The organism is Paraburkholderia sprentiae WSM5005 (assembly GCF_001865575.2).
Lineage (GTDB): Bacteria > Pseudomonadota > Gammaproteobacteria > Burkholderiales > Burkholderiaceae > Paraburkholderia > Paraburkholderia sprentiae.
Window position 1 is genome coordinate 2,746,564 of sequence record NZ_CP017561.2, and the last position, 57,003, is coordinate 2,803,566.

The 57,003-nt window shown below is 64.2% G+C and carries 52 protein-coding genes, 1 tRNA gene and 1 pseudogene (1 of these 54 only partly in view); 21 read left to right on the forward strand and 33 right to left on the reverse strand.

All coding sequences use genetic code 11. From position 1 onward, the window contains the following. Positions 1-19, forward strand: the 3' portion of a protein-coding gene (gene trmB, locus BJG93_RS12500) for a tRNA (guanosine(46)-N7)-methyltransferase TrmB (RefSeq protein WP_027198584.1). Its footprint begins 791 nt before the window's first position; the window shows 19 of its 810 coding nt (coding positions 792-810); its start codon lies off the left edge, out of view; the stop codon is at positions 17-19. A gap of 75 nt (positions 20-94) precedes the next feature. On the opposite strand, the gene BJG93_RS12505 is transcribed toward trmB, so the two are convergent. The 3 genes from BJG93_RS12505 to BJG93_RS12515 all read right to left on the reverse strand — a co-directional run bounded on the left by BJG93_RS12505 (position 95) and on the right by BJG93_RS12515 (position 2,003). Then, the gene (locus tag BJG93_RS12505; protein ID WP_027198585.1) at positions 95-931 is read right to left on the reverse strand and encodes an undecaprenyl-diphosphate phosphatase; all 837 of its coding nucleotides are present in this window, start codon (positions 929-931) and stop codon (positions 95-97) included. Between the two features lie 90 nt (positions 932-1,021). Next, positions 1,022-1,615: a DUF1439 domain-containing protein gene (locus BJG93_RS12510; protein ID WP_027198586.1), complete on the reverse strand. Its 594-nt coding sequence runs from the start codon at positions 1,613-1,615 to the stop codon at positions 1,022-1,024. 85 nt (positions 1,616-1,700) lie between these two features. Then, positions 1,701-2,003 (reverse strand): YkgJ family cysteine cluster protein, encoded by a 303-nt coding sequence (locus BJG93_RS12515; RefSeq protein WP_051374432.1) that lies wholly within the window; start codon positions 2,001-2,003, stop codon positions 1,701-1,703. A 387-nt stretch (positions 2,004-2,390) separates the two neighbouring features. Between BJG93_RS12515 and BJG93_RS12520 the strand changes: the two genes are divergently transcribed. Next, positions 2,391-2,475, forward strand: a tRNA-Leu gene (locus BJG93_RS12520). 350 nt (positions 2,476-2,825) lie between these two features. On the opposite strand, the gene BJG93_RS12525 is transcribed toward BJG93_RS12520, so the two are convergent. The 4 genes from BJG93_RS12525 to BJG93_RS12535 all read right to left on the reverse strand — a co-directional run bounded on the left by BJG93_RS12525 (position 2,826) and on the right by BJG93_RS12535 (position 6,760). Beyond that, positions 2,826-3,650 carry an ankyrin repeat domain-containing protein gene (locus BJG93_RS12525; RefSeq protein WP_027198588.1) on the reverse strand — a complete coding sequence of 275 codons (825 nt, stop codon included), beginning with the start codon at positions 3,648-3,650 and terminating at the stop codon, positions 2,826-2,828. Positions 3,651-3,664: 14 nt separating this feature from the next. Then, positions 3,665-4,981, reverse strand: a complete 1,317-nt coding sequence (locus tag BJG93_RS12530) for an Mbeg1-like protein (protein ID WP_027198589.1) — start codon at positions 4,979-4,981, stop codon at positions 3,665-3,667. A 258-nt stretch (positions 4,982-5,239) separates the two neighbouring features. Next, complete coding sequence (locus BJG93_RS36060) at positions 5,240-5,368, reverse strand: hypothetical protein (protein WP_269217453.1); 129 nt, start codon at positions 5,366-5,368, stop codon at positions 5,240-5,242. 126 nt (positions 5,369-5,494) lie between these two features. Beyond that, positions 5,495-6,760: a glycosyltransferase family 87 protein gene (locus BJG93_RS12535; RefSeq protein WP_027198590.1), complete on the reverse strand. Its 1,266-nt coding sequence runs from the start codon at positions 6,758-6,760 to the stop codon at positions 5,495-5,497. Between the two features lie 470 nt (positions 6,761-7,230). On the opposite strand from BJG93_RS12535, the gene BJG93_RS12540 reads away from it, so the two are divergent. Then, entirely contained in the window at positions 7,231-8,127 is an 897-nt protein-coding gene (locus BJG93_RS12540) for an alpha/beta fold hydrolase (RefSeq protein ID WP_027198591.1), read from the forward strand. A gap of 27 nt (positions 8,128-8,154) precedes the next feature. Here the strand turns inward: BJG93_RS12540 and BJG93_RS12545 are convergent, their stop codons facing one another. The 9 genes from BJG93_RS12545 to BJG93_RS12585 all read right to left on the reverse strand — a co-directional run bounded on the left by BJG93_RS12545 (position 8,155) and on the right by BJG93_RS12585 (position 19,221). Next, the gene (locus BJG93_RS12545) at positions 8,155-8,988 is read right to left on the reverse strand and encodes a M55 family metallopeptidase (protein ID WP_027198592.1); all 834 of its coding nucleotides are present in this window, start codon (positions 8,986-8,988) and stop codon (positions 8,155-8,157) included. After that, entirely contained in the window at positions 8,985-10,100 is a 1,116-nt protein-coding gene (locus tag BJG93_RS12550; protein WP_027198593.1) for a DmpA family aminopeptidase, read from the reverse strand. Before BJG93_RS12550 ends, BJG93_RS12545 begins: the two co-directional genes overlap by 4 nt. Next, complete coding sequence (gene gsiD, locus BJG93_RS12555; protein ID WP_027198594.1) at positions 10,097-11,002, reverse strand: glutathione ABC transporter permease GsiD; 906 nt, start codon at positions 11,000-11,002, stop codon at positions 10,097-10,099. The genes BJG93_RS12550 and gsiD overlap by 4 nt, the downstream gene beginning before the upstream one ends. A 7-nt stretch (positions 11,003-11,009) precedes the next feature. Beyond that, complete coding sequence (gsiC, locus tag BJG93_RS12560; protein ID WP_027198595.1) at positions 11,010-11,930, reverse strand: glutathione ABC transporter permease GsiC; 921 nt, start codon at positions 11,928-11,930, stop codon at positions 11,010-11,012. Positions 11,931-12,043: 113 nt separating this feature from the next. Next, the gene (gene gsiB, locus BJG93_RS12565) at positions 12,044-13,606 is read right to left on the reverse strand and encodes a glutathione ABC transporter substrate-binding protein GsiB (protein WP_034479645.1); all 1,563 of its coding nucleotides are present in this window, start codon (positions 13,604-13,606) and stop codon (positions 12,044-12,046) included. A gap of 59 nt (positions 13,607-13,665) precedes the next feature. Further along, positions 13,666-15,609, reverse strand: coding sequence for a dipeptide ABC transporter ATP-binding protein (locus BJG93_RS12570; protein WP_174566098.1), 1,944 nt, complete (start codon positions 15,607-15,609; stop codon positions 13,666-13,668). A 59-nt stretch (positions 15,610-15,668) separates the two neighbouring features. Beyond that, positions 15,669-16,658 (reverse strand): isoaspartyl peptidase/L-asparaginase family protein, encoded by a 990-nt coding sequence (locus BJG93_RS12575; RefSeq protein ID WP_027198598.1) that lies wholly within the window; start codon positions 16,656-16,658, stop codon positions 15,669-15,671. Further along, positions 16,655-17,746 (reverse strand): MurR/RpiR family transcriptional regulator, encoded by a 1,092-nt coding sequence (locus tag BJG93_RS12580; protein WP_027198599.1) that lies wholly within the window; start codon positions 17,744-17,746, stop codon positions 16,655-16,657. Before BJG93_RS12580 ends, BJG93_RS12575 begins: the two co-directional genes overlap by 4 nt. Before the next feature lie 206 nt (positions 17,747-17,952). Then, positions 17,953-19,221, reverse strand: a complete 1,269-nt coding sequence (locus BJG93_RS12585; protein WP_027198600.1) for an MFS transporter — start codon at positions 19,219-19,221, stop codon at positions 17,953-17,955. Between the two features lie 94 nt (positions 19,222-19,315). On the opposite strand from BJG93_RS12585, the gene BJG93_RS12590 reads away from it, so the two are divergent. Both BJG93_RS12590 and BJG93_RS12595 read left to right on the forward strand, forming a co-directional pair. Further along, a complete protein-coding gene (locus tag BJG93_RS12590) occupies positions 19,316-20,026 on the forward strand; it encodes a pseudouridine synthase (RefSeq protein WP_027198601.1) in 711 nt (236 codons plus the stop codon). A 166-nt stretch (positions 20,027-20,192) separates the two neighbouring features. Continuing rightward, complete coding sequence (locus BJG93_RS12595; protein WP_027198602.1) at positions 20,193-20,381, forward strand: hypothetical protein; 189 nt, start codon at positions 20,193-20,195, stop codon at positions 20,379-20,381. A 20-nt stretch (positions 20,382-20,401) separates the two neighbouring features. On the opposite strand, the gene BJG93_RS12600 is transcribed toward BJG93_RS12595, so the two are convergent. Continuing rightward, positions 20,402-21,433 (reverse strand): NAD-dependent epimerase/dehydratase family protein, encoded by a 1,032-nt coding sequence (locus BJG93_RS12600; protein ID WP_071336501.1) that lies wholly within the window; start codon positions 21,431-21,433, stop codon positions 20,402-20,404. 94 nt (positions 21,434-21,527) lie between these two features. Here BJG93_RS12600 and BJG93_RS12605 point away from each other — a divergent pair, with 94 nt between their 5' ends. From BJG93_RS12605 to BJG93_RS12620, 4 genes are all read left to right on the forward strand, one after another. Then, complete coding sequence (locus BJG93_RS12605) at positions 21,528-22,559, forward strand: CDP-6-deoxy-delta-3,4-glucoseen reductase (protein ID WP_027198604.1); 1,032 nt, start codon at positions 21,528-21,530, stop codon at positions 22,557-22,559. A 406-nt stretch (positions 22,560-22,965) separates the two neighbouring features. Then, entirely contained in the window at positions 22,966-24,150 is a 1,185-nt protein-coding gene (locus BJG93_RS12610) for an acetylornithine transaminase (RefSeq protein WP_027198605.1), read from the forward strand. A gap of 19 nt (positions 24,151-24,169) precedes the next feature. Next, positions 24,170-24,643, forward strand: coding sequence for a GNAT family acetyltransferase (locus tag BJG93_RS12615; RefSeq protein WP_027198606.1), 474 nt, complete (start codon positions 24,170-24,172; stop codon positions 24,641-24,643). A gap of 260 nt (positions 24,644-24,903) precedes the next feature. After that, a complete protein-coding gene (locus BJG93_RS12620) occupies positions 24,904-25,197 on the forward strand; it encodes a GYD domain-containing protein (protein ID WP_027198607.1) in 294 nt (97 codons plus the stop codon). A 131-nt stretch (positions 25,198-25,328) separates the two neighbouring features. On the opposite strand, the gene BJG93_RS12625 is transcribed toward BJG93_RS12620, so the two are convergent. From BJG93_RS12625 to BJG93_RS12655, 7 genes are all read right to left on the reverse strand, one after another. Then, on the reverse strand, positions 25,329-26,033 hold the full coding sequence (locus tag BJG93_RS12625) for an ABC transporter ATP-binding protein (RefSeq protein WP_027198608.1): 705 nt from the start codon (positions 26,031-26,033) through the stop codon (positions 25,329-25,331). Positions 26,034-26,050: 17 nt separating this feature from the next. Continuing rightward, positions 26,051-26,842 (reverse strand): ABC transporter ATP-binding protein, encoded by a 792-nt coding sequence (locus BJG93_RS12630; protein ID WP_027198609.1) that lies wholly within the window; start codon positions 26,840-26,842, stop codon positions 26,051-26,053. A gap of 20 nt (positions 26,843-26,862) precedes the next feature. Next, positions 26,863-28,032, reverse strand: coding sequence for an ABC transporter permease subunit (locus BJG93_RS12635; RefSeq protein WP_027198610.1), 1,170 nt, complete (start codon positions 28,030-28,032; stop codon positions 26,863-26,865). A gap of 26 nt (positions 28,033-28,058) precedes the next feature. Continuing rightward, positions 28,059-29,009 (reverse strand): branched-chain amino acid ABC transporter permease, encoded by a 951-nt coding sequence (locus BJG93_RS12640; protein ID WP_027198611.1) that lies wholly within the window; start codon positions 29,007-29,009, stop codon positions 28,059-28,061. Positions 29,010-29,237: 228 nt separating this feature from the next. Then, the gene (locus BJG93_RS12645) at positions 29,238-30,440 is read right to left on the reverse strand and encodes a branched-chain amino acid ABC transporter substrate-binding protein (RefSeq protein ID WP_027198612.1); all 1,203 of its coding nucleotides are present in this window, start codon (positions 30,438-30,440) and stop codon (positions 29,238-29,240) included. A gap of 542 nt (positions 30,441-30,982) precedes the next feature. Further along, the gene (gene ispH / locus BJG93_RS12650; protein WP_027198613.1) at positions 30,983-31,942 is read right to left on the reverse strand and encodes a 4-hydroxy-3-methylbut-2-enyl diphosphate reductase; all 960 of its coding nucleotides are present in this window, start codon (positions 31,940-31,942) and stop codon (positions 30,983-30,985) included. 2 nt (positions 31,943-31,944) lie between these two features. Continuing rightward, positions 31,945-32,400 carry an FKBP-type peptidyl-prolyl cis-trans isomerase gene (locus tag BJG93_RS12655; RefSeq protein WP_027198614.1) on the reverse strand — a complete coding sequence of 152 codons (456 nt, stop codon included), beginning with the start codon at positions 32,398-32,400 and terminating at the stop codon, positions 31,945-31,947. A 210-nt stretch (positions 32,401-32,610) separates the two neighbouring features. On the opposite strand from BJG93_RS12655, the gene radC reads away from it, so the two are divergent. The 4 genes from radC (at position 32,611) to nadB (ending at position 35,960) form a co-directional block, all read left to right on the forward strand. Next, positions 32,611-33,522 carry a RadC family protein gene (gene radC, locus BJG93_RS12660; protein ID WP_027198615.1) on the forward strand — a complete coding sequence of 304 codons (912 nt, stop codon included), beginning with the start codon at positions 32,611-32,613 and terminating at the stop codon, positions 33,520-33,522. A 200-nt stretch (positions 33,523-33,722) separates the two neighbouring features. Continuing rightward, positions 33,723-33,956: a 50S ribosomal protein L28 gene (gene rpmB, locus BJG93_RS12665; protein WP_027198616.1), complete on the forward strand. Its 234-nt coding sequence runs from the start codon at positions 33,723-33,725 to the stop codon at positions 33,954-33,956. Between the two features lie 10 nt (positions 33,957-33,966). Next, a complete protein-coding gene (rpmG, locus tag BJG93_RS12670) occupies positions 33,967-34,134 on the forward strand; it encodes a 50S ribosomal protein L33 (protein WP_008919555.1) in 168 nt (55 codons plus the stop codon). Between the two features lie 227 nt (positions 34,135-34,361). Next, positions 34,362-35,960, forward strand: coding sequence for an L-aspartate oxidase (gene nadB / locus BJG93_RS12675; protein WP_027198617.1), 1,599 nt, complete (start codon positions 34,362-34,364; stop codon positions 35,958-35,960). Between the two features lie 127 nt (positions 35,961-36,087). On the opposite strand, the gene nadC is transcribed toward nadB, so the two are convergent. The 6 genes and pseudogenes from nadC to purN all read right to left on the reverse strand — a co-directional run bounded on the left by nadC (position 36,088) and on the right by purN (position 43,013). Next, positions 36,088-37,011: a carboxylating nicotinate-nucleotide diphosphorylase gene (gene nadC / locus BJG93_RS12680; RefSeq protein WP_027198618.1), complete on the reverse strand. Its 924-nt coding sequence runs from the start codon at positions 37,009-37,011 to the stop codon at positions 36,088-36,090. Further along, positions 37,011-38,150 carry a quinolinate synthase NadA gene (gene nadA / locus BJG93_RS12685; RefSeq protein WP_027198619.1) on the reverse strand — a complete coding sequence of 380 codons (1,140 nt, stop codon included), beginning with the start codon at positions 38,148-38,150 and terminating at the stop codon, positions 37,011-37,013. The genes nadC and nadA overlap by 1 nt, the downstream gene beginning before the upstream one ends. 130 nt (positions 38,151-38,280) lie before the next feature. Continuing rightward, entirely contained in the window at positions 38,281-39,477 is a 1,197-nt protein-coding gene (locus tag BJG93_RS12690; protein ID WP_027198620.1) for a DesA family fatty acid desaturase, read from the reverse strand. 200 nt (positions 39,478-39,677) lie between these two features. Continuing rightward, positions 39,678-41,056 (reverse strand): annotated as a pseudogene (locus BJG93_RS12695) (mechanosensitive ion channel family protein). A gap of 47 nt (positions 41,057-41,103) precedes the next feature. Then, a complete protein-coding gene (locus tag BJG93_RS12700) occupies positions 41,104-42,363 on the reverse strand; it encodes an RsmB/NOP family class I SAM-dependent RNA methyltransferase (protein WP_027198621.1) in 1,260 nt (419 codons plus the stop codon). After that, the gene (purN, locus tag BJG93_RS12705) at positions 42,360-43,013 is read right to left on the reverse strand and encodes a phosphoribosylglycinamide formyltransferase (protein WP_027198622.1); all 654 of its coding nucleotides are present in this window, start codon (positions 43,011-43,013) and stop codon (positions 42,360-42,362) included. Before purN ends, BJG93_RS12700 begins: the two co-directional genes overlap by 4 nt. A gap of 138 nt (positions 43,014-43,151) precedes the next feature. Here purN and BJG93_RS12710 point away from each other — a divergent pair, with 138 nt between their 5' ends. The 6 genes from BJG93_RS12710 to dut all read left to right on the forward strand — a co-directional run bounded on the left by BJG93_RS12710 (position 43,152) and on the right by dut (position 50,619). Next, positions 43,152-44,147 (forward strand): bifunctional riboflavin kinase/FAD synthetase, encoded by a 996-nt coding sequence (locus BJG93_RS12710; RefSeq protein WP_034480122.1) that lies wholly within the window; start codon positions 43,152-43,154, stop codon positions 44,145-44,147. Positions 44,148-44,316: 169 nt separating this feature from the next. Further along, positions 44,317-47,154 (forward strand): isoleucine--tRNA ligase, encoded by a 2,838-nt coding sequence (ileS, locus tag BJG93_RS12715; protein WP_027198624.1) that lies wholly within the window; start codon positions 44,317-44,319, stop codon positions 47,152-47,154. Further along, complete coding sequence (gene lspA / locus BJG93_RS12720) at positions 47,154-47,660, forward strand: signal peptidase II (RefSeq protein WP_027198625.1); 507 nt, start codon at positions 47,154-47,156, stop codon at positions 47,658-47,660. The genes ileS and lspA overlap by 1 nt, the downstream gene beginning before the upstream one ends. 129 nt (positions 47,661-47,789) lie before the next feature. After that, a complete protein-coding gene (gene coaBC / locus BJG93_RS12725) occupies positions 47,790-49,007 on the forward strand; it encodes a bifunctional phosphopantothenoylcysteine decarboxylase/phosphopantothenate--cysteine ligase CoaBC (protein ID WP_027198626.1) in 1,218 nt (405 codons plus the stop codon). 82 nt (positions 49,008-49,089) lie between these two features. Then, positions 49,090-50,106: an LLM class flavin-dependent oxidoreductase gene (locus BJG93_RS12730; protein ID WP_027198627.1), complete on the forward strand. Its 1,017-nt coding sequence runs from the start codon at positions 49,090-49,092 to the stop codon at positions 50,104-50,106. 66 nt (positions 50,107-50,172) lie between these two features. Then, positions 50,173-50,619 carry a dUTP diphosphatase gene (gene dut / locus BJG93_RS12735; RefSeq protein WP_027198628.1) on the forward strand — a complete coding sequence of 149 codons (447 nt, stop codon included), beginning with the start codon at positions 50,173-50,175 and terminating at the stop codon, positions 50,617-50,619. A 144-nt stretch (positions 50,620-50,763) separates the two neighbouring features. Here dut and clpA read toward each other — a convergent pair whose 3' ends face one another. Further along, a complete protein-coding gene (gene clpA / locus BJG93_RS12740; protein ID WP_018421594.1) occupies positions 50,764-53,061 on the reverse strand; it encodes an ATP-dependent Clp protease ATP-binding subunit ClpA in 2,298 nt (765 codons plus the stop codon). Further along, on the reverse strand, positions 53,058-53,372 hold the full coding sequence (gene clpS, locus BJG93_RS12745) for an ATP-dependent Clp protease adapter ClpS (protein WP_008919570.1): 315 nt from the start codon (positions 53,370-53,372) through the stop codon (positions 53,058-53,060). The genes clpA and clpS overlap by 4 nt, the downstream gene beginning before the upstream one ends. A 556-nt stretch (positions 53,373-53,928) precedes the next feature. Here clpS and BJG93_RS12750 point away from each other — a divergent pair. Continuing rightward, complete coding sequence (locus BJG93_RS12750; RefSeq protein ID WP_007180614.1) at positions 53,929-54,135, forward strand: cold-shock protein; 207 nt, start codon at positions 53,929-53,931, stop codon at positions 54,133-54,135. A 183-nt stretch (positions 54,136-54,318) separates the two neighbouring features. Here the strand turns inward: BJG93_RS12750 and icd are convergent, their stop codons facing one another. After that, complete coding sequence (gene icd, locus BJG93_RS12755; protein ID WP_027198629.1) at positions 54,319-55,575, reverse strand: NADP-dependent isocitrate dehydrogenase; 1,257 nt, start codon at positions 55,573-55,575, stop codon at positions 54,319-54,321. A gap of 365 nt (positions 55,576-55,940) precedes the next feature. Between icd and BJG93_RS12760 the strand changes: the two genes are divergently transcribed. Further along, positions 55,941-56,510 carry a pseudouridine synthase gene (locus BJG93_RS12760; protein ID WP_027198630.1) on the forward strand — a complete coding sequence of 190 codons (570 nt, stop codon included), beginning with the start codon at positions 55,941-55,943 and terminating at the stop codon, positions 56,508-56,510. The last annotated feature ends 493 nt before the right edge of the window (positions 56,511-57,003 follow it).

Below are 57,003 nucleotides of genomic sequence, written 5' to 3' on the forward strand. Positions count from 1 at the left end.
CAAGCGCGGCGCGGCGTAACGCGGCGAGACGGCGAGCCAACGAAAAAAGGTCCGCGTAGACATACGCGGACCTTTTTTCATCGCACGGCCAACCTCAATCGGCCCAGCTCAACCCACCGCTATAACCGATCAGCAGGATCAGCAGACCGAAGCCGATCCGGTACCACGCGAACACCGTGAAGTCATGCGTCGCGACATAGCGCAGCAACCAGCGTATGCAGATGAACGCACTGACGAACGCCGCCGCAAAGCCGAGCGCGAAGCTGCCGAGCGCATCGGCGGTGAGCAGATGCCAGTCCTTGTATAGCTCGTAGGCGGTCGCGCCGAAGATGATCGGAATCGCGAGGAAGAATGAAAACTCGGTCGCGGCGCGGCGTTCGATGCCGAACAGCATGCCGCCGATGATCGTCGAGCCCGAGCGAGAGGTCCCCGGAATCAACGCGAAGCACTGCGCAAGGCCGACCTTCAGTGCATCGAGCGGGCTCAGATCGTCGATGCTGCGCACCCGCACCGCCGTGTCGCCGCGCGCACGTTGACGCGCCTCCGCCCACAAAATCACGACCCCGCCCGCGACCAGCGCGAACGCGACCGGCACCGGCGAGAACAGGGCCTCCTTGATCGATTTCTCGAACAACAGGCCGAGCACGACCGCCGGAATCGTCGCGATGATCACATTCAGCGCGAAGCGGCGCGCATCAGGTCGACTCGGCAGACCCACGATCACGTTGCCGATGCGGCGACGAAACTCCCAGCACACAGCGAGAATCGCGCCGAGCTGGATCACGACATCGAAGGTCTTTGCGTGTTCGTCGGAGAAGTCGAGCAGACTGCCGACGACGATCAGATGACCGGTGCTCGACACCGGCAAAAACTCCGTCAAGCCCTCGACCACGCCCAGAATCAGCGCCTTGCAAGCCAGTAGCCAGTCCATCCATGCCCCTTATCGCGGTAGGTTGTCGCAACGAAAAGGGCCGGCACGGTGATCGCTGGCATGCGCGGCCCTGGCGGCCGCGCGTGCGTGTCATTTTTCGACGATCTGCACGCGTATGCCGTTTGTAAGGATGGTGATTGTACCGGGTTGGTAGCTCACGCCGGCAAATTGCAGTTGCTCGGGTTTGAAGGTGTAGATCGGATAGTTGGTCAGCAATTGGGTCGCGAGCAGCGCCGCGGCCGCGTTGATCTGCTGCGTGTAGACCTGCGCCTGGCCGCTCACGCTGACGTTATCGACGCTTGGCGACCTGAGGATCACCGAGCGGCTCGCCGCGTCGTAGGCGAGTTCGCTCGACAGCGTGAACACGCCATCGACCGGCTCCTGCAGGAACGGGCTCGCGAAACGCGCGTCGAGTTTTACCTGCACCCGGTTCGCATCGGGCAGCATGCCCACCACCGGATTGCTCAGCGCGACGTCGAACACCTGCGAGACCGTGCGCTGGTACGGGAACTTGCGCTGCACGGCCTCCTGTACCTGCTGCTGCGAGAACGTGTAATGCGACGGCATGAACGGAAACGTCGGGCTTGCGCAAGCCGCGAGCGACAAGGTGATGCCAAGCACGCTGCTGCCGATCAGCGCTGCGCGCAAAAAGCCGCGCCGGGCCGGCGCTGCGAGTCGAGTCATGCGAAATCTCCTATGGAAGCGCTTGCGGACATCGGCTTGCGTTGGCGGGCGTGTGGATGGCGCGGCGCTGATCGCGTGCCGCGCGTCATGGATGGGATGCCGGTCGCGTTTGCGCCTCGAGTTGCGTGAGCCACGCGAGCGCTTCGCCGCGATTGGCACCGCACATCTCGAGTTGCGGCTGCAGACCGGAGCAGCATGCGGGACGCTCCGGCCGGCCGAAGATCGCGCAGCGCAAATCGTCGCCGAGTTGCACGCAGCGCACGCCCGCCGGCTTGCCATTGGGCATACCCGGAATCGGACTCGAAATCGACGGCGCGATACAGCACGCGCCGCAATCGGGACGGCACGCATGAGCGTCTACCCGTGCGGCGTTCAACCTTTGATCCACGTCGTGTTTCCTGAACTCAAGCCTTGGCAATGCGTTGCCAGACCCGCATTGTGCCACTGCGTGTGCGTGCGATCTTTTTTACACAATCGGGACGCACCGGCTCGCACTGGAACTCGAGGCTCGCAATGGGCCATGCATACGCGGCACGCCGCGCGGCCGCGCACCGCGAAGTGCGGATACCCGGTCGCATGCTCGTGCGCAATCTCGCGATGGTGTTTGACCGCTACCCCGGCGAGCAGACCCTCGAACGTTCTCGCGCAGCGTCCAAGCACCGTCCCCGCGCACGCGCTGCTGCGGCTGAAAGCAACCTTGCCCGTCGAGCGATTTTCGGCCATAATCTGCGTCTTCCTCGCGCGCTTAACTCCCAATGCGCGCACTGCAGTATCTGCCCAGGTGGTGAAATTGGTAGACGCAGGGGACTCAAAATCCCCCGCCGCAAGGCGTGCCGGTTCGATTCCGGCCCTGGGCACCAAACACTCTTCAACCGGTTTCAACGGTTCACCACGAAGCCCCGACAGCTAGCGCTGAGCGGCGCTTTTGTTTGCTATGGTCTCCTAGGGTTCACCAGCGATTACAGCCCCCACCAAGGGGGCGTTTCGGGGGTTGCCACGATTCAAGCACCCGACGGGTGAACAACGCCCCCGCAGCGGCGCGGCAGACGCCCGCGAAAAACTGGCAGCAAACATTGACCCGGAGGAAGCTCAGGACAACCTTTTGGACCGGTGTCGCCCAATGATGGAGGCATGGGCGAAGCATATCTGCACACCGGCCCAACTGCGGCAGCAAAAAGGCCACACGGATGTAGCCCATTCGGTTTCTGCCTCAAGGCAGCGGAAGCTTGCTGTCATCGAGCCGTCGCGGAGGATTGGCTCCCCAACGTGCTTTTATCTGTTCCGGAGTCTCCGGAGGCCATTTCACGCCCATCTTGATGATGCGGTCCCGAATCTCGATTAGCTTTTTGTAGGTCGGGGAATCAGGCGCGGGGGCGTTTCTGTTGATGTCATGCGAAAGCGCGAATGGGAACGATACTCCGTTGATTTCGTAAGTAGACGGGTTTGCGCCGTGATCGAGAAGGTAGTCGATCTGGTCGAGTGCGTTGTTCATCAATGCTTCAAATAGCACTGAATTACGCAACGAATCGCGCCGGTTCACATCTGCGCCACGCTCCACCAGCAGCTTGAGCGAACCAGATGTCGACTCTCTTGCAACAAAGAAAATGATGGGTCTGCGGCCCTCGATCATGGTGTTGGGGTCAACGCTACCGTCCAGCATCGCACGCAGGAATTCCGGGTGCGAGCTGTTGAGGATGACCCCGAGGGGGCTGCCATAATCCGGGACGGCCTGCACGGGATCGGCCCCGGCCCTCACCACCTCCGACGCAACCGCAAGCCGATGCGGGTCGCGCTGCAACGCCTCCTGAAACGCAAAAAACAGCATCGTCATGTTCTTGCGTCCGGGCGTGTTCAAGTCCGTCTTCGGTGCCAGTCGCCGGACCCGCTCCATGTCACCTCGCTCGATGGCCTGCGCCAGTTCGAGTTGCGGGCCGCTAAAAAAATCAGTGGCGGGAAATTTGTTCATTGCATGAACCACAGGGGATAGCGCCAGCAACAGCACCGGCACGATAAAGATTCGGCTGAGTGTTTTCATCGCTTTCAGCCACGTTATGACAGTGTTTCAAGTACGAAAATGTCCTCCGCCTTCTGCTGCTCGATGCCGTCTATTGCCTGCCTGATGAAGTGCCGCGACACGGGCGAGCCGCTGCCGGGCAGCGGATAGGCAGTACCGGCTGCACCGGGCAGCGGCGTCCACGTCTGTGCCACGGTCAGAATGTCGCCCTTCACATGGTACGCATTGATGTTCGATGGTGTGACCTGGCCGCCGTAGTGTTCGACCGTCTTCGGGTGCAGACCGGCGGCATTGAAGCTCCAGCAGTCCTTGCCGCTGGCCAAAGAAGCAGCAGAACACAGACCGCCGCCTAGCGAGTGTCCTGTTATGTCGATAGGTTCTGTTGAGAAAGCTAATTTTTTACCTGTATTGACAGCCCTCTCGTAATAGGGCGATTCCATATCCACGCTTTGGCTGAAGTTGTTCGACCAGTCGGCCAGGCTCGTCATTTCGGTTCCCCTGAAGGCGAGGGTGGGCTTCATATCGTCGCCGAAGACATGAGGATCGGGTTCGTATAGCTGCGCCCGGAAATTTGAACCTTCCATTGTCAGGTCAAGAGGGTCGAGTCGATATTGATTCAGAAATTCCGTATCCCCGCTGCGGTTCGCCCACCCTTCTGGCACCGGCCTTGACGGCTCGTAGACATGATCGGAGAGTCTGGCCTTCTCCACCGCGACATTGTTGCGTGCGAGCCGTTCAGCCGCTGCCCGCGCGCGTCCTGACATGGCCGTATTGCCCGCCGCAATCAGCGCCTTGCGCGTCTGCCACCGCTGCGCCTTGCTCAGTTCCTGTGGTATCTCGATGCGCGGCGGTGTCACCCTGGCTGCACGCGCAGCGTTCAGCCGGGCTTGCCAGGTGGCCGGATCGTACTGGACGGACAGCACAGGTTCGCCGTCCGAGCGATTACCGGACCTCGATGCGATATTCCGCAACGGCGTGCTGGTGTAGGGTGACGGAAACAGGCTATCGCGAGGACCTTTAATGGCAAGCAGGGCACCCCGGCGCACCTCTTCGAGAAGCGCAACGATGACCCACCAGCCATCGGTGTCAGGGTTGCGGTCCCGTACGCGATGAAAAAACAGCCAGTGACTGCCAATGAGATTCCTGACCAGTTTCCGGTCGTCCTGCCACGCCCTGTGATTCAGTTGGGCAATGTCAAGAAACTCCCGGGTCTCCACCCTGGCCCTCTGAAGGTCCGCGGCCTTGCCGAGGCACGCTTTATAGTGCCACTCGTCGCAGATGACATAACAGGCCCCCGGTGGCCGCTGGCAGGACAGCTCCACGGAGTGCATCTCAAATACGGACTGGGACATGGGTGTGTCGATGGTCTATCTGAAGTCGCTGCCGGGGTTGACAGCAGCCAGATAATTGCCGTGCGACAGGCAGTCCGTACATGGGCGACCGCCCAAAATCTCCTCGGCTTTCGGAAACCTGGGCAATGGTCGAGAGATCGGAGAATTGCTCCGCGACTTCTTCCAGACTCAACAGCCCCGCCAGCGCGTGCAGTTGATCGAAGCGGATAACAGCGGCGTCAGGCGTCGCGGCATCCCGTTGCGGAGGCGTGCAGAAAATCAACCACGACGCACCTCGGTTGCGTGGTCATACGCTTCGATGAAAGCCAGCACGGCGGCGCGCTCGACTTTGCTCGCCTTCTGGAATTCCGATTGCGCACTGAACAGCTTGCGGCGCGCATCGTCCATCAAGCCTCGACGGCGCGATATTGATTGCGGCCCTGCCATCAAACAGTCTTCCCGATTCCCGATCGCGCGCAAGACATCGGCAGTCGCATCTCTCGTCAGAAACGCTCGAAGCCACACCCCGATCGCTCATCCAGGCTGGTAAGCACGCTCTCGCCACCCCACTCGCGACGGCGGAAAGTATCTCGCAACACAAAGCCCATAAACGATCAGCGCCGCGACGGTATAGGACACAAACCGCGCCGAAAAGAACAGCAAGACCACCACGACCGCGGCGAGAAGCATCTCGAGTCTCGGACCGAGCGCCGACAACTGTCCGCCGCGCGCTTCGAAAGCGGTGCCCAGCAAGATCAGCAACGGGATCGACGCGAGCACCATGTGGATCGGCTCGAGGATCGGATAAGCGACGAGCATCGTCATCGAAGCGAGCGCGTAGTCGACGCGGCTGTCCCGGTGGCGGCGGAACACCAGATACGCGGACAGCACGCACGCAGCCAACACCAACGCATGCGAAGCAACGGAGAGCAACGCACCGGACATCGGCATGCCGAGCGTCGCCGATAGCGTCTGCAACGCACCCCTCACGGCATTGTTCATCGGCGCGCCGCCACCGCTCATCGCCAGCGCCATGCCGTTCAGGCGCGGCATATCCGACACGAGGTAGTGCCACAAAACGTCGAAGCCGAGGCGCGCGCCGGTGATCAGCGTCAAGGCAATCGCGACCGCGCTCGCCATCACAAACGTCCGCCATTCGCGACGCAGCAACAGCAAGCCGGCGACGGCCACCGGCGTGAGCTTGATCGCGATCGCAAAGCCGAGAAAGAGCCCCGCGGTGTAGCCCTTGCCACGCTCGATCAACGCGAACGTCGCAATCAGCAGGAAGAACAGCAGTTCGTTAGATTGGCCGTCGTAGGTGTCTTCGACGAGCGGAAAGCTCAGCAGCGCGACCGCCACCAGCAGCAGATTGACGCTGCGCTCCGTGCCGCGGTAGGCCATCGTGACGAGGAGATACAAAGCCACCGCAAACAGCACGACCGATGCACTCACCCAGACGATTTTCGCAGCGAGCGGCGTCAGTAGCGCGAGCGGCGCAAACACCAGCGCAAACTGCGGCGGGTACGCGTAGAAGATGTCGTCTCCCGTCGAGCGCGCGCCAATGCTCTGCAAAAACCCGATGAGCGCGTCGTGGTCGTACAGGCGCGCCGGGTCTGGTAGCACAACGTTGAAGGCGTACAGGTAGAAATTGAAATCGCCGAAGGCGTCGGGCACGTTGCCACGAAACTTCGCGACGACGTGCATGATGCGCAGCACGAGGCAGGCTACCGCAATCAACAGCAGGAGCGCGGCGCCCGCGCCGAAGTTCGACCTGGCCCGTACGGCCCCTGCGTTGAACATGGTGTCTCTCCGCGGTACGTCAATGAACGTGGCGTTGCTGCGCCCTTGAGACCGCTCGCTAGCGCGGGGGCTTGGCAGCACGCCATGTCGCCGGTCGGGGGATGGCCGGCATTGCCAGCCATGCCGGCTTATGCCGGACGACTGGACAGAGGTTACCGATTCGCAAAAATCGATCTGTGCGTTCGCACACACCCGGCCGACCTATGTCGGGAACTTTGGGGCATGAGCGACGGACCGGCGGCCTGCAGCAGGCCGGTGGAGCCGAGAAAAGGGGCCCGTGCCGATCGCGCCGCCCAGCGCAATCCTGCAAAGCAGCAACAGGGTTTAGCACGATCCGGCCCGGCCAAGCCGGCGATGCGCGCCGCCCGCCTTCGTTCTGCGCCGCACTTAAGCGCGCGGATAGTGATTGTCACGGCGACGGCACCTGGGTATGTTGCCGAAGTCCACTTTTCGACCCGCGGAGCGTCAACATGTCGCCCAAACGTCTGCTTTGCGCCACCGTGTTGTGCCTCTGTTTCTCGGGCGTGAGTCCGTCCGCGCTCGCGCAGACGGCGCCCGCCGCCCAGCAACCGGCCGATGACGCCAGTTCGCAGCCAGGCGCCCAGCCGGTGCCGTCGCCCGCCGACGCTTCGCCCGGCAAGCCCGCTGCCGCCGCGCTCGGCGGCCCGGTGCGCAATATCGTGCTGGTGCATGGCGCGTTCCTCGACGGATCGAGCTGGAACGGCGTGGTCGCGAAGCTGCAGCAAAAGGGTTATCACGTGAGCTCGGTGCAGAACCCGCTGACGTCGCTCGCCGACGACGTCGCCGCGACCCGCCGCGTGCTCGACCGCGAGAACGGTCCGGTGCTGCTGGTCGGTCACTCGTGGGGCGGCGTGGTGATCACCGAGGTCGCCGCGAATGCGCCGAACGTCGCCGGTCTCGTGTATGTCGCCGCGCTCGCGCCGCAACTGCACGAATCGGCGATGGACGTGATGAAGGCCGGCGGGCCGATGCCGGCCGGTCAGAGCATCAGCAAGGACGCCAACGGCTTTTTGTGGGTCGACCGCGCGCGCTATCGCGCCGACCTCGCCGCCGACGTGCCCGAGACCGTCACGCGCGTGCTCGCGGCCGCACAGGTGCCGATCGCCGCGAACGCATTCGACGAACCGGTCGATCAGGTGGGCTGGAAAGATAAACCGTCGTGGTACGTGCTGACGACGAAAGACCGCGCGGTGTCGCCCGATCTGCAGAAAATGATCGCCGGGCGGATCGGCGCGAAGGTGGTGCCGATCGCGTCGAGCCATCTCGCGCCGGTGTCGCACGCCGGCGCGGTGGCGGAGGCGATCGATCACGCGGCGCGCGAGCTGAGCCGGCGGCAGCAGCCGTAAGCCGCCAGCGGCTCGATGCCCCGCGGCTCAACGCAGCATGAACGACATCGCCGACAGGCAGTTCAGCATCCGCACCGCATGCTCGGCCGACGCCGCGCTGAAGCGCAGCGTCACGCCATCGACGCGCGTGAGCGTCGGCCATTGGCAGAACAGATCGGCGAGTCCGCTCGTCTGCACGCGCAGTTCGCAGTCGACCGCTCGCGGCTCCACGCGCGTCGCGGCAGGCGCGCGGCCCGCTTCGACTTGCTGACGGACCACGTCGGACGCGGCGGCCCGCAGCACCTCGCGCACGCTCGCGGGCGACTGCGTGACGCCGCTGGCCTGGCCGGTTGCGACCTTCGTGACGACGAACCGCGCGTCCGGAAAACGCGGCGCGGTCTCCTCGGCGAACACGTCGTCACCCGATAACAGCACCACACGTGCGCCATATTCTTCGGCGAGCGCACCGTACAACCCTGCTTCGCCCAGCTCCACGCCATTGAATGCGACCCGCGCGAACGCGACGCTGTTGATCGTATGCGCGAGGACGCCGCGCGTTTGCGCCTTCGCGTGATAGCCGAGCATGAAGACGAGCGCCGCACCGTATTCGAGCCCGGCCATCATGCCGAGCGTGCGCGGCTTGCCGAGCACCACCTGCGCGCGCGGGTCGAGCAGGTCGGGCAGCAGGTTACGAAAGCCGCCGTGCGAATCGTTGACCCACACGTCGGTCGCACCGCCCGCGAACGCGCCTTCGATTGCGGCGTTGGCTTCGAGCGTCATCCAGCGTCGCGCGGCTTCGTATTCGCCATTGCCCGCGCGCGTCTGCTCGGCGTGGAAGACGCCGGCGACGCCTTCGATATCGGTGGAGATCAGGACTTTCATCGCGCAGCATGCCTCAGTAGCTGGGTAAGGTCCGGCACGCTGTCGCGCAGCGACAGCCGTCGATGTCCGTCGCGACCGGTGACGGACTCGGCGCTCCACAATGCATCGACGATCGCCTGTTCGATGCTGTCGGCGCAGGCGCGAAACAGCGGGTCCATACCGTGATCCGCGACCAGCGGCGGCAGCGCGACGAAGTCCGCGCCGTGCGGCACCGTGTAAGCGGTCGAAAACGCCAGCGCGATATCGCCGCTGCCGTGGCCGTACACGGAGCCGCTGCGCGCAAGACCGGCCGCCGCGCGCAACGACAGGCGTTTGAGCTGTCGCCCATCGAGCGGCGCATCGGTCGCGACGATCATGACGATCGAGCCTTGCTCGGGTTTGTCGGCGGTTGCATGTGCAGCAGCATTGGCAGCGGCATTGGCAAGCTCGGCCGCGGCCGCTCGTTCGGTCAGCATGCGGCCGAGCGGCGTGCCGTCGATCGTCAGCATCGGCAGGCGGCCGAAGTTCGCAAGCACGAGCGCGCCGACGGTATAGTCACGGCCCGCCGCACTCACCACACGCGACGCGGTGCCGATGCCGCCCTTCAGATCGAAGCACGACATGCCGCGCCCCGCACCGAGCGCGCCGCGCCCCACGTCCGCGCTCGCCGCATCGAATGCGTCGTCGAAATGCCGTTCGGCAACGGCAAGCGTCTGGATATCGTTCAGGTAACCGTCGTTGCATTCGAACACGAGCGGATTGACCGTCGACCATTCGCGGCCGATCCGTGGATTCGCGCGGATCGCCGCGCGAATCTGCGCCTGCGCGAGCACGCCGACGCCGAACGTGTTGGTCAGCGCGATCGGCGTCTCCAGCGTGCCGAGTTCGTCGAGTTGCACGAGCCCGATGCTCTTGCCGAAACCGTTGATCACCGACGCGGCGGCCGGCACCTTGTCGACGAACGGATCGCCGCGATGCGGCCGGATCACGGTCACGCCGGTTTGCAGCGCGCCTTCGGCAAGCGTGCAATGTCCGACGCTCACGCCGTCCACGTCGGCGATCGTGCCGCGCGGTCCTGCCGGCAACGTGCCAAGATGCGGCGCTCGCTCGGCCGAATGCTTGCCGATGCTCATGGCCGATCCAGCTTCGGATCGAGCGCGTCGCGCAAACCGTCGCCGAGCAGGTTGAACGCAAGCACGGTCAGGAAGATAGCGAGGCTCGGAAACAGCGCGATATGTGGCGCGGTCACCATGTCGGCGCGCGCTTCGTTGAGCATCGCGCCCCACTCGGGCGTCGGCGGCTGCGCGCCGAGGCCGAGGAACGACAGGCTCGCCGCCGTGATGATCGATGTGCCGATGCGCATCGTCAGATACACGATGACCGATGAAATCGTGCCCGGCAGAATGTGCCGCACGATGATCGTCCAGTCCGACGCGCCGATGCTGCGCGCCGCCTCGATATAGGTGAGCTGCTTGAGCATCAGCGTATTGCCGCGCACGAGCCGCGCGAACGCCGGAATGCTGAAGATGGCCACGGCGCAGATCACGTTGATCATGCCGTTGCCGAGAATCGCGACCACGCCGATCGCGAGCAGAATGCCCGGGAACGCGAACAGCACGTCGGCCACCCGCATCGTGATGCGATCCCACCAGCCCTCGTAGTAACCGGCAAGCAGCCCGAACAACGTGCCGATCAGCGCGCCGATCGCGACGGACAAAAAGCCCGCCTGCAGCGAAATCCGCGAACCGACGAGGATGCGGCTGAAAATATCGCGGCCCAAAGAATCGACACCGAACCAGTGCGCGGCCGACGGCCCCGCGTTCAGCGCGTCGTAGTCGAAGAAATTCTCGGGGTCGTACGGCACGATATGCGGCGCGATGATCGCGATCACGATCAGCAGCAGCACGAACACGCCGGCGGCCATCGCGACATGCTGCTTGCGGAACTTGCGCCAGAACTCGCTCCACGGCGTGCGGATCGCGCGTTCGGCGGCAGCGGGATTGGCCGCATTCGGCCCGGTGGCAGTGGTGCTCATGCGGGCCTCACTTGAAGCGGATGGTCGGGTTGATCACCGCGTACAGCACGTCGACGATCAGGTTGATGATGATGAATTCGAGCGAGAACAACAGCACCTCGGCCTGGATGATCGGATAGTCGCGCATCGACACGGCATCGACGAGCAACCGGCCCAGGCCCGGCCAGTTGAACACCACCTCGACGACGATCGAGCCGCCGAGCAGAAAGCCGAACTGCAGCCCCATCATCGTGACGACGGGAATCAGCGCGTTGCGCAGGCAGTGCTTCAGGATCACGAGCCGCTCGGGCACGCCCTTCGCACGCGCGGTGCGCACGAAGTCCTCATGCAGCACTTCGACGAACGACGCCCGCGTGAAGCGCGCCATCACCGCGGCGACCGCCGCACCGAGCGTCAGCGACGGCAGCACGTAGCTGCGCCACGAACCGTCGCCGACGATCGGCAGCCAGCCGAGCTGCACCGAGAAGATCTCCATCAGCAGCATGCCGAGCGCGAACGCCGGAAACGAAATGCCCGACACCGCGAGCGTCATGCCGAGCCGGTCCGGCCAGCGGTTACGCCACACCGCCGACGCGATGCCGATCGCCATGCCGATCACGACCGCCCACACCATGCTGGCGATCGTCAGCCACAGCGTCGGCATGAAGCGTTCCGCGATCTCCTGGCTCACGGGCCGCTTGCTGCGCGTGGACATGCCGAAGTCGCCATGCGCCATCCGCCAGAAGAAACGGACGAACTGCTGCGGCAGCGGCCGGTCGAGGCCGAGGTCGGAGCGCACGAGCGCGACAGTCGCCTCGTCCGCTTCGGGTCCGGCGGCGAGCCGCGCCGGATCGCCCGGCAATAGATGCACGAACAGAAACACCAGCACAGCGACGATGAACAGCGTCGGCAGCAGGCCTAGCAGACGTTTGACGAGGAAGTTCAGCATGAAACCAGTCCGGCAAATGAGCGGCAAATGAAGCGGGCAACGAGGCATCGGGTGCGGCGGCGGCACGCGCGGCGGCGCGAACCGCCCGCTGCGCATGCCGCCTCGTCAGCTCGTCACTTGATCGCGATCTCGTCGAAGTTGAACGAGCCGTCCGGCGCGACGTAAGCGCCCGACAGACGCTTGCTGCGCGCGTACACGACCTTCTCCTTGACGAGGAAGATCCACGGCGCGTCGGCCCAGACGCGCTTCTGCGCATCGGTGTAGAGCGCGGCCTTCTGGGTGCGGTCGGTGGTTTCGAGCGCCTGCTTCAGATCGTTGTCGACCGCGTCGCTCTTGTAGTACGCGGTGTTCATCATCTTCGGCGGGAACGAGTAGCCCGCCAGCAGCGGGCTGATCGCCCAGTCCGATTCACCGGTCGACGACGACCAGCCCGCGTAGTACATGCGCACCGGCGCGGTGGCCGGATCCTGCGCGCTTTCGACCTTGGCGACGCGCTGACCCGCTTCGAGCGCTTCGACGCTCGCCTTGATGCCGACCTGCGCGAGCTGCTGCTGCACGAACTGGATCACCTTCTGCGCGGTCGAGTAGTTATACGCGGACCACAGCGTGGTTTCGAAACCGTTCGGGTAGCCCGCTTCCTTCAGCAGTTCGCGCGCCTTCGCCGGATCGTACGGCCACGGTCCGAGCTTGACCGCGTAGTCGACGCCCTGCGGCACCACGCCGTCGGCCGGCGTCGCGTAACCGGCGAACGCGACCTTGGTCAGCGCTTCCTTGTTGACCGCATAGTTCAGCGCTTCACGCACCTTCGGGTTGTCGAACGGCTTCTGGTTCATGTTCATGCTGATGTAGCGCTGGATGATCGACGGCGCCGCGATCAGGTCGACCTTCGGGCTCGACTGCAGTTGCGCGGCCTGTTCGAACGGCACCTGGAACGCGAAGTCCGCTTCGCCGGTACGCATCAGCGCGGCGCGCGTGTTGTTGTCGACCACCGGCTTCCAGTCGATCGCATCGATCTTCGGGTAGCCCTTCTTCCAGTAGCCGGCGAACTTCTTCACGGTCAGGTCGCCGGCCGGGTCCCACTTCACCAGTTCGAACGGACCGGTGCCGACCGGATGAAAGGCAATGTCCTTGCCGTACTTTTTCAGTGCGTCCGGCGAGATCATCACCGCCGACGGATGCGCGAGCACGTTGATGAACGCCGAGAACGGCGTCTTCAGCGTGATGCGCACCGTGTACGGATCGACGACCTCGGTCTTCTCGATGCGGCTGAACATGTTGTAGCGCTTGAGCTTGTTGGCCGGGTCGGTCACACGGTCGAAGTTCGCCTTCACCGCGGCCGCGTTGAAGTCGGTGCCGTCCTGGAACTTCACGCCATGGCGCAGCTTGATCGTATAGACGCGCGCGTCGGGGCTCGCCTCGTAGCTGTCGGCGAGCACGTTGACGAGCTTCATGTCCTTGTCGAAGCCGAACAAGCCCTGGTAGAACGACTTCGCGACCGCCTGCGACAGCGTGTCGTTCGCGTCGTACGGATCGAGCGACGTAAAGGTCGACGCGACGGCCATCACGGCCGTGGTTTCAGCGTGCGCCAGATTGCCCGCGAGCATCGCGAACACCACCGCGCCGCCGCTGACGAGCGCACGCAAACGAAACGAAGAGGACGGGAACAGCAGGTTCATGAGATTGCTCCAGGCTGCGAGTTGAGGGTGTGACGAAGTCGTTATGGTGGGTGCTTCGTTCAATACACGCCGCCGACGCGATGCTGCGCGACGAAGTGATCCGGTCCCACCGCGACGAGCGGCGCGACGACCGGCTCGTCGTGCAGCGCGCGAATCGGGCTCGGAATATCGTCGGCGGCGAGCATGCGCTGCGCGTGACGTCGCGCGGGATCGGCCACCGGCACCGCGCTCATCAGCTTCTTCGTGTATGGATGCCGCGGCGCCTCGAACACCGCGCGGCGCGGTCCGATCTCGACGATCTGGCCGAGATACATCACCGCGACGCGATGGCACACGCGCTCGACGACCGCCATGTCGTGCGAAATGAACAGATACGCGACGCCGAGCTCGCGCTGCAGATCGAGCATCAGATTGACGATCTGCGCCTGCACGGAGACGTCGAGCGCGGACACCGATTCGTCGGCGATCACGACTTTGGGATTCAGCGCGAGCGCACGGGCGATCGCGATACGCTGACGCTGCCCGCCCGAAAACTCGTGCGGATAGCGGCGCGCGGCCTCGGCCGGCAAGCCGACTTTCTCGAGCAGCCACGCGACGCGCGCCTGCGCTTCTGCACCCTGCGCGACACCATGCACGAGCAGCGGCTCCATGATCGAGAAGCCGACCGTCAGGCGCGGATTCAACGACGCGAACGGGTCTTGGAAAATAAACTGGATATCGCGGCGCAGCGCCTGCAACGCGGGCCCGCTCAGCGAACTGATTTCCTTGCCGGCGAATTCGATCGAGCCGCTCTGACTGTCGACCAGCCGCAGCAACGAGCGGCCCGTGGTCGACTTGCCGCAGCCCGATTCACCGACCAGCGCGAGCGTCTCGCCGGGGCGCAGATCGAAGCTGACTTTCTCGACCGCGTGCACGCGGCCCGTCGTGCGGCCGAACAGGCCGCTGCGTACCGGAAAGCGCGTGACCAGATCGCGCACGCGCAGAATCGGCGGCATGTCGTCGCGCACGGCAGGCTGCGCCTGTTCGGCGACGGCCGCGGCGGGCTGCACCGCGGCATCGGCGCCGTTCGCGCCGGCCTGCTCGACGGCCACGATCGGAAAGCGCGCGGGCTGATCGGTGCCCTGCATCGAGCCGAGCCGCGGCACCGCCGCGAGCAGCGCCTTCGTGTACGGATGCGATGGCGCGGCGAACAGCGCGTCCGACGCGCCCTCCTCGACCTTGTCGCCGCGATACATGACGAGCACGCGGTCGGCCACTTCGGCGACCACGCCCATGTCGTGCGTGATGAAGATCACGCCCATGTTCATCTCGTCCTGCAGCCCACGGATCAATTGCAGGATCTGCGCCTGGATCGTCACGTCGAGCGCGGTGGTCGGCTCGTCGGCGATCAGCAGCGCGGGCTTGCACGACAACGCCATCGCGATCATCACGCGCTGGCGCATACCGCCCGACAGCTGATGCGGGAAACGCGCCGCCACGCGCTTCGCCTCGGGAATCCGAACCAGTGCGAGCAGACGCAAGGTTTCCGCACGCGCGGCCTCGCGGCTCTTGCCCTGGTGCAACGCGATCGCCTCGCTGATCTGATCGCCGACCGTGAAGACCGGATTGAGCGAGGTCATCGGCTCCTGGAAAATCATCGCGATGTCGGCGCCGCGAATCGTGCGCATCGTGCCGGACGACGCCTTCGCGAGATCGAGCACGCTGCCGTCGGGCCGCCGGAACGCGATGCTGCCGCCGGCAAGACGTCCGCCGCCATGCTCGATCAGGCGCATCAGCGCGAGCGACGTGACCGACTTGCCCGAGCCCGATTCGCCGACGATCGCGAGCGTCTCGCCGCGCTCGACCGTAAACGACAGATTGCGCACCGCGTTGAAGCTCGCGTCGCCGCGGCGGAACGCGACCGTCAGATCGTCGACCGCCAGCACGCGCTGCGGCGGCAGGGTTTCGATAAGTGGGCTGGCGGTGTGCGTGGAAGTCGGCACGGTGATTCCTTTGCTTTGCATTCGAACGCGGCTAACAGGGCTTCAGGGGCTTCACGCAATCTGGCGACGCGCGCGAGCGGCTAGCGATAGATCGCCGTCACGGGCGCTTCGCCCAACCGCGCGAAACCGCGGTACATGCCTTCGGTATTGAACGGCAGCGTGACGTTGCCGTGCCCGTCGACGGCGACGAGTCCGCCGCGTCCGTCGATCTTCGGCAGGCGGTTCATCACGACGTCGTGCGCGGCCTGTTCGAGCGAGACCTGGCGATACGCCATCTGCGCGGCGACGTCGTAGGCGGCGACCATGCGCATGAACATTTCGCCGGAGCCGGTCGTCGACACCGCGCAGGTCGCGTCGTCCGCGTAGCAGCCGGCGCCGATCAGCGGCGTATCGCCGACGCGGCCCACCTGCTTGTTGGTCACGCCGCCCGTCGAGGTCGCCGCGGCGAGATGCCCGTGGCGGTCGAGCGCGACCGCGCCGACGGTGCCGAACTTGCGGTTCGGATCGATCGGCTCGTGCGGCGTCGGCTCGGCGTTGCGCGAAGCCTCGCACGCGAGCGTCGCGGCGTCGTGGTCGAGCATCGGACGCTGCTGCTCGCGCGCGAGCTGCCATTGGCGACGGCGCGCGTCGGTATCGAAGTAGCTGTTATCGACGAGTTCGAGCCCCTGCGCCGCCGCGAATGCCTCCGCACCTTCGGCGGTGAACAGCACGTGGTCGCTGCGCTCGAGCACCCGGCGCGCGGCGAGAATCGGATTGCGCACGCGCTTCACGCAGCAGATCGCACCGGCATCGAGCGTGCGGCCGTCCATGATCGCCGCGTCGAGCTCATGCGTGCCGGCCGCCGTGTAGACCGCGCCGTGGCCCGCGTTGAAGAGCGCGCAGTCTTCGAGCAGGCGCACCGCCTCGCTGACCGCGTCGAGCGCGCTGCCGCCGTCGGCGAGCACGCGCTGGCCGGCGCTCAGCACCGCCTCGAGCGCCGCGTGATATTCGGCTTCGGCGCTGGCCGACATCGACGCGCGCAGGATCGTTCCTGCGCCGCCATGAATGGCAATGACTGCGTTGGGGTTCATCGTTTGGATCGTGGAGTGCGGTTGGTTCGGGGAGTGCGGACTGCCGTGACGGCTTGTGCTTCGGTATCGCTGGCTTTCATGCCTTTGACTTTGGCGTTGCCGGCCTTCGCGCCGTCGCCGTGTTCGAGCTTGGCAGGCTTCGCTCGCGCAGCTTTGCTCGAAGCGCGCGAAGACGCCTGCGCGGCGCCGGCCGCGCCGGACTGCGGATCGAACAGCCACGGCAGCACGAACTCGCTGACCTCGGCGGCCGCCTTGACCGAGCGTTGCGCGCGATAGGCCACCGCGTCGCACAACGCCTCGATGACCGCGAGCACCGCGGAATCGGCATTCGACGCAAGACGCCGGTCGGTGCGCACATACAGCGCGAGATCCGCGCACTGCACGAGCGGCGAGCGTGGACCGTCGGTGAGCGCCAGCACGCGCGCGCCGCGTTCCGAGGCGCGACGCGCCAGCTCGATCGTGTCCTCGACATAGCGCGGAAACGCAATGCCGATCACGAGATCGCCCGGGCCCGAGCTCACGAGATGCCGCGCCGCGTGCGACGGCCCGCCGATCAGCGCGAGCGAATGCACGTTGTCGTGATACGGCAGCAGCCCGTGCTCCATCAGGCTCGCCAGAAACGCGCTGGCACCGAAGCCGATCACGAACACGCGGCGCGCGGCGATGATCGCCTCGACGGCGGCGTCGGCGCTAGCGCGATCGATCGACGTCCGCGTCGCGTGCAGATTGTCGGCGGCCTGCTGGAGCGACGCGTCGATCAGATCGTCACCGGCCGCAAGCGTTTCCTGCGCGCTGCGCAGCCGCTCGACCGGCGCGAGCGTCGCCTCGAAGCCACGCACGAGCGCCTCGCGAAACTGCGGATAACCGTCGAAGCCGAGCGCGCGCGCAAAGCGATTCGCGCTCGCGACCGACGCGCCGACCACGCTCGCGAGTTCGTCGATACGCATCGTCGCCGCGCGGAACAGATGGGCCAGCACGTACTCGCCCATGCGCTGGTGGATCGGCGTGAGCGTCGGCATCGCGGCGGTGATGCGCGCGGCAATGGCCTGCTCGGCGGGGTTCGGTACAGCGGACGGATGATGGATCATGCGAACGGACAGGCGCGGTTGTTTTATGCGAATTCGATGAAATTATATTTACATAAAACACGCGCCGAAAAAAATTCATTTTCATGATTCGAGGGTTTTCACCGACCACGGCCCTGCCGACAACGGGTTGAACATCCTCGCAATGCCGCGCCTCGATGAAAATGCATTTTCACCGGGACGATTGGCGGCTTCACCACGCGCCGCGCTCAGCACGCCGCCGCGCTCTGCTCGGGAATGCCCACGAGCCGCGCCGCCGGCGACATCACGATAATCAGCGCCTGCACGACAAACGCGAATGCCGCCGCGACCAGACACACGTCGATGCTCCAGCGTGCGCTGAGCGCGGCGCCGAGCAGCGCGCCCACCGGCCGCGCGCCGTAGGTGGCGGTGCTGATCAGCGCGGACACGCGGCCGATCATCCGTTGCGGCGTGATCGCCTGGCGCAGCGTGGTCGAGCCGACGACCCACAGGATCGGTCCCGCGCCGAGCAGGAAGAAGCTCGCGAGCGCGAGCCAGAACGATGGGACGACGAGCGTCGCGACCATCACGAGCGATGCCAGCAGGCCGCACGACGGTCCGACGATCAGCAGACGGCCGAACGCGAGACGCCGCGCGACCGTTGGCGCGGCGAGCGCGCCGCAGACCATGCCGACGCCGTACGCGCCGAGCGTCACGCCGACCGCCGATGCATCGAGCCCCAGTCGATGCACCGCATACGGCACATAGACCGCCTGCAGGATGAAAAAGCCAAGATTGAAGAACACGGCGGTGAGCAGCATCGGTAGCAACAGCGGATCGCGCAACACGAAGCGCGTGCCGTCGCGCAACTCCAACATGAAATGCCGCCGCGGCGTGGCCGCGCGCGGCGGCTCGCGCAATCCCGCGAGCAACGCGACCGCGCACGCCGACAACACCGCCGCGCCGCCATACGCCCAGCCCGCGCCGATCCAGCCGACCAGCACGCCGCCCAGCGCCGGCCCGGCCGAATACGCGACGCTGCGCGCGAGTTCGAGCCGGCCGTTCGCGTTCGCATAGGCTTCGCGCGGCACCAGCGACGGCACCAGCGATGGCGCCGCGACGTTGTAGGCGACCGTGCCCGTCGCGGCGACAAGGCCGAGCACCGCGAGCAGCGGCAGATTCAGCGCATGCGTGAGCACCAGCAGCAGCACGCACAGCATCGCGCAGACGCGCACGCTTTCGGCCAGCGTCATCAGCATGCGGCGCGAGCGGCGGTCCGCCCATACGCCGAGCGGCATCGACAGCAACAGGAATGGCAGCGTCTGCGCGGCTTGCAGCAGACCGGTGTCGCGCGCGTTGGCAGCGAGCGCGAACACGGCGACGAGCGGCGCGGCGGCGAGGCTGATCTGCTCGGCCGACTGTGCGCACAGGTTCGACCAGGCGAGACGCTGGAACGCGCGGGGCAGACTTTGCGTGTTGGAAGATGAAGACGGCGAAGAGGAAGACGTGGCGGACATCGATGCGCTCCGGAGATGTGACGTGAGGCATTCATCGTCGGCGCTCGGGGCGTGCGGGTCGCTCCGCTTCTTGCGGTGTTATTCTTCGCTCGCCATGAATCTCGAAAGCATTCTCTTTACTCAAGGTTTCGGTTCGCGTCGCCAATGCCGCGCGTTGATCGGCGACGGCCGCGTCAGCATCGACGGCGCTATCCGCACCGATGCCGACGCCGATTTCGCCATTGCGAGCGGTGGGTTGCGCTTTAGCGTCGACGGCGTCGAATGGCCGTATCGCGAGCACGCGTATCTGCTGCTGAACAAGCCTGCCGGTTACGAATGTTCGCGCGATCCGCAGCATCATCCGAGCGTGTTCGGCCTGCTGCCGCCGCAATTCGCCGAGCGCGGCGTGCAGTGCGTCGGCCGCCTCGATCAGGACACCACGGGTCTCTTGCTGCTCTCCGACGACGGCAAGTTCGTGCATCAGTTCACGTCGCCGAAACGCAAGGTGCCGAAGCGCTACGTCGCGACCACGCGCCACCCGCTCGACGACGCGCAGCTCGCGGCGCTGCGCGACGGCGTGCTGCTGCACGGCGAGACCACGCCGAGCGCCGCGCTCGACGCCGAGGCGCGCGACACTCACACGCTCGCGCTCACCGTGCTCGAAGGCAAATACCACCAGGTCAAGCGGATGATCGCGGCCTCGGGCAACCGCTGCGAGGCGCTGCATCGCGAGCGGGTCGGCGGGCTCGTACTGCCCGCGACACTCGCGCCCGGCGCTTGGCAATGGCTCGACGAAACGGACCTCGCCGCACTGCGGGCCGGGTAAACGACTACCGCGCAGCGAACGCTGTCTAAGCCCTTGATGCACCGGAGAAAGCCCGCACGCATTGCGGTGCATCGCACATACGCCGTTGCGTTGCAGCATGCCGTGGCTTTTATGTCGCCCTATACTCGTTTAAACAAACGACTACAAAGTTTCAAGGAGGGGCGCCATGCATATCGACGGCACGGTGGCGGTTTCGCACGCGATGATTGCGTTTTTCTGTCTTGCTCTGCTGCTGGTCGGCGGATCGCTCGCGATCATGCGGCTGCGGCACAGGTACCATCCGAATCTGATCGGCGCGCTGCTCGGCGCCATGCTGTGCTTTCTGTTGCTGGAAGTACTACCGTCGCTGACCTGATGCGGCGTGGACGGTGCGGCCTAGCCGCTCCTGCTCACCGTTTCGCGCAAAAAGTCGTCGACGCTCGGATAGCGCAGACGCATCCGCAACTCTTCCTTCAGACGCCGGTTCACGAGCCGGCGCGACTCGCGCATGAACGACAGCAGCATCGGATCGATCTGCTGCTCCGCCTGCGCGCGCGTGATGCGCGGCGCACGCGCGAGCCCGAACGCGTCGGCGACCGCGTCGAAATACTGCCCCATCTTCAGCGACGAATCGTCGGACGCGTGCACTGCGCGCCCGGGCCGCCCATGCGTGGCGAGACGCACGAGGATCGCGGCGAGGTCGTCGGCGTGGATGTGATTCGTGTAGACGTCGTCGGCATCGACGAGCGCCGGTGTGCCTTTTTCGAGCCGCGCGAGCGGCAGCCGGTTGCGCGCATAGATGCCCGGAATCCGCGCGATGCGCGCGGTGACGCTGCCGCGCGCGGTCGCGCGTCGTAACTGCCGCTCGGCCGACAGCCGACGTTTGGCGCGCGCATTCGCGGGACGGGTCGCGCGCGTTTCGTCGATCCACGCGCCGCCGCAATCGCCATAGACGCCCGTCGTGCTTGCGTAAACGATGCGCACCGGTGCGCGCGAAGCGCCGGTCCGGCGCACCCCGTCGGGTACAATATTGGGCGTTTCAGCGTCCAGACCTGAAGCGCGCGCGCGGCGCAACCGCGCGATGGGCGCGACGGGCGACCTTGCCGCGCGGCCGCCGATACGGCCAGCGGCTGCTAGCGTCGCCAGCAGCGCGCGGGTGCGTCGATCGTCGTCACCGGACTTCTGTGGCGGCGCGAGATGCAGCACCGTCGGCGCGAGGCGCGCGAGCCGTTCGAGGCTGCGGCGCGCGTCGAGATCGCCGATGACCGGCGTCACACCCGCGGCGCGCAACTCGTCGCAGCGCTCGGCATGGCTCGTCAACGCGAAGACGTGCGCGCGCGGCCGCAACAGAGGCACGCAGCGCATGCCGACGTCGCCGCATCCTACGATCAGCACGCGCGGCCGGCGGAAGTTTCGTGTCGCTTTCATGGTGGACGCATTGTAGCGGTCACACGCAACAGGTACCGCGCGGTTGATCCGGCGGGTCCGATTTCGATTCCGACTTTTCGATTCCGAACACTTTATGGCATTTAACGTCACGCTCCGGCTAAGCGGCCGGCAGTTTCAGGTAGAACAGGACGAACCGGTGCTCTCCGCAGCCCTGCGGCAAGGCATCGGCTTGCCGTACGGCTGCAAGAACGGCGCGTGCGGTTCGTGCAAGGGCACGGTCGTGAGCGGCGAGGTCGAGCAGCGCGCGCACTCGTCGTCGGCGCTGTCGAACGACGAAAAGACACGTGGCATGGCGCTGCTGTGCTGCGCGACCGCGTGCTCCGATCTCGAAGTCGACGTCCGCGAAGTCGCCGGCGTCGGCGACGTGCAGGTCAAGAAGCTGCCGTGCCGTGTGAACGCGATCGAGCGCAAGGCCGACGACGTGATCGTCGTGAAGCTGCAACTGCCGGCCAACGAACGTCTGCAATATCTGGCCGGCCAGTACCTGGAGTTCATCCTGAAGGACGGCAAGCGCCGCAGCTATTCGATGGCGAACGCGCCGCACGTCGAAGGCCCGATCGAGTTGCACATTCGCCACATGCCTGGCGGCGCCTTCACCGATCACGTGTTCAACACGATGAAGGAGCGCGACATCCTCCGCTTCGAAGCGCCGCTCGGCACGTTTTTCCTGCGCGAAGACGCCGACAAGCCGATCGTGCTGCTCGCGTCGGGCACCGGCTTCGCGCCGCTGAAGGCGATCGTCGAGCATGCGGTGTTCAAGAACATCACGCGGCCCATGACGCTCTACTGGGGCGCGCGCCGCAAGAAAGACCTGTATCTGCTCGAACTCGCCGAACAATGGGCGCGCGAGATTCCGAACTTCAAGTTCGTGCCGGTGCTCTCCGAGCCCGATGCGAGCGACGCGTGGACCGGTCGCACGGGCTTCGTGCATCGCGCGGTGATCGAAGATCTGCCCGATCTGTCAGCCTACCAGGTGTATGCGTGCGGCGCGCCGGTGATGGTCGAATCGGCGCTGCGCGACTTCACGCAGCATCACCAGCTGCCGGAAGACGAGTTCTATGCGGACTCGTTCACGAGCGCGGCCGATCTCGCGAACGCGGTCTGATCGCACGGCGGCAAATGGCCGGCCCGCGCGCTTGACCGAGCGCTCGCGCGGGCCGTTTGCGCGGGCCGTTCGCGCCGAACATGTCAGCTTCCCGGCATGCCGGCAAAAATCGCCTCGATGCGGCGCCAGTGCAAATTCATGGTTTACACCAGCGCTTTTCTTATCGTATTCTTTCGCGCATGAACCGCATCCAGTCCGAACTCCGACGTCGCCGCTCGCCGCTCCCCTAGGGACGCCGCTGGCTTCGTCACGGACTCGCGCCACACCAAAATCTGGGCGCAAACTGTTCGAATCATGAAAGCCACGGCATGCCGTGGCTTTTCTGTTTTCCGGCCGCCGTTTTATTGGCTAAACCGTCACCGTTTCTTTACCCTGCTCTCATCCTTTTGCCTTGGAGCCCGCCGTCATGAATTTCAATGAGTATCCAATCGATTCGCTGATGTACATCACGAACCGGCCCGAAATCGTTTTCACGCATGGCAAAGGCTCGTGGATCTACGACAGCAACGGCAAGCGCTACCTGGATTTCATTCAGGGCTGGGCGGTCAACAGCCTCGGCCACTGCAACGACGGCATGATTGAAGCGCTGAACCAGCAGGCCGGGCTGCTGATCAACCCGTCGCCGGCGTTCTATAACGAGCCGATGGCGAAGCTCGCGGGTCTGCTCACGCGACACAGCTGCTTCGACAAGGTGTTCTTCGCGAACAGCGGCGCCGAGGCGAACGAAGGCGCGATCAAGCTCGCGCGCAAATGGGGCAGGAAGTTCAAGGACGGCGCGTTCGAGATCATCACGTTCGACCACAGCTTCCACGGCCGCACGCTCGCGACGATGTCGGCCAGCGGCAAGCCGGGCTGGGACACGATCTACGCGCCGCAAGTGCCGGGCTTCCCGAAGGCGGACCTGAACGACATCGCGTCGGTGGAAAGGCTGATCAACGCGAAGACCGTCGCGGTGATGCTCGAGCCGATCCAGGGCGAAGGCGGCGTGATCCCCGCGACCCGCGAGTTCATGCAGCAACTGCGCGAGCTGACGAAAAAACACAACATTCTGCTGATCGTCGATGAAGTGCAAAGCGGCTGCGGGCGCGCCGGCACGCTGTTCGCGTATCAGCTGTCGGGCATCGAGCCGGACATCATGACCCTCGGCAAGGGCATTGGCGGCGGCGTGCCGCTCGCGGCGCTGCTGTCGAAAGCCGAAATCGCGGTGTTCGAAGCGGGCGACCAGGGCGGCACCTACAACGGCAATCCGCTGATGACCGCGGTCGGCTATTCGGTGATCTCGCAGCTGACGGCACCAGGCTTTCTCGAAGGTGTGCGCTCGCGCGGCGACTATCTGCGCACGAAGCTGCTCGAGCTGTCCGAGGAACGCGGCTTCAAGGGCGAGCGCGGCGAGGGTCTGCTGCGCGCACTGCTGCTCGGCAAGGACATCGGCAACCAGATCGTCGAGAAGGCGCGCGACATGCAACCCGACGGCGTGCTGTTGAACGCCGCGCGTCCGAATCTGCTGCGCTTCATGCCGGCGCTCAACGTGACGACCGCGGAGATCGACCAGATGCTGGCGATGCTGCGCTCGGTTCTCGACTCGCTGTAATCGACCACGGAGCACACCGATGACGACGAACACGACGCTGTCGATCCGCCGCTTCGACGCGAGCGATACCGACGCGGTGATCGCTCTATGGCAGGCGGTGTTTCCCGAGTATCACGACGTGACGAGACCGCAGCGCAATCCGCGTCTGTCGATCGCGAACAAGCTCGCGACGCAACCGGAGCTGTTCTTCCTCGCGCTGCTCGATGGGCGAATCGTCGGCACCGTGATGGGCGGCTATGACGGACACCGCGGCTGGCTGTATTCGCTCGCGGTCGATGCATCGCTGCGACGTCATGGCATCGGCACGCGACTCGTCGCGCACGTCGAGAGCGAGTTGACCCGGCGTGGTTGTCCGAAGCTGAATCTGCAGGTGCTATCGTCAGCGACGCCTGAAGTGCGCGCGTTCTACGATGCGCTCGGCTATCGCGCCGATGCGGTGATCAGCCTCGGCAAGCGGCTCGGCGAATACGCGGACGCGGCCCCGGCGGGTTGATTCGCGTCGCACACCTGATCAAACAAGGCCGCATGCGCTGATTGGCGTATGCGGCCTTTTCAATGGTTCCCCAGCGAGCGGCGCATATATCGGCGGATTCGGACAAACAGCGGGTGGCGGGCAGACGGATTGCCTAAAATCGTTTACGCACGAGACGACGCCGGTGCTGCAAAGACAGGTTTGCGGCGATTCGCGACCCTTCCCCGGGGGCGGCTCATGCGTCTGAGTCCCAACGCGTTGGAATCCTAAGGGGAATCTTCATGGCGACTTATGTGGTGCTCCTGCAATTTACGGATCAGGGTATCCGCACGATCAAGAACAGTGCAGAGCGAGCCGGGCAGGCGGCGGAAATGGCGAAATCTTTTGGCTGCGAAATGAAGCAGATCTACTGGACGTTAGGGGCATACGACGTTGTCTCGGTCGTCGAGGCGGCAGACGAGCAGAGCTTCCTCGCCTTCGGCTTCGCACTCGGCTCGGCCGGCAATATCCGCTCGCAAACGCTGCGTGCGTTCACAAAAGACGAAATCACTTCGGTTATCGGGCGACTCCCTTAATTCACGTCCCAACCAGAAAAACAAAACGCGCCCCGCGACGTTGCATCGCGGGGCGCGTTGCGAGCCGGACGTGTGCGCCACCGGCGCACGTCCAACTCGTCACCTGCTTAGTGATCCACTCGTTCGCCCACTTATTCACCCAAATACGCGGCTCGAACCTTCGGATCGTCGAGCATCTGCTTCGCGTCGCCCGACATCGTGATCAGACCGGAGTCCATCACGTAGCCGCGATTCGCCGCCTGCAGCGCGAGCCGTGCGTTCTGCTCGACGAGCAGCACGGTCATGCCTTCGGAGGAAATCAGGCGCACCACTTCGAAGATCTTCTCGACCATGATGGGCGACAGACCCATCGACGGTTCGTCGAGCAGCAACAGCTTCGGACGGGAGATGATCGCGCGCGCCATCGCGAGCATCTGCTGCTCGCCGCCCGACAGCGTGCCCGCGTATTGCGATGCGCGCTCCTTCAGACGCGGGAAGAACCCGAACATGCGCTCGACGTCCGCCTTGATGCCATCGTCGTCGTTGCGCAGATACGCGCCCATCTGCATGTTCTCGACGATCGACATGCGCGCGAAAATGCCGCGCCCTTCCGGCACCATGGCGAGACCGCGCTTGAGCAGCTCGTGCGCCGGCAGTCCCTTGATCGACTGACCCATGTACTCGATGTCGCCGGCCGCATACGCCTTCAGGCCCGTGATCGCCTTCATCGTCGTGGTCTTGCCCGCACCGTTCGCGCCGATCAGCGTGACGAGTTCGCCTTGGCCAACCTCGAGGTCAACACCCTTGACCGCCTGGATGCCGCCGTAGTTGACCTGCAGGCCCTTGATTTTCAACATTGCTTGTGTCGTGGACATCAGTGGACCCCCGCACCCAGATAAGCTTCGATCACCTTCGCATCCTTCTGCACGTCCTGCGGCAGACCCTGCGCAATCACCTTGCCGTAGTCGAGCACCGTCATCTGGTTGCACAGGCCCATCACGAGCTTCACGTCGTGTTCGATCAGCAGAATCGTCTTGCCGTCCGCGCGGATCTTGTCGAGCAGCTTGGTCAGCTCGACCTTCTCGGTGGCGTTCATGCCGGCCGCGGGTTCGTCGAGCGCGAGCAGCTTCGGATCCGTCGCCAGCGCACGCGCGATTTCCAGACGGCGCTGGTGGCCATACGACAGGTTGCGCGACGTATAGTCCGCGTACTGCGTGATGCCGACGTAGTCGAGCAGTTCGAGCGCGCGTTCCTTGATCTCGCGCTCCTCCTGACGCTCGGCCGGGGTCTGGAACACCGCACCGAGCAGACCGTGTTTGGTGCGGACGTGACGGCCGACCATCACGTTTTCGAGCGCGGTCATGCCGCCGAACAGACGGATGTTCTGGAACGTGCGCGCAATGCCCGCCTTCGCGACCTGATAGACCGCGGTCGGCGTGTAGTTTTCGCCATCGAGCTTGAACTCGCCCGAATCAGGCGTGTACAGACCCGTGATCACGTTGAAGAAGGTTGTCTTGCCGGCACCGTTGGGGCCGATCAGACCGTAGATCTCGCCCGCGCGGATCTGCAGTCCGACCTCGGAAAGCGCTTGCAGGCCGCCGAAGCGCTTGTTGACGCCCTTCACCGACAGACGGATCGCCGCGTTGTTGCTTACGTTATCGCTCATGTCTTTTTCTCCACCGGACCTTATGCGCGCACCGGCTTCTTGCCGCCGCGCTTCGCCAGCTTCGCGATCTTGTCTTCGTGCTTCGGCGCGGGCCACAGGCCTTCCGAGCGATACAGCATGATCACGACCATCGCGAGACCGTACAGCAACTGACGGATCACTTCCGTATCGACGATTTCATGGCCGAAGATCATGTCTTGCAGCGGACCCATCGTGGAGCGCAGGAACTCGGGGAACACCGCGAGCAGCACTGCGCCGAGGATCACGCCCGGAATGTGGCCCATGCCGCCCAGCACCACGCAGGCGAGCACCACGACCGACTCCCAGAACGTGAACGATTCCGGCGAGACGAAGCCTTGGAACGAGCCGAACATCGCGCCCGAGAGGCCGCCGAACGACGCGCCCATCGCGAACGCGAGCAGCTTGACGTTACGGGTATTGATGCCCATCGCCTTGGCGGCGATTTCGTCTTCGCGGATCGCGGCCCACGCACGGCCGATACGCGAATGCTGCAAACGCGTACACGTCCAGATCACGAACAGCGCGCACAGCACGAACAGGTAGTAGTACAGGTACACCGACGGGAACTGCATGCCGAACAGGGTGTGCGTCTGCGCGAGGCTGAAGCCGCCGACATGCACCGGGTCGATACCCGTGATCCCCTTCGGACCATTGGTGATGTTCACCGGACGGTCGAGATTGTTCATGAAGATCCGCACGATTTCCCCGAAGCCGAGGGTCACGATCGCGAGGTAGTCGCCACGCAGACGCAGCGTCGGCGCACCGAGCAGAATCCCGAACGTTGCGGCGAGCGCCATCGCGACCGGCACGATGATCCAGATCGGCATGTGCAGGCCGTTGGGCGCGAGATGCGCGATCCACTCGAACTGCGTGCTCAGGTGCGGCGAGCTCAGCAACGCGGCCGTGTAGGCGCCGATCGCGTAGAACGCGATGTAGCCCAAGTCCAGCAGGCCGGCAAAGCCCACCACCACGTTCAGGCCCAGCGCGAGCATCACGTACAGCATCGCGAAGTCGAGCACGCGGACCCAATAGTTGCCGCCTGCCGCACCGATCACCATCGGCGCGGCGATCACGAAGATCGCCGTGAGGATGCCGATGGTCAGCGTCTTCGTGAGGTTCTTTTCGGGGATGAGCGTCGTGGACGGCTCGATCGGTTGAATTGAGGTCATGATTGTTGACTCCTTGTGGCCCGGGATCAGGCGCGATCCGCGACACGTTCGCCGAGCAGACCCGACGGACGGAACACGAGCACGACGATCAGCACGATGAACGCGAACACGTCCTGGTAGTTACTACCGAACACGCCGCCCGTGAGGTTGCCGATATAGCCGGCGCCCAACTGCTCGATCAGGCCGAGGAGCACACCGCCGACCATCGCGCCGCCGAGATTGCCGATACCGCCCAGCACCGCCGCGGTAAAGGCCTTCAGGCCAGGGATGAAGCCCATGTAGAAGTGCGCGTTGCCGTATTCGGACGCGATCATCACGCCGGCGAGCGCAGCCAGCGCCGAGCCGATCATGAAGGTCGCCGAAATCACGAAGTTCGGGCTCACACCCATCAGGCTCGCGACGTTCGGGTTTTCGGCGATCGCGCGCATGGCCCGGCCGAGCCTGGTCTTGTGCACGAGCAGGAGCAGGCCGCCCATCACGAGGAACGCCACCACGATGATCACGATTTCGGTCATCGAGATCACGGCGCCGGGCGTCGTGTCGGTGGCCTTGATCACGTTGATCGGGTCGGTGGGCAGCAACTGCGGAAACGGCAGCGGATTGCGCGACCAGATCATCATCGCGAGCGTCTGCAGCAGAATCGACACACCGATCGCGGTGATCAACGGCGCGAGACGCGGTGCGCGCCGCAACGGCCGGTAGGCGACCCGCTCGATCGTGTAGCCGACCACCGCGCAGACCGCCGCTGCGATGATCAACGCGATCACGAGCGTCAGTACATTGCCGAGGCCGGGGAAGTGGTTCTGCAGCACACCTATGGCGGAGAGCGCAACCATCGCGCCCACCATCAACACGTCGCCGTGAGCGAAGTTGATGATGCCCAGAATGCCGTAAACCATCGTATAGCCCAGTGCGATGATGGCGTAGACACTGCCAAGCACCAGTCCATTGAGGACCTGCTGGATGAAGATATCCATTTAATGCTCCTTAGCCCGTGCGACTGGATTCGCGTTTTTCATCTGCCGGTGGGCGGTGATGCGCTACGAATCTCATCGGCACTGCGGGTACTGATGTAAAAGACCGGTAAGGGTTATCCGCTGCCGGCTTGCCTTGGCGACCGTGATGCGGTCACGAGCTCGCCTTGGGCGGATGCAAAAACGGCACCGTTGGATGGTGTCGGTGCCGTCAGGCCGAACTTCCCGTCATCACATCTTTACGACGTCGAGCACTGCTTTCTTGCCGTCCTTGAAGTCGTAAAGCGTAATGGCGCCCTCTTTCAAATCACCCTTGTCGTCGAACGCGATGTGGCCGATTACCCCGTTGTAATCGGTCGAAGGCATCGCAGCCAGCACCTTGGGCGCCTCGATAGAATTAGCGCGCTTCATTGCATCGACGATCACGTACACAGCGTCATACGTGAACGGCGCGTAAATCTGCACCGGCGTGTGGAAGCGGTCCTCGTACTTCTTTTCGAAGTCCGCTCCCTTGTCCATTTTCGAAAGCGCGAGTCCTGCTTCCGAACAGACCAGGTTTTGCACGGCGGTACCCGCCAGCTCACCTACCTTGTCGGTACACACACCGTCGCCGCCAAGGATTTTTGCCCTGATACCGAGCGCGGCCGCCTGCTTCGTAAACGGCCCGCCCGTCGCATCCATGCCGCCGAACATGATGGCGTCCGGCTGAACACTCTTTATCTTGGTGAGAATGGCCCGGAAATCCGTGGCCTTGTCGTTCGTCGCCTCGCGCGCGACGATCTTCGCGCCGCTCGCCTCGGCCGTCTTCGCGAACTCGTCCGCGAGACCCTTGCCGTAGGCGGTCGCATCGTCCACAACCGCGATGCGTTTGGCGCGCAGCGCCTTCGTCGCGTAGTTGGCGAGCGCCGGACCCTGCTGCGCGTCGGTCGCGACCACGCGATAGGTCGTCTTGAGCCCCTGCTGCGTGTAGGCCGGATTCGTCGACGACGGCGAGATCTCGACGATGCTCGCGTCGCTATAGATCTTCGACGCCGGAATCGAGACGCCGGAGTTCAGGTGCCCGATTACCGCGACTACATGATCGTCGACCAGCTTCTGTGCGACGGCGGTGCCGGTTTTCGGGTCCGCCGCATCGTCCTGCGCGTCGAGCTGCAGCTGGATCTTGCGACCGTCGATCGTCAGACCCTGTGCATTGATTTCCTCGACCGCGAGGCGTGCCCCATTTTCGTTGTCCTTGCCCAGGTGCGCGATGCCGCCCGTCAACGGAGCGGCGTGACCGATCTTCACGATGGTCGCTTCGCTCGCTGCGGCGACCGCCGCGGCCGAAGCCGCCGATGCGCCGGTTGCCGCTTCGCCATCCTGTTTCTTGCCGCACGCGGTCAGCATCGCAACCGCGGCCGCGATGGACACGGCGTAAGCAAATTTGACTCGCATCAAGTAAGGTCTCCCGCGCCTTGCAAAATCCACTGTTCAGGACCTTAAGGCCTTGAGAACGCGCGCATTGTAACTCCAATTATGCGGGTGGCAATATTGTTGAACCGGTGGGGTTTTCCTGCATTGCAACCTTACCCGGAGAGCAAAACACGCTAAAAAGCGCAACCGGGTTGCGACCCGTTTTCGTGCATCAGTTGCACCGTCGTCAAGCCCGGTGGCATCATGTGTTGCGGCCGATTCGCGTGAACCGCGGATAGGCCGGGCTTTGCGTCGGGCGAAGCCCTGTTATCGCGCGGCGGCTCATTTGCACTAGTCTAGTGCATGCTCTATTCGTCCTCAGCCCTGGGTTCGCTTAAAACGGGGATGCATCACTCAAAATCAATAAAAGACGCGATCACAGTGCGAAGTAATTTGTGCGCGAGACGACTGAAACGAGGTGAATCCGTTCGATCCGGCACCTTATTTATCCAGAGGATCATCAGCTCGCGCGCAAAAAAACGCGCCCTCGGGCGCGCTTTCCTTTCAGCGATGCTAACGAAGTGTCAGGCCGGCAGACCGAGCCCGCGTGGCAGCGGGAAGGCGATGTTTTCCTCGATGCCCTCGAGCGCGCGCACGTTGCGTACGCCCAGTTCGCGCAGACGCGCGATCACCGCCTGCGCCAGCACCTCCGGCGCCGATGCGCCAGCCGTCACGCCGATTCGGCGCTTGCCCTCGACCCAGACCGGATCGATCTGATCGGGCGAATCGACCATATAGGCCGGCACGCCGAGCTTCTCGGCGAGTTCGCGCAAGCGGTTCGAATTCGAACTATTTGGACTGCCGACGACGATCACGACGTCGCACTGCGGCGCCATGAACTTCACGGCATCCTGGCGATTCTGCGTGGCGTAGCAGATGTCCTGCTTCTTCGGCTCGCGGATAGAGGGGTACTTGGCCTTCAGCGCGCCGATGATTTCAGCCGCGTCGTCGACCGACAGCGTGGTTTGTGTGACGAACGCGATCCGCTCGGGATCGGCGAGCTGCAATGCCTGCACGTCCTCGATGTCTTCGACCAGATGCATGCCCTCGGCCGCCTGGCCCATCGTGCCTTCGACTTCCGGGTGGCCCTTGTGGCCGATCATCACGATGTCGAAACCGTCCTGGCGCATCTTCGCGACTTCGATATGCACCTTGGTCACGAGCGGACAGGTGGCGTCGTACACCCGGAGCCCGCGCGACTCGGCCTCCAGGCGCACGGCCTTCGACACGCCGTGCGCGCTGAAGATCACTGTGTTGCCCGCCGGCACTTCGTCGAGGTTCTCGATGAAGATCGCTCCCTTCTTGCGCAGATCTTCGACCACATAGGCGTTATGGACGATTTCGTGACGCACGTAGATCGGCGAGCCGTACAGCTTGATGGCCCGCTCGACGATCTCGATCGCCCGGTCGACGCCGGCGCAGAATCCACGTGGCTGGGCCAGCAGGATCTCCGCTTCGGCAAGAGTCGTATCCGTGATGCTCATGTTTACAGAATCCCGATGATTTTCACTTCAAACGCCAGCGCCTGGCCGGCAAGCGGGTGATTGAAGTCGAATAGGGCCGACGTTTCGCCGACTTCCTTCAACACGCCGGCGTAGCGCCCGCCGCCCGGCGCGTTGAATTCGACCAGGTCACCCGGGGAAAAATCCTCGCCGATCATGCTGTTCTCCCGCAGCGTGGCGAGAGACACGCGCTGGATCAGCTCCGGATTGCGCGGACCGAACGCCTGACCCTGCGCTAGCTGAAAGGTCGAATGGTGGCCCACCTTCAAACCCAGCAAAATACCTTCCAGCGGCGGTGCCAGTTGACCGGCGCCGAGCAGCAGCGTGGCCGGCTTGTCGTTGAACGTGTTGATCACTTCGGCGCCATCGGCAAGGGAAAGCCGGTAATGCAGCGTGACGTGTGAACCGGGTTTCACCTCGGAAATATCGATGATGCTCATGCAATGCTCGCTAAGTCGAAGCGCGCTGCGCGCGTGCGCCGCGGGCGCAGTCGGCGCCTGTGGCAAACCGTCGGAGTGCCGTGCGCAAAGCGTCTATTGTAAGCCACCTAGCGGGCGCCGGCTCGAGTCCGTCGCGCGTGAGCGCGGCATGGCCCTGCGGCGCACTGCGGCCGCGCGCGCCTTCAACCCTACGCAAAGGACTCTGTATTTATGGCTGATTTCGCCAGCACTATCGACCAAACAGCTGCGGCAACGGTGCGACCGAAGCCGCGGGCACGGGCGAGGGGCGGCGCGAAAGCCGCGGCGAATGCGGCGGCCGGGACTTCGTCAGAAGCCGCCGGCTCGACCGCCCGCAGCCGCCCGCAACTGTTCCGCGGCAAATGGCACCGGCGCGACATGCCGCGCGAGCGGCTGATCGACCACGGCCCCGACGTGCTGTCGGACACCGAAATGATCGCGCTCGTGCTTGGCTCCGGCTTGCCCGGCCACGATGTGTTCAGCGTCGCACGAGCGCTGCTCGATCGCTTCGGCTCATTGCGGGCGATGCTGGACGCGACTTATGCGGACTTCGACGGCATCCGCGGCATCGGCCCCGCGAAAAAGGCTCAATTGCTCGCGATCATGGAAATGGCGCGCCGCTCGCTCGTCGACAAGATGCGCAAGCGCCCGCTGATGAATTCGCCCGAAGCGGTCGAAAGCTATCTGCGCCTTCTGATCGGCGGACAGCCGCAGGAGGTGTTCGTGTCGCTGTTTCTGGACGCGCGGCATCGGCTCATTCGCTGCGAAGAAAGCGCGCGCGGCTCGCTGACGCGCATGGCGGTCTATCCGCGCGAGATCGTGCGGCGGGCGCTCGCTGCGAACGCCGCCAGCCTGATCGTTGCGCACAATCATCCGTCCGGCGCCGTCGAGCCGAGCGCGAGCGACTGCCGCCTCACGCAGACACTGCGCGATGCACTCGCGCTCGTCGACGTGCAGCTGATCGATCATCTGGTGATCGCCGCGGACAGCGTATACTCGTTCGCCAGAGCCGGCTGGCCGAGGCTCGCGCGCAAGCCCGCTCGAGCGCGTGAAGCACAAGGGCCGCCGCACGGCGCCGTGTCTCGCATCGCAAATAAGGTTTGATTTTGCGGCTTTTTTTCTGCTAGAATTCCGGTTTGCCTATTTCCAACCCCCTGTTCCGAAGCCATCAAGGCGTTCCGCAAAGGTCGGGCAGCTGTGGTAGCGAAGTGCGTCTAAGCAACTTCGCACACCCCTCAGCGCGGCTCTTTTCGGGAAACTTTCACGGCGTTCGAACTCAGAATTAGCGTATTAGGAGTGCTCTCATGGCACGCGTATGCCAAGTAACTGGGAAAGCGCCGATGAGCGGCAACAACGTTTCCCACGCGAACAACAAGACCAAGCGCCGGTTCCTGCCGAACCTGCAAAACCGCCGTATCTGGGTAGAAAGCGAAAACCGTTGGGTGCGTCTGCGCATTTCGAACGCCGGGCTGCGCCTGATCGACAAGAACGGTATCGACGCTGTGCTCGCAGACCTGCGCGCACGCGGTGAAGCCTAAGGAGTAAATCATGGCGAAAGGCGCACGCGACAAGATCAAGCTGGAATCGACCGCTGGCACGGGTCACTTCTACACGACCACGAAGAACAAACGCAACATGCCGGAAAAGATGCTGATCAAAAAATTTGATCCTGTCATCCGCAAGCACGTTGACTACAAGGAAACCAAGATCAAGTAATCTTGGCTCTCCGGCCTGACGAAGGCAAAAACATGAAAAGCCTCGCACCCGTGCGGGGCTTTTTTGTTTTTGCGCGGACCTCACGATAGCGCCGCAATCGCCGCGCGAATCGCCCTATTCCGTTTGGCCAGCTTTCGCTAGTGCGTCGCGGCGCGTATCCTTTGACGTTTTCGCGGCGCGCAGCTCCGCGCGTCGTCGTCGCAAAACGGAAGACGGAGATGTGGGCAATGGAATTCGATGTGGCGATTGTCGGTAGCGGTCTGGCTGGTTTGAGCGTCGCGCTGAATCTCGCGCAGACACGGCGCGTGGCGGTCATCGCTAAGCGATCGCTGACCGAGGGCGCGAGCGACTGGGCGCAAGGTGGCATCGCCGCGGTACTCGATTCGGCGGACAGCGTCGAGAATCACGTGCGCGACACGCTGATCGCAGGCGGCGGCCTCTGCGACGAGGCAGCGACGCGCTTTATCGTCGAGCATGGGCGCGCCGCGATCGAATGGCTGATCGAACAGGGCGTGCCATTTACGAAAGACGACGCCGCCGAACTGGGCTTTCACCTGACGCGCGAAGGCGGTCATAGCCACCGCCGGATCATTCACGCTGCCGATGCGACCGGCCACGCGGTCGTCGCCACCCTCAGCGAACGGGTACGCCAGCATCCGAACATCACCCTGTTTGAAGACCATCACGCGATCGACCTGATCACTTCCGAGCGCCTCGGCCTACCCGGCCGCCGCTGCCATGGCCTATATGCGCTCGATGTGCAAAGCGGCCGCACCGTCACGATCGAAGCGCCGCATACCGTGCTCGCGACCGGCGGCGCCGGCAAGGTCTATCTGTACACGACCAACCCCGACACCGCGACCGGCGACGGCATTGCGATGGCATGGCGCGCCGGCTGCCGCGTGTCGAACCTGGAATTTATCCAGTTCCACCCGACGTGCCTGTTCCACCCGTACGCGAAGTCGTTCCTGATTTCGGAGGCAGTACGCGGCGAAGGCGGCGTTCTGAAGCTGCCGGATGGCACCCGCTTCATGCCCAATCACGACGAGCGCGCGGAGCTTGCCCCGCGCGATATCGTCGCGCGGGCAATCGACTTCGAAATGAAGAAACGGGGCATCGATTGCGTGTACCTCGACATCAGCCACCAGCCGAGCGAGTTCCTGCACGAGCATTTCCCGACGATCCTGGCTCGCTGCCTCGAGTTCGGCATCGACATCACGAAAGAGCCGATTCCCGTGGTGCCGGCCGCGCACTACACGTGCGGCGGCGTCGTCACCGATCTGGCGGGGCGCACGGATCTCGCGGGTCTCTATGCGGTCGGCGAAACGTCGTGCACCGGCCTGCACGGTGCAAACCGGCTCGCCAGCAATTCGTTGCTCGAATGCCTCGTGATCGGCCGTTCGGCCGCCCAGGCGATCGAAGCGGAGGGCTTTGCCGCCGCCGTCAACGCGCCGCTACCGGACTGGGACGAAAGCCGCGTGTCCGATCCCGACGAGGAGGTCGTGGTCGCGCACAACTGGGACGAGCTGCGCCGGCTGATGTGGAACTACGTCGGCATCGTCCGAACCGACAAGCGGCTCGAGCGCGCGAAGCATCGGCTCGCGCTGCTGCGCGACGAGATCGACGAGTACTACGCGAATTTCAAGGTGAGCCGCGATCTGTTGGAGCTGCGCAATCTGGTCGACGTGGCGTCGCTGATCGTCGACGGCGCGCGCTCGCGACGCGAAAGCCGCGGCCTGCATTTCAGCCGCGACTGGCCGGCCACCTTGCCCAAGGCGCTGCCGACAGTGCTGTCGCCGGAGTATGTGCGCAGGCCGAATACCTGATGGCACTGCGTCGAAACATGCGCTGAAACGGCGTCGCAAACGACAAGGCCATTGCCGGAAAACTCCGGCAATGGCCTTCTTGTTCAGTCGTCGCGAGCGTTGGTTACTGCGCTAAAACGCGCGACGCTCAAACGATCCGCATCGAGTAGTCGGTCGCGCGCACGTCCTTCGTCAGCGCGCCGATCGACACGCGGTCCACGCCCGTCTCCGCGATCGTACGCACGGTCTCGAAATTCACGCCGCCGGACACCTCGAGCACCGCGCGCCCCGCCGCGATACGAACCGCGTCCCGCATCATGTCGAACGAGAAGTTGTCGAGCAGGATCGACTGCGCGCGATGTGCAAGCGCGGTTTCCAGTTGTTCGAGCGTTTCGACTTCGATCTGGATCGGTACGCCCGCGTCCAACGCGAGCGCCGCATCCATCGCTGCACCCACGCCGCCGGCCGCGGCGATATGGTTTTCCTTGATCAGAATGCCGTCGTATAGCGCGAGCCGCTGGTTCGCACCGCCACCGATGCGCACCGCGTACTTCTGCGCGAGCCGCAAGCCCGGCAGCGTCTTGCGCGTATCGAGAACGCGCGTGCGCGTGTGCGCAATCGCGTCGACATAGCGGCGCGTCGCACTCGCCACGCCCGACAGCAGTTGCAGAAAATTCATCGCGTTACGTTCGGCGCTCAGCAGCGCACGCACCGGCCCGCGCAGATCGCAGACCGTCGTGTCGGCGCTCATGCGCTCGCCCTCGCGATAACGCCATTGCACTTCGATGCGCGGATCGACCGAGCGCATCACTGCGTCGAACCACGGCACGCCGCACACTACCGCATCCTCGCGCACGATGATGCGCGCGTTGCGGACGTCATCGGCGGGCACGAGGCGGCCAGTCTGATCGCCGCTGCCGATATCTTCAGCAAGCGCATCGGCGACATTGCGCGCGAGCGCCGCGTCGAACGCCGCGCCGTATTGCGCATGGATCTCCGCGAAAAGCGGCGACACTGCGTTGCCCCCTTCGCGCGCCGCCGCCTGCTCAGGTACCTTCTCCACCACCGTCATCACGCTGCCCCCACGTTCGAATACAGTTGCGCGTCGCGCGCGAGATCGCCGCTCGCTTGCACGCGCTTCTTGTGACGCGCCGCGAAATCGAGCATGCGGTCGATCGGCAGACGCGCGCGCTCGCCGATCGACCGATCGACGAAAATTTCGTTGTGGCCGCGCTCGAGCACATCGGCCAGGTTGGCGAGGCCGTTCATCGCCATCCAGGGGCAATGCGCGCAGCTCTTGCAGGTCGCGCTGTTGCCGGCCGTCGGCGCGGCAATCAGCGTCTTGCCGGGCGCGGCGAGTTGCATCTTGTGCAAGATGCCGAGGTCGGTCGCGACGATGAAATGCGTCGCGTCGAGTTTCTGCGCGGCGTCGATCAACTGCGTGGTGGAACCGACCACGTCGGCCTGCGCGACCACGTTGGCCGGCGACTCCGGATGCACGAGCACCTTCGCCTGCGGATAGTCGGCGCGCAGCAGATCGAGCTCGATGCCCTTGAATTCATCGTGCACGAGACACGAGCCCTGCCACATCAGCATGTCCGCGCCGGTCTTGCCCTGGATGTAGCCGCCGAGATGACGGTCCGGCGCCCAGATGATCTTCTGGCCTCGCGCATGCAGATCGGCAACGATCTCCAGCCCGATCGACGACGTTACCATCCAGTCCGCGCGCGCCTTCACGGCCGCGCTCGTGTTCGCGTACACGACCACGGTGCGCTCCGGGTGTTCGTCGCAGAACGCCGAAAACTCGTCGACCGGACAGCCGAGGTCGAGCGAACAGGTCGCATCAAGATCCGGCATCAGAATGCGCTTGTCTGGACTGAGAATCTTGGCGGTCTCGCCCATGAAGCGCACGCCCGCGACCACCAGCGTCTGCGCTTCGTGGTCGCGCCCGAAACGCGCCATTTCCAGTGAATCGGCCACGCAGCCGCCGGTTTCGTCGGCGAGCGCCTGCAATTCGGCGTCGACATAATAATGCGCGACCAGCACCGCTTTCTCGCGCTCAAGTAATGCGCCAATGCGCGCCTTCAGCGCCCGCTTCTCTTCCGCGGACGGCGTCTCGGGCACCTTAGCCCACGCCTGCCCGATCCCGCAGGCCGTGCCCTGCGCCCGAGGCCGATCGTACTCGACGGTCCTGATCGCTTGCTGCTTCATCATCTCCTCCGCCCTCGCGTGGCCGCCGCGGCTTGCCACTCGCGCTGCACGCGCGATGCTTTTCCACGGCCCAAAAATGCAAAACCCCGCCAACGCGGGGTTTTGTGACGTCCTGAAATTTTAATGGATTTCAGGCATAGCGACGCAGTCGCATCGCGAAGTCCTGCAACGCCTTGATACCGCTCTGCTCGGCGCGATGGCACCAGTCCTGCAATTGCACCAGCAGTTGCTCGCGCGACGTGTTGGAGCGCTCCCACATCGCCGCGAGTTCGTTGCGCATGTCGATGTAGGTCTTCAGCTTCTGGCTGTTGGCGAAAATCTGCGGCAACTGGAGCTTCTGCGGCTCGTTCAGGCCCGCTTCTTCCTTGTGGAACCAGCTACGCGCGCCGCGCATCACCTGATATTTTTCGCGTGCGCCGACTTCCTTGAGATGCGCGAGCTCCTGGCGGTACGCGCGCTTGATCGCCTTCGCGTAACGCGCCATCACTTCGTAGCGGTTCGCGAGCACGGCCTGCAGCGTGTCCTGATCGAGCACCAGTTTGCCTGTGGTCAGGCGCGGCGTCGGTGCGACCTTCTTCACCTTGGCCAGACGGAACGCCTGCATGATGCGGATGTACATCCAGCCAATGTCGAACTCGTACCACTTATTCGACAACTTCGCCGACGTCGCGTACGTGTGGTGATTGTTATGCAGCTCCTCGCCACCGATGATGATGCCCCACGGGAAAATGTTGGTGCTTGCATCCGACGAATTGAAGTTGCGATAGCCCCAGAAATGCGCGAGTCCATTGACCACGCCCGCGGCCCAGAAAGGAATCCACACCATCTGCACGGCCCAGATGGTCAGGCCGACGACGCCGAACAACGCGACGTTGATCACCATCATCAGGCTCACACCGAGGATCGGGTACTTGGTGTAGACGCTGCGCTCCATCCAGTCGTTCGGCGTACCGTGACTGAACTTGCGCATCGTTTCTTCGTTTTTCGCTTCGGTGCGATAGAGTTCGGCACCTTCGAGCAGCACCTTCCAGATGCCGCGCGTCTGCGGGCTGTGCGGATCCTCTTCGGTCTCGCACTTCGCGTGGTGCTTGCGGTGAATCGCGGCCCACTGCCCGGTTAGCATGCCCGTGGTCATCCACAACCAGAAGCGGAAAAAATGACTGGCGATCGGGTGCAGTTCCAGCGCGCGATGCGCCTGGCAGCGATGCAGATAGACGGTCACGCCGATGATCGTGATGTGCGTCGCGATCAGCGTGTACACGACGAGTTGCCACCACGAGAAATGCAGCAGCCCGTGGGCAAGGAAATCGAGCAAAGAATTCAACAAGGTAAGTTACCTGCGGAACGAGAGATACGGACCACACGCGGCGCATGTGTCATGAAAGTGAAAGCATACAGTGGGATAGGACGATATTCTACTTGAAGCGTTCCAAGTGTTTGTAACAAATAGGGATTTTTTGTACGCCATCAAGTGGGTAGCGGTTACCCGGGCACTGACGCATGTCTCGCCGGCGCGCGGAGCGGGGCTTAACGGCGGTCGTTGACGGCCCCGTTGGCGGCCCCGTCGACGGCCCCGAGCGACGAATCGGACGTGGCGTCGGCAACCGGATCGGTCATCGCTACCGGGTGCCGCATCGCGCCGCCCGTCGGACCGACAATGCGCACCTCGCGTTGCGCGAGCGGAATCGTGATGCCGTGCTCGGAAAACAGACGCCAGATGTTGCGGTTGACCGTCGAGCGGACGCCCCCGTGCCGTTTGCCGCATCCTCGATCCAGAAGCCCAGCTCGAGATTGATGCCGTCCGGGCCGAAGCCGACCAGAAATGGCGTCGGCGCCGGTTCGCGCAGCACGCGCGGGACGTCGACGGCGGCCTGGGCGAGCAGGGTCATCGCCTGCTCGACGTCCGATGTGTAGGCGATCTGCACGGCCGCTTTTGCGTAGCCGCGAGTCAGATACGACGACTGATTCTGTACGACGTCGGTGATCAGCTTTTCGTTCGGAACCAGCGTTTCGATGCCGTCCAGCCCGCGCACGACGGTATAGCGCGTGCGGATCTGCGTGACGCGGCCCTGCAGGCCGCTCACGTTGATCGTGTCGCCGATCCGTAACGAGCGGTCGAGCAGAATGATGAAACCCGACACGTAGTTGCTCGCGATCTTCTGCATGCCGAAGCCGAGCCCGACGCCGAACGCGCCGCCGAACACCCCGAGCACGGTGATGTCGATCCCGACGATCGACAGGCTGATCAGGACTGCCGCGAGCACGAAGGCCGCGCGGCCGACACGTGCGACCACCACCTTCAGGTTCGCGTCGAGCGTCTTCGAGCGCATCAGACGGTCTTCGAACGACGAGCCGAGCCACATTGCGACGATCATCGTGACGCCGACCCACAACAGCCCCGTGATCAGCGATAGCAGCGTCATGTGCGCATTGCCGATGCGAAAGCTCACGCTGTCCATCCATGCGATCACGGCGTGCTGAATGCCCAACAGCGTGAGCACCATGCCGATCCACACGACCACCGACACGATCTTCTCAACGAGAAACAGCCACGGATGCTCACCGCCGCCGCGGTTGAATACCCGCCGCGCGAAGAAGAACACGATGTAGATCAGTCCGATGCCGGCGAGCGGCACCAACGCCAGATCGAGCAGCGCGGTGTCCATGAACTGGTCGGCGATCGCCCGCGCGAGCCACACGAGCGCCGCGCCGATCAGCGGAAACGCCGCGCGGTCGAGGCTTTCCATGCCAAAACGCAGGCTCTCGTAACGCGGCAGCTGCGGCCGCACGATCTGACGGCGCAAGGTTCGCGCGAGCAGCCATGCGACCACCAGCGTTGCGAGCAGGATCGCGACTTGCCACAGCATCACGGGCTGACCGAAGTCGCGCGCGATGCCGCTGAACATGTGGGGAAAAGTCGTACGCATGAATGGCGCGGCCTGCAGCCGGTTGCCTAGCTCTGGCGCTCCAGTACGGCGGCGAAAAAGCCGTCAGTCGCGTGGCGGTGCGGCCACAGCGACAGGTAGTCGCCCATCTCCAGCTCGATGCGCTGCTCGGCGAGGACGTCGCGCGCGGGCACCAGCGCGAAATCCAGGTGATCGGCGAGGAACTGCTGCACGACCGCCTCGTTTTCCGCTTCGAGAATCGAGCACGTCGCATAGATGAGCCGGCCGCCCTTTTTCACCAGACGCGCCGCGCTCGCGAGAATCGACGCCTGCTTCGGCGCCAGCTCGGCGACCGACTCCGGCGACTGGCGCCACTTCAGGTCGGGATTGCGACGCAGCGTGCCGAGCCCGCTGCACGGTGCATCGACGAGCACGCGGTCGATCTTGCCAGCCAGACGCTTGATCTTCGCGTCGTGTTCGCTGTCGATCAGCACCGGGTTCACGTTCGACAGGCCGCTGCGTGCGAGACGCGGCTTCAGCTTCGCGAGACGCCGCTCGGAGATGTCGAACGCGTACAGCCGGCCGGTCGAGCGCATCGCCGCGCCGAGCGCCAGCGTCTTGCCGCCCGCGCCCGCGCAGAAATCGACGACCATCTCGCCGCGCCGCGGCGCGACCAGCGAGCACAGCAGCTGGCTGCCCTCGTCCTGCACTTCGAGCCAGCCTTGCTGGAACGCGTCGAGCTTGGTGAGCGCCGGCTTGCCGACCACGCGCACCCCGAGCGGCGCGAACGGAGTCGCGCCCGCCTCGATGCCGGCCTTCGACAGCGCGCCCAGCACGTCGTCGCGGCTCGCCTTGATCGGGTTTGCGCGCAGATCGAGCGGCGCCGGGTAATTCAGCGCGGCGGCCAGCTGTGCTAGCTCGTCGGGCTCGAAGCGCGTGCTGAGCGCCTCGCTGATCCAGCCGGGCAGATTCAGGCGAATCCGCAGCGGCAGGCTTTCCGGGTCGATCTTCGCCACGTGTTCGAGCCACGTCGCCTCGGCTTCGGTGACGAACGGCTTCAGCGCCGAGCGTCCGGCCGTTTGCATCAGGCCCAGCAGCGCCATGCGGCGCGCCGGGCTGCCGGCGCCGCTTTCGGCCAGATGCGCGAATTCCATCCGGCGGCGCAGCACCGCGAACACCGCCTCGGCGATCAGGCCGCGCTCGGCGTGCCCGAGCTTCGGATGCGCGCGGAAGAAGCGGCTCGTGGTGGCGTCGGCGGGGCCGTTCAGCCGCAGCACTTCGGCCAGCAGCGTTTCAGTTTGTCCAATCAGAAAACCATGCAATCTCATGCGCCCTCTCCGGCGGTGTGACCGGCAAAGAGCCATTGCGGCTCCGACGGCGTAAGCGTGACGCGCGAGCCGTCCAGAGCGAGACGCCCTTCGACGAACCAGCGCACCGCGCGTGGATAAATGATGTGCTCGGTGGCGAGCACGCGTGCGGCGAGCGTCTGTGCGGTATCGCCCGCCTCGACAGGCACGGCCGACTGCGCGACGATCGGCCCGTAGTCGAGCCTTGACGTGACGAAATGCACCGACGCGCCATGCAGTCGCACACCGGCGTCGAGCGCCTGCTGGTGGGTGTTCAGGCCCGGAAAGCTCGGCAGCAGTGACGGGTGTACGTTCAGCATGCGCCCGGCGTAATGGTCGACGAAGCGCTCGGTCAGCACGCGCATGAAGCCCGCAAGCGCGACGAGATCCGGCGCGAACGCGTCGATCTGCTCGGCGAGGACCGCGTCGAAGCTGTCGCGATCCGGAAACTGGCGATGGTCGACCACCGCCGTGGCAATGCCCTGCGACGCCGCGAATGCGAGCCCCACGGCATCGGGACGGTTGGCAATCACGGCGGCGACGCGCGCCGGCCAGCTCTCGCTTGCGCAGGCGCGCACGATGGCTTCCATGTTGCTGCCCCGTCCGGAAATCAGGATGACGAGTTTTTTCATGCGCGGATTTTATCATTCGGCAACCGCGGGACCGCTGCCGCGCAGCCGTCTGTTGCGCCAAGCGTTTATAATCGATTGTTTTGCGGCAACCTGCCCGCGCCCCTATTGCAACCGCAGCGTCTGCTGCAACCCGCTATCGTGAGAGTCTTCCGCGGTCTTCCCAATGCCGAGAGCCGCGCGCCTTGCGCGCTGACCATCGGCAACTTCGACGGTGTCCACCGCGGCCACCAGGCTCTGCTCGCGCACGTGCGCGCGGCCGCCAACGCGCGTGGCCTGCCCGTCTGCGTGATGACCTTCGAGCCGCACCCGCGCGAGTTCTTCAACCCGGCCGGCGCGCCGCCACGCATCGCGATGCTGCGCGACAAGCTCGAGGCGCTGCGCACCAATGGTGTCGACCGGGTCGTCGTCGAGCACTTCAACCACACGTTCGCGAGCCAGTCGCCAGACGCGTTCGTCGAGCGGATCATCGTCAACGGGTTGCACGCGCGCTGGATCATGATCGGCGACGACTTCCGCTACGGCGCGAAACGCGCCGGCGATTTCGCGTCGCTGCAGGCGGCCGGCGACCACTACGGTTTCGAAGTCGAACAGATGGCGACGGTCGCCGATCCGTCGGGCGCGCGTATTTCGAGCTCGGGCGTGCGCGCGGCGCTGGTCGCCGGCGACCTCGACGCGGCGCGCGCCGCGCTCGGCCGCGACTATCTGATCAGCGGCCACGTCATGCACGGCATGAAGCTCGGCCGCGATCTTGGCTTTCCGACGCTCAATGTGCCGATCGCGCACAAGCGCCCAGCGCTGGCCGGCATCTTCGTCGTGCAGGTGCATGGCATCGCCGAGCAACCGCTGCCGGGCGTCGCGAGCCTCGGCCTGCGCCCCACCGTCGACGATTCCGGCCGCGTGCTGCTCGAAGTGCACCTGCTCGACTGGCACGGCGACGCGTATGGCAAACTGGTGCGCGTCGAATTTCTGAAGAAGTTGCGCGACGAGGAGAAATTCGTCGACCTCGAAACGCTGAGCGCCGCGATCGCGCGCGACGTCGCCAATGCACGCGCATGGTTCGCCGCGCTCGGCGCCGGCACGCCGGGCAGCCGTTCCACCGGTTTCGCCACCTCGGCCACCGACCGAATTAGATAACAGCGCGGTTCCGGCCGGCGCGCCGCGCCGCTCGAACCGTCGCCGCGCACACCGAAGGGCGTCCGGGCTTCATGCGGAGCCGCCTGCCGGGCGCGTCCCACGCTCATCGCGCATCGCGCGCAATCCGCGCGCCGCTACGCTTAGAAACGAATTCACCGCCACCCACATCATGAGCAACAAGAAAGCCGATTCGAAACCGCAGTCCCGCTACCCGGTCAACCTGCTCGACACGCCGTTTCCGATGCGCGGCGACCTGCCCAAACGCGAGCCGCAATGGGTCAAGGAATGGCAGGAAAACAAGGTCTACGACAAGATCCGCGCCGCCTCGAAGGGCCGCGACAAGTTCATCCTGCATGACGGCCCGCCGTATGCGAACGGCGACATCCACCTCGGCCACGCGGTGAACAAGATTCTCAAGGACATGATCGTCAAGGCGCGCAATCTGGCGGGCTTCGACGCGGTCTACGTGCCGGGCTGGGACTGCCACGGCATGCCGATCGAAATCCAGATCGAGAAGCAGTTCGGCAAGTCGCTGCCCGCCGCCGAAGTGATGCAGAAGGCGCGTGCCTACGCGAGCGAGCAGATCGAGAAGCAGAAAGCCGGCTTCCGCCGTCTGGGCGTGCTCGGCGACTGGGACAATCCGTACAAGACGATGAACTTCGCGAACGAAGCCGGCGAAATCCGCGCGCTCGCGAAAATCATGGAAAAAGGCTACGTGTTCCGCGGCCTGAAGCCGGTCAACTGGTGTTTCGACTGCGGCTCGGCGCTCGCCGAAGCGGAAGTCGAGTACAAGGACAAGACCGATCCGACCATCGACGTGCTGTTCAGCTTCGCCGAACCGCAGAAGACCGCGCAGGCGTTCGGCCTCGCCGCGCTGCCGCGCGACGAAGGCGGCATCGTGATCTGGACCACCACGCCGTGGACCATTCCCGCCAACCAGGCGCTGAACCTGCATCCGGAAATCGTCTACGCGCTCGTCGACACGCCGCGCGGCCTGCTGATCCTCGCTGAGGAACGGGTCGAGGCGTGCCTGAAGCTATACGGCCTCGAAGGCACGATCGTCGCGACGACGCCGGGCGAAAAGCTCGTGAACCTGCGCTTCAACCACCCGCTCGCGTCCGCGCATCCGGGCTACAAGCGCACAGCGCCCGTCTATCTCGGCGACTACGTGACGACTGAAACCGGCACCGGCATCGTGCACTCGTCGCCCGCGTACGGCGTGGAAGACTTCGTGTCGTGCAAGGCGCACGGCATGGCCGACTCGGACATCATCAACCCGGTGATGGGCGACGGGCGCTACATCGAATCGCTCGCGCTGTTCGGCGGCCTGTCCATCTGGGCGGCGAATCCGCAGATCGTCGAGGCGCTGCAAGGCGCCGGCTCGCTGCTGCGCACCGAAAAGTACACGCACAGCTACATGCACTGCTGGCGCCACAAGACGCCGATCATCTACCGTGCCACTTCGCAGTGGTTCGCCGGCATGGACGTGAAGCCGAACGACAGCGACAAGACGCTGCGCGAAACCGCGCTCGAAGGCATCGAAAATACAGCGTTCTATCCGTCGTGGGGCAAGCAGCGTCTCTTCAGCATGATCGCGAACCGCCCGGACTGGACGCTGTCGCGTCAGCGTCAATGGGGCGTGCCGATGGCGTTCTTCGTGCACAAGGAAACCGGCGAGTTGCATCCGCGCACGCTCGAACTGCTCGAACAGGTCGCGCAGCGCGTCGAGAAAGAAGGCATCGAGGCATGGCAGACGCTCGATTCGCGCGACCTGATCGGCGACGACGCCAACCTGTACGAAAAGAATCGCGACACGTTAGACGTGTGGTTCGACTCGGGCACCACGCACTGGCACGTGCTGCGCGGCTCGCACAAGGACGAGCTGCAGTTCCCCGCCGACCTGTACCTCGAAGGCTCGGACCAGCATCGCGGCTGGTTCCATTCGTCGCTGCTGACCGCGTCGATGCTCGACGGCCGCCCGCCCTACAACGCGCTGCTCACGCACGGCTTCACGGTCGACGGCGAAGGCCGCAAGATGAGCAAGTCGCTCGGCAACGGCATCGATCCGCATGAAGTCGCTAACCGCCTCGGCGCGGAAATCATCCGCCTGTGGATCGCGTCGACCGACTACTCGGGCGAACTCGCGATCTCCGAGGAAATCCTCAAGCGCGTGACGGAAGGCTATCGGCGCATCCGCAACACGCTGCGCTTCCTGCTCGCGAACCTGTCGGACTTCGACTTCGCGCAGCATGCGCGTCCGGTCGAAGACTGGCTCGAAATCGACCGTTACGCGGTGGCGCTGTCGGCGAATTTGCAGAACGACATCCTTGCGCACTACGAGAAGTACGAGTTCCACCCGGTCGTCGCGAAGCTGCAGACATTCTGCTCGGAAGACCTGGGCGGTTTCTACCTCGATGTGCTGAAGGACCGCCTGTACACAACCGCGGCGGATTCGGTCGCGCGCCGCTCGGCACAAACCGCGCTCTACCACATCGCGCACGGCCTGTTGCGCGTGATGGCGCCGTTCTTGTCGTTCACCGCGGAAGAAGCGTGGAAGGTGTTCCAGCCCGATAGCGAAACGATCTTCACCGAGACGTACCACACCTACCCGGCCGTGCCCGACGCGGGCGCGCTGCTCGACAAGTGGACGCTGCTGCGCGCGGTGCGCGGTGATGTGACCAAGGCGCTGGAAGAGGCGCGGGTCGCGAACCTGATCGGTTCGTCGCTGCAAGCGGAAGTTGAAATCCGCGCGAGCGGCGCGCGTTACGACGCGCTGGCGAGCCTCGGCGACGACTTGAAGTTCGTGCTGATCACGTCGGCGGCGAACGTGGTCAAGGTCGGCAGCGAAGCGGACGAAGGCGTTGAAGTGATCGCCTCGAAGTACCTGAAGTGCGAGCGCTGCTGGCACTATCGCGCGGACGTCGGCGCGAACCCCGAGCATCCGTCGCTGTGCGGCCGTTGCCTCAGCAATCTGTTCGGCAGTGGCGAAACCAGGAGCGCGGCATAATGGCGAGAACCGTGTCGAAAACGTCCAGCGCAAGCAGTTCGCTCGCACCCTGGCTCGGCATCGCGCTGATCGTCATCCTGTTCGACCAGCTGACGAAAATCGCCGTGCGCAAAGTGTTCGCCTACGGTGTGCCGCACGAGGTCACGCCATTCTTCAACCTGATCCTCGTGTTCAACCGCGGCGCCGCGTTCAGTTTCCTCGCGATGGCGGGCGGCTGGCAGCGCTGGGCATTCACCGCGCTCGGTGTGGTCGCCGCGCTCGTGATCTGCTATCTGCTCAAGCGCCACAGCGGGCAGAAAATGTTCTGTACGGCGCTCGCGCTGATTCTCGGCGGCGCGCTCGGCAATGTGATCGACCGGCTCGCGTATGGCCACGTGATCGACTTCCTCGATTTCCACGTGGGTGGCTGGCACTGGCCGGCGTTCAATCTCGCCGACAGCGCGATCACGATCGGCGCGGTCCTGCTCGTGATCGACGAACTGCGGCGGGTGCGCGGCACACGCTAACGTCGCCGATGTGAGGCACGGCTGCGGTTACGCGCGCCGTGCCCCGCGTCCGGTTTGAAACGCGCGGCGGCAACGGCGGGCAACGCCCTCGCGCGCCGCAGCGCGATCACGCTTTGTCGGAGGCTTTCGTTGGCAACCGCAGAACTCGCAGGCAAACACCTCGTCCTCGGCATGACGGGCGGCATCGCCTGCTACAAGATCGCCGAACTCACGCGTCTGCTGACCAAGGCAGGCGCGACCGTGCAGGTCGTCATGACCGAGGCCGCGACCCAGTTCATCACCCCCGTCACGATGCAGGCACTGTCGGGCCGGCCGGTCTACACGAGCCAGTGGGACGGTCGCGTGCCGAACAACATGGCGCATATCGATCTGTCGCGCGAAGCCGATGCGATCGTGATCGCGCCGGCGTCGACCGACTTCCTCGCGAAGCTCGCGCACGGCATGGCCGACGATCTGCTGTCGACGCTGTGCATTGCGCGCGACTGTCCGCTGCTCGTCGTGCCGGCGATGAACCGGCAGATGTGGCAGAACCCGGCCACGCAACGCAACGTCGCGCAGCTGCGCGCGGACGGCGTCGAAGTGCTCGGCCCCGATTCGGGCCCGCAGGCCTGCGGCGAGATCGGCGATGGCCGCATGCTCGAAGCGGCCGCGACCTACGAGGCGATCGCGTCGTTCTTCGCGCCGAAAACCCTGTCGGGTCGGCGCGTGCTGCTGACCGCCGGACCGACCTTCGAACCGCTCGACCCGGTGCGCGGCATCACGAATCGCTCGAGCGGCAAGATGGGCTTCGCGCTCGCGCGCGCCGCGCAGCAAGCCGGCGCCGACGTACGCGTCGTGGCAGGGCCAGTCGCACTGGAAACGCCGTGGGGCGTGTTCCGCGAGGACGTGCAGACCGCGCAACAGATGTACGACGCGGTCATGCGCGCCGTCGCGGACGCGGATATTTTCATCGGCGTGGCGGCGGTGGCCGACTGGCGCGTCGACCTCGTCAGCGACCAGAAGATCAAGAAGACCGCCGAGCGCACGCTGCCGAGTTTTTCATTCGTCGAAAATCCGGACATTCTCGGCGCGGTCGCAAGGCTGCCGAAGCCGCCGTTCGCGGTCGGCTTCGCCGCGGAGAGCGACAACCTCGAAGTCCACGGCGAGCAAAAGCGCGCGCGCAAGAACGTGCCGCTGCTGATCGGCAATCTGGGCCCGCAAACGTTCGGACTCGACGACAACGAAGTGATCCTGTTCGAGGCAGGCCGCGCGACGAAGCTGCCACGCGCCGACAAGCAGACGCTCGCGCGGGCGCTGATCACGGAAATCGCGAAGCGGCTGCCGCCCGACACCAGGCCGGTGGGCTGAACGAGCGCACCGCAGCGGTTCGATGTGGTCCCGCCGCCCTTCCCTCGTTGAGCCGATCGGAATCATCTGGAGCACTACTGCCATGACGCTACTCTCCGTGCTCGATCAAACACCGGTGATCGCCGGCCATTCGGTGACGGACGCGATCGCCGCCACCGTCGAACTCGCGCAGCTCGCCGACGACCTCGGCTACACGCGCTACTGGTGCGCCGAGCACCACGGCCTGCGCGGCGTGTCGAATCCCTGCCCGGAAGTGATGCTGGCGCGCCTGGGCAGCGTGACCAAACGCATCCGCATCGGCTCGGGCGGCATCATGCTGCCGTACTACAGCCCGTTCAAGGTCGCCGAGCAGTTCATGATGCTCGAGGCGCTGTTTCCCAACCGCGTCGATCTCGGCATCGGACGTGCGCCGGGCGGGGACATGCGCACCGCGCAGGCGGTTGCCGCCGGCGCTTACAATCGCGGCGAGCTTTTCGCGCAGCAGGCCGCCGAGCTGCTTAACCTCATGCGCGGCACGCTACCCGACGACCACCTCGCGCACGGCGTGCTGCTGCAGCCGGAGATCGATACGCGCCCGCAGTTGTGGATGCTCGGCTCGAGCGAATTCGGTGGTCTGCTCGCGGCGCAGCTCGGCATTCGCTTCTCGTTCGCGCATTTCATCAACGCGCATTTCGGCAAGCAGGTCGCGCTTGCGTATCGCGAGCGCTTTCAGCCCGGTAACGAGACGTCGCAGCCGTACCTGGCGGCCGCGGTCTTCGTGATCTGCGCGGATACGGAGCAGGAAGCCGCCGACCTCGAAAAGGCCGTGGACCTGCGTCGCGTGCAGATGGCGTATGGCCTGAACGAACCGATACCGACGATCGAGCAAGGCATCGCGCAGGAATATGGCGAGCGCGAACAGCTCGTGATCGACCGGGAAAAGCCGCGCAGCATCATCGGCACGCCCGAGCGCGTGACCGAGCGGCTCACGGATTTGCAGCAACAGTTCCAGGCCGACGAGCTGATGGTGCTGACCGTCGCCGGCAGTTATCGCGCGCGGTTGCGCTCCTATGAACTGCTCGCCGACGCTTTCCAGCTCGGCTCGAACAACGCGGCTTGATCGCAGAGTTTTTGCCGGTCGTCTGCCGCGTGCCCCTTCACCAAACCCACACCCACTTGAACCTGAATGAAACTCGACCTGAAGATTCTCGATCAGCGCATGCGCGAACAGCTCCCCGCCTACGCAACGACCGGTAGCGCCGGCCTCGATTTGCGCGCCTGTCTCGACGAACCGCTGACCCTGAAGCCCGGCGAAACTGCGCTGGTGCCGACCGGACTCGCGATCCACGTCGGCGATCCCGGTTATGCGGCGCTGATTCTGCCGCGCTCAGGCCTTGGCCATAAGCATGGAATCGTGCTCGGCAATCTGGTCGGCCTGATCGATTCCGATTACCAGGGTCAACTGATGATCTCGACGTGGAATCGCGGCCAAACGTCGTTCGTGCTGAATCCAATGGAACGCCTCGCGCAACTGGTGATCGTGCCGGTCGTGCAGGCCGAGTTCAATATCGTCGACGACTTCGAGGAAAGCCTGCGCGGCGCGGGCGGGTTTGGCAGCACCGGCAAGCATTGATGGATTGCTGCGACGCGGCGGCCGGGTCTTTTTAGCGCACGCCGCCAGCAGAAAACCAGAGCATAAAAAAAACGGCGCGGGATCAAACCCGCGCCGTTCTGCTTTCGGCTGCGCCGGCGTAACGCCACGCCGGCCCGACTTAGATCACTCGACTTCCACCGCTTCCGGATTCGGATTGCGCGGCGCCGGATGCTCGTCGAAGGTCAACTGCACCTTGTCGTCGGCATCGACGTCGACCGTCACGCGGCCGCCGTTCATCAGCTTGCCAAACAACAACTCGTCGGCGAGCGCGCGACGGATCGTGTCCTGGATCAGACGCTGCATTGGCCGCGCGCCCATCAGCGGATCGAAACCGTGCTTCGCCAGATGCTTGCGCAGCGCGTCGGTGAACAGCGCATCGACCTTCTTCTCGTGCAACTGATCTTCCAGCTGCATCAGGAACTTGTCGACCACGCGCATGATGATTTCCTCATCGAGCGAACGGAAGCTGATCGTCGCGTCCAGCCGGTTGCGGAACTCCGGCGTGAACATGCGCTTGATGTCGACCATCTCGTCGCCCGCCTCGCGGCGGTTCGTGAAGCCGATCACCGACTTACCCATTGCCTCGGCGCCCGCGTTCGTCGTCATGATGATGATGACGTTGCGGAAATCCGCCTTGCGACCGTTGTTGTCCGTCAACGTGCCGTGGTCCATCACCTGCAGCAGCACGTTGAAGATGTCCGGATGCGCCTTTTCGATTTCGTCGAGCAGCAGCACGCAGTGAGGCTTCTTCGTGATCGCCTCGGTCAGCAGGCCACCCTGGTCGAAACCGACGTAGCCCGGCGGCGCGCCGATCAGCCGGCTCACCGCATGACGCTCCATGTATTCGGACATATCGAAGCGGATCAGCTCGATGCCGAGCGTGAACGCCAGCTGCTTCGCGACTTCGGTCTTGCCGACGCCGGTCGGACCTGAGAACAGGAATGCGCCGATCGGTTTGTCGAGCTTGCCGAGGCCCGCGCGCGCCATCTTGATCGCGGCCGAGAGCGCGTCGATAGCCGGGTCTTGACCGAACACGACGCTCTTCAGATCGCGGTCGAGCGTCTGCAGTTTGCTGCGATCGTCCTGCGACACGCTTTGCGCCGGCACGCGCGCGATCTTGGAGATGATTTCCTCGATCTCGTTCTTGCCGATCGTCTTCTTCTGCTTCGACTTCGGCAAAATGCGCTGCGCCGCGCCCGCTTCGTCGATCACGTCGATCGCCTTGTCCGGCAAGTGACGATCGGTGATGAAGCGCGCCGACAGCTCAGCCGCCGCCGACAGCGCACCCGACGAATACTTGACGCCGTGGTGCTCTTCGAAACGCGACTTCAGGCCACGCAGGATCGCTACCGTCTGCTCGACGGTCGGCTCGGTCACGTCGACCTTCTGGAAACGACGCGACAGCGCCGCGTCCTTTTCGAAGATGCCGCGATATTCGGTGAAGGTGGTCGCGCCGATGCACTTCAGCGTGCCCGACGAGAGCGCCGGCTTGAGCAGGTTCGACGCATCCAGCGTGCCGCCCGACGCGGCACCCGCGCCAATCAGCGTATGGATTTCGTCGATGAAGAGAATGGCGTGCGGACGCTCCTTCAGTTCCTTCAAGACCGTCTTCAGACGCTGCTCGAAGTCGCCGCGATACTTGGTGCCCGCGAGCAGCGCGCCCATGTCGAGCGAATACACCTGGGCATCCGCGAGAATGTCCGGCACTTCGCCGCGCGTGATGCGCCAAGCGAGCCCCTCGGCGATCGCGGTCTTGCCGACACCGGCTTCACCGACCAGCAGCGGATTGTTCTTGCGCCGGCGGCACAGCACCTGCACCACGCGCTCGACTTCGGACTCGCGCCCGATCAGCGGATCGATGCGGCCGTCCTTCGCCATCTGGTTCAGGTTCTGCGTGAACTGGGCGAGCGGCGTTTCCTTCTGAGCGGCGGCTTCGTCGGACTCGGCATTCGCGTCGCTCGCTTTCGCGGCGTCCGAGCTGCTCGTCTTGGCGATGCCGTGCGAGATGAAATTGACCACGTCCAGACGCGTGACGCCCTGCTGCTGCAGGTAGTACACCGCATGCGAGTCTTTCTCGCCGAAGATCGCGACGAGCACGTTCGCGCCGGTCACTTCCTTCTTGCCGTTCGAGGTGGACTGCACATGCATGATCGCGCGCTGGATCACACGCTGGAAACCGAGCGTGGGCTGCGTGTCGACGTCGTCCGTGCCCGGCACGGTCGGCGTGTTGTCATGAATGAAGTTGCGCAGGTTCTGGCGCAGATCCTCGATATTGGCCGCGCACGCACGCAGTACCTCTGCCGCCGTCGGGTTATCCAACAGCGCGAGCAAAAGATGTTCGACCGTTATGAACTCGTGCCTTGCCTGGCGCGCTTCCATGAACGCCATGTGCAGGCTGACTTCCAGTTCCTGGGCAATCATGCTTCCTCCATCACACACTGCAGCGGATGCCCGGCCTGCCGTGCGTGGGTAACGACTTGCTCGACTTTGGTCGACGCGATGTCCCGCGTATAGACCCCACAAACTCCCCTGCCCTCGCGATGCACCTTCAACATGACCTGCGTTGCGGTTTCACGATCTTTATTGAAATATTCCTGCACGATCATCACGACAAATTCCATCGGCGTGAAGTCGTCATTCAGCAGCACCACCTTGTACATGGACGGCGGCTTGAGTTTCTGCTCCTGCCGCTCCAGTACGGTGCCGTCCTGCTTGTCCGGGATAATCGCCATACACCCATTCTAAACAACTAGGACAGGCCCGCAATCCTGTCAAAACCCGGCCGATCGGCCGATGAGCCCGTTCGCTGTTGCCCGCCGGGTCACGACATCGTCATGATCGGCCTGGCATGCGCGCTTTCGACGGGCCGATTGCGGTGCCGGCCCCTATCCTGTCGTGCGCAGCACTCGCTGCACCGCGGTCGGATCGAGTATCGCACAACCTGCCGGTACTGGCTGGGAGCGCTCGCCGCGCTGGGCGTCGGCGCCGCGGGCACAGTCAGCATGTGCGTCGATTATGCGACTTTTCAAGCCACGCCGCTTGCGCCACCGCACATACGGAAGCGGTAAAAACCCTGGAAAGCGGCCTGTTTGCAACGCGACAACGACGTCTCAAAATTTTCTTGACACTCGGATAAAGAGCCCCAACAATCAAGCTGGCACTTTTTTCACTAAGCCATAATTCGAAAAAATGCCGATGGTGAGCTTGTGAGGAGGGAGCGGTTGCCTCGTGCGGCCGTGGCTTTTTCGAGGGCTCGTGGTAGTGACATGAGTTACAGGGGAAGTTGGAATGGCAACTGGTACGGTCAAATGGTTCAACGACGCGAAAGGTTTTGGATTCATCACGCCTGACGAGGGCGGCGAGGATCTGTTTGCACACTTCTCGGCCATCCAGATGAATGGGTTCAAGACCCTCAAGGAAGGCCAGAAGGTCACCTTCGAGGTCGTGCAGGGTCCGAAAGGCAAACAGGCATCGAACATTCAGGCGCCAGCCTGAGGCGATTCGTTACCCGTCCTTTTTGAAACCCGGCTTCGCGCCGGGTTTCTTTTTTGCGGCTGCTATTTATTGCGGCGGATTTTCGGCCGGAAAACCTACGCGAATATCGCGAGTAAAAAATACCCCGGCTGCTTGCTGGCGCCGGGGTTTATTTATGCCAATCGGATAATCACGACGCATCAGTTACATATTGTCGATCATCACTTGCCCGAATGCCGAGCACGACACCTGGGTCGCGCCTTCCATCAGGCGGGCAAAATCGTAAGTCACGCGCTTTTGCAGGATCGATTTTTCCATCGAGCTGATTATCAGATCCGCCGCCTCGAACCACCCGAGATGGCGCAGCATCATTTCCGCTGACAAGATTTCCGAGCCCGGATTCACGTAGTCCTTGCCCGCGTATTTCGGCGCGGTGCCGTGCGTCGCTTCGAACATCGCAACCGAATCCGACAGGTTCGCGCCCGGCGCGATGCCGATGCCGCCGACCTGCGCGGCGAGCGCGTCCGAGATGTAGTCGCCGTTCAGGTTCAGCGTGGCGATCACGTCATATTCGGCCGGGCGCAGCAGGATCTGCTGCAGGAACGCGTCGGCGATCACGTCCTTCACGACGACGTCGCCGCCGGTCTTCGGATTCCTGACTTTCATCCATGGACCGCCGTCGATCAGCTCCGCGTTGAACTCCTTCTGCGCGAGCGCGTAGCCGTAGTCGCGGAACGCACCTTCGGTGTACTTCATGATGTTGCCCTTGTGCACCAGCGTAACCGAGCGGCGTTCGTTATCGATCGCGTACTGGATTGCCTTGCGCACCAGACGCTCGGTACCTTCGCGCGACACCGGCTTGATGCCGATGCCCGAAGAATCCGGAAAGCGGATCTTCTTCACGCCCATTTCTTCGCGCAGGAACTTGATGACCTTCTTCGCCTGCTCGGATTCAGCCGGCCATTCGATGCCCGCGTAGATGTCTTCGGAGTTCTCGCGGAAGATCACCATGTTGGTTTTTTCCGGCTCCCGCACCGGCGACGGCACGCCCTTGAAATACTGCACCGGGCGCAGGCACACATAGAGGTCCAGTTCCTGGCGCAACGCGACGTTCAGCGAGCGGATACCGCCGCCGACCGGCGTGGTGAGCGGCCCCTTGATCGATACGACGTATTCCTTGACCGCCTGCAGCGTTTCGTCCGGCAGCCATACGTCCGGGCCGTACACCCTGGTCGCCTTCTCGCCCGCGAAAATTTCCATCCAGTGAATTTTCTTCTTGCCGCCGTATGCCTTTTCGACCGCCGCATCCACGACCTTGATCATGACCGGCGTGATGTCCAGACCGGTGCCATCGCCTTCGATATACGGGATGATCGGTTCGTCCGAAACGTTGAGTGTGAAGTCGGCGTTGACGGTGATCTTGTCGCCACCGGTCGGAACCTTGATGTGCTGATACGGCATGATCGGACTCCAGTGAAAGCTGTGCAAAAGCTGATGGGAGACTGCGCAAAAGACGCCCTCGCCGCGCAATGCCGAACCTCCGCGAGCGGCCTGGCCGTTATTCTAGCCCACGCCTCACGGGCGACGCCGCCCCTGCCCGCTCCGGGTTTTCCAACATGGACGCCGCCCGGGGCGGGGCCGTGCTCCTTTATAAGATACAAGAATCGACATCCCGATTTATGCATTATCATCGCGCCATCTATCACCGGACGAAGCGTGCGTACGAGGCTGCCCGCCGCCGTCGCCGAGGTTCGCCGCGCGCCACTGCGTGACGCTCCCGCGACGCGCACGCCGCACTGACTGTATCGCTCCGCCGTATCTCTCCTATGCGCCTTCTCGCCCTCAACAAGCCGTTCGGCACCATTTGTCAATTTTCGCCACACGAGACGCGCGCGTCGCTTGCCGACTGGGTCAAGGTGCCCGGCGTCTATCCGGCCGGCCGACTCGACTCCGATAGCGAAGGCCTGTTGCTGCTCACCGACGACGGCACCCTGCAGGCGCGCATCGCCGAGCCGCGCCACAAGCTCGTCAAACGCTATTGGGCGCAAGTCGAAGGCGCGGTCGACGTCGCCGCGTTGCAAAAGCTCGCGCGCGGCGTCGATCTCGGCGACTACGTGACACGCCCATGTCAGGCGACCTATGTCGACGCGCACGGCTCGCTGTGGACGCGCACGCCGCCGATCCGCTATCGCGCTGCGATCCCGACCACGTGGATCGAGCTGTCGATCACCGAAGGCAAGAACCGTCAGGTGCGTCGCATGACGGCGGCGGTCGGTTTTCCGACGCTGCGTCTGGTGCGCGTCGGCATCGGTGCGCTTGACGTCTTTTCGCTCGGACTGCAACCTGGAGAAAGCATCGACTTGCGAGCGAACGCGCCATGGGATGGGGTCGCCTGACCATCGTTTGACGATTGCCTGTTCGTCGCCAAAGCATCCGCGGGCCGAACTCGCGGACGCGCGAATCACTCTTCACGTGATCACTCCAAACACGTTTCACGACTGTGACAATCGACGCTAACCCGTTGTAGTAGCAGACAAAACAACGCGTGAAACGCAAGCTCGACATGCATGAAACAAACGGGCTCGCGCGAGCCTCCGCGATGCAGCTTCATCGCATCTGATGGCGACAAAAATTTCCGCATAGTTCGCGTCAACCGCCGTACAACTCCACGCGTTATTCGACGCAGATGCCGCCGAAGCTATCCGGCATTCAGCCTTAAAGACCTTTGCATAAGCCGTTTTTGCGCGGCGAGTACGAAAGTCCGAACGCTAGCAGACGCGTTGAAATTTTCTTCGATGCGGCTGTCAACCGAAAGGTGGATGGCGCGTTTACCGACATGACTCTACATAAGCCGGGTCATTTGGTTAATTAACTCAAGCTGAGGATTCA

Bases quoted from the DNA above. Each gene is read 5' to 3' on its own strand.
- BJG93_RS12580 (WP_027198599.1), bottom strand. From the start codon at position 17,746: ATGATCCATCATCCGTCCGCTGTACCGAACCCCGCCGAGCAGGCCATT.
- BJG93_RS12615 (WP_027198606.1), top strand. From the start codon at position 24,170: ATGACGACGAACACGACGCTGTCGATCCGCCGCTTCGACGCGAGCGAT.
- radC (WP_027198615.1), top strand. From the start codon at position 32,611: ATGGCTGATTTCGCCAGCACTATCGACCAAACAGCTGCGGCAACGGTG.
- rpmB (WP_027198616.1), top strand. From the start codon at position 33,723: ATGGCACGCGTATGCCAAGTAACTGGGAAAGCGCCGATGAGCGGCAAC.
- BJG93_RS12600 (WP_071336501.1), bottom strand. From the start codon at position 21,433: ATGAAAGCGACACGAAACTTCCGCCGGCCGCGCGTGCTGATCGTAGGA.
- icd (WP_027198629.1), bottom strand. From the start codon at position 55,575: ATGCCGTATCAGCACATCAAGGTTCCGACCGGTGGCGACAAGATCACC.
- BJG93_RS12585 (WP_027198600.1), bottom strand. From the start codon at position 19,221: ATGTCCGCCACGTCTTCCTCTTCGCCGTCTTCATCTTCCAACACGCAA.
- BJG93_RS12575 (WP_027198598.1), bottom strand. From the start codon at position 16,658: ATGAACCCCAACGCAGTCATTGCCATTCATGGCGGCGCAGGAACGATC.
- BJG93_RS12530 (WP_027198589.1), bottom strand. From the start codon at position 4,981: ATGTCCCAGTCCGTATTTGAGATGCACTCCGTGGAGCTGTCCTGCCAG.
- BJG93_RS12750 (WP_007180614.1), top strand. From the start codon at position 53,929: ATGGCAACTGGTACGGTCAAATGGTTCAACGACGCGAAAGGTTTTGGA.
- gsiC (WP_027198595.1), bottom strand. From the start codon at position 11,930: ATGCTGAACTTCCTCGTCAAACGTCTGCTAGGCCTGCTGCCGACGCTG.
- BJG93_RS36060 (WP_269217453.1), bottom strand. From the start codon at position 5,368: ATGGACGATGCGCGCCGCAAGCTGTTCAGTGCGCAATCGGAATTCCAG.
- BJG93_RS12510 (WP_027198586.1), bottom strand. From the start codon at position 1,615: ATGACTCGACTCGCAGCGCCGGCCCGGCGCGGCTTTTTGCGCGCAGCG.
- BJG93_RS12610 (WP_027198605.1), top strand. From the start codon at position 22,966: ATGAATTTCAATGAGTATCCAATCGATTCGCTGATGTACATCACGAAC.
- BJG93_RS12505 (WP_027198585.1), bottom strand. From the start codon at position 931: ATGGACTGGCTACTGGCTTGCAAGGCGCTGATTCTGGGCGTGGTCGAG.
- BJG93_RS12760 (WP_027198630.1), top strand. From the start codon at position 55,941: ATGCGCCTTCTCGCCCTCAACAAGCCGTTCGGCACCATTTGTCAATTT.
- BJG93_RS12525 (WP_027198588.1), bottom strand. From the start codon at position 3,650: ATGAAAACACTCAGCCGAATCTTTATCGTGCCGGTGCTGTTGCTGGCG.
- BJG93_RS12640 (WP_027198611.1), bottom strand. From the start codon at position 29,009: ATGGATATCTTCATCCAGCAGGTCCTCAATGGACTGGTGCTTGGCAGT.
- BJG93_RS12605 (WP_027198604.1), top strand. From the start codon at position 21,528: ATGGCATTTAACGTCACGCTCCGGCTAAGCGGCCGGCAGTTTCAGGTA.
- BJG93_RS12550 (WP_027198593.1), bottom strand. From the start codon at position 10,100: ATGAGCATCGGCAAGCATTCGGCCGAGCGAGCGCCGCATCTTGGCACG.
- BJG93_RS12590 (WP_027198601.1), top strand. From the start codon at position 19,316: ATGAATCTCGAAAGCATTCTCTTTACTCAAGGTTTCGGTTCGCGTCGC.
- nadB (WP_027198617.1), top strand. From the start codon at position 34,362: ATGGAATTCGATGTGGCGATTGTCGGTAGCGGTCTGGCTGGTTTGAGC.
- rpmG (WP_008919555.1), top strand. From the start codon at position 33,967: ATGGCGAAAGGCGCACGCGACAAGATCAAGCTGGAATCGACCGCTGGC.
- ileS (WP_027198624.1), top strand. From the start codon at position 44,317: ATGAGCAACAAGAAAGCCGATTCGAAACCGCAGTCCCGCTACCCGGTC.
- clpA (WP_018421594.1), bottom strand. From the start codon at position 53,061: ATGATTGCCCAGGAACTGGAAGTCAGCCTGCACATGGCGTTCATGGAA.
- BJG93_RS12625 (WP_027198608.1), bottom strand. From the start codon at position 26,033: ATGTTGAAAATCAAGGGCCTGCAGGTCAACTACGGCGGCATCCAGGCG.
- BJG93_RS12730 (WP_027198627.1), top strand. From the start codon at position 49,090: ATGACGCTACTCTCCGTGCTCGATCAAACACCGGTGATCGCCGGCCAT.
- ispH (WP_027198613.1), bottom strand. From the start codon at position 31,942: ATGAGCATCACGGATACGACTCTTGCCGAAGCGGAGATCCTGCTGGCC.
- BJG93_RS12655 (WP_027198614.1), bottom strand. From the start codon at position 32,400: ATGAGCATCATCGATATTTCCGAGGTGAAACCCGGTTCACACGTCACG.
- gsiD (WP_027198594.1), bottom strand. From the start codon at position 11,002: ATGAGCACCACTGCCACCGGGCCGAATGCGGCCAATCCCGCTGCCGCC.
- nadC (WP_027198618.1), bottom strand. From the start codon at position 37,011: ATGACGGTGGTGGAGAAGGTACCTGAGCAGGCGGCGGCGCGCGAAGGG.
- dut (WP_027198628.1), top strand. From the start codon at position 50,173: ATGAAACTCGACCTGAAGATTCTCGATCAGCGCATGCGCGAACAGCTC.
- clpS (WP_008919570.1), bottom strand. From the start codon at position 53,372: ATGGCGATTATCCCGGACAAGCAGGACGGCACCGTACTGGAGCGGCAG.
- gsiB (WP_034479645.1), bottom strand. From the start codon at position 13,606: ATGAACCTGCTGTTCCCGTCCTCTTCGTTTCGTTTGCGTGCGCTCGTC.
- purN (WP_027198622.1), bottom strand. From the start codon at position 43,013: ATGAAAAAACTCGTCATCCTGATTTCCGGACGGGGCAGCAACATGGAA.
- BJG93_RS12535 (WP_027198590.1), bottom strand. From the start codon at position 6,760: ATGTTCAACGCAGGGGCCGTACGGGCCAGGTCGAACTTCGGCGCGGGC.
- BJG93_RS12570 (WP_174566098.1), bottom strand. From the start codon at position 15,609: ATGCAAAGCAAAGGAATCACCGTGCCGACTTCCACGCACACCGCCAGC.
- BJG93_RS12700 (WP_027198621.1), bottom strand. From the start codon at position 42,363: ATGAGATTGCATGGTTTTCTGATTGGACAAACTGAAACGCTGCTGGCC.
- BJG93_RS12620 (WP_027198607.1), top strand. From the start codon at position 24,904: ATGGCGACTTATGTGGTGCTCCTGCAATTTACGGATCAGGGTATCCGC.
- lspA (WP_027198625.1), top strand. From the start codon at position 47,154: ATGGCGAGAACCGTGTCGAAAACGTCCAGCGCAAGCAGTTCGCTCGCA.
- BJG93_RS12635 (WP_027198610.1), bottom strand. From the start codon at position 28,032: ATGACCTCAATTCAACCGATCGAGCCGTCCACGACGCTCATCCCCGAA.
- BJG93_RS12595 (WP_027198602.1), top strand. From the start codon at position 20,193: ATGCATATCGACGGCACGGTGGCGGTTTCGCACGCGATGATTGCGTTT.
- BJG93_RS12545 (WP_027198592.1), bottom strand. From the start codon at position 8,988: ATGAAAGTCCTGATCTCCACCGATATCGAAGGCGTCGCCGGCGTCTTC.
- BJG93_RS12645 (WP_027198612.1), bottom strand. From the start codon at position 30,440: ATGCGAGTCAAATTTGCTTACGCCGTGTCCATCGCGGCCGCGGTTGCG.
- BJG93_RS12630 (WP_027198609.1), bottom strand. From the start codon at position 26,842: ATGAGCGATAACGTAAGCAACAACGCGGCGATCCGTCTGTCGGTGAAG.
- nadA (WP_027198619.1), bottom strand. From the start codon at position 38,150: ATGAAGCAGCAAGCGATCAGGACCGTCGAGTACGATCGGCCTCGGGCG.
- BJG93_RS12540 (WP_027198591.1), top strand. From the start codon at position 7,231: ATGTCGCCCAAACGTCTGCTTTGCGCCACCGTGTTGTGCCTCTGTTTC.